The following is a 57,377-nucleotide window of genomic DNA, read 5'->3' as shown; positions in this document are numbered from 1 at the left end:
GCCGCGATCGTCGTTGACGGCGAGATCGCCCTGGTCAACGGTCGCCGGATCACGCCCGCCCCGGTCGAGCCGGAGCCGGGACCGAGGTCGGTCGAGAGTCCCTACCTGGGCATGTGGATCGACGAGACCGGTTTCCTGCACCAGGAACTCACCGCCGACGGTCGGTACGACGAGACGCGGGGCGGACGGCCACACGCGTACCAAGGGGCGTTCTGGATCGACGGCGACCGGATCGTCTACCGCGACGACCTGGGCTTCTGGGCGTACGGCCGGTTCACCGACGGGGTGCTGTACCACGCCGGCTATGTCCTGCGCCGCCGGTGATCACAGACTACGACGGGAGAGCCTGATGATGTTGTTCAGCGGCGGCACGGTCGTCACCATGGACCCGGCGATCGGCGACCTGGAATCCGGTGACGTGCTGGTCCGCGAGGACCGGATCGTCGCGGTCGGTCCGGCGCTGCGGTCACATCCGGAGGCGGCGGGCGCGACCGTGGTCGACACGACCGGCCGGATCGTCAGCCCAGGATTCGTCGACACCCATCGGCATGCCTGGCAGGCGCAGATGCGCCGCAGCATCCCGGACGTGACCGACCTGGGGGCGTACGTGATGTCGACGCTGGCCGGGATCGCGCCCGCCTACACCCCGCACGACATGTACGTCGGCACCCGGCTCGCCGCGCTCACCGCCCTCGACGCCGGCATCACCACGATGCTCGACTTCTCGCACAACTCCCGTACCGCGGCGCACTCGGACGCGGCGATCCAGGCGCTGATCGACACCGGCATCCGGGGCGTACACGCATCGATGGGACCGCACTTCGGTGAGTGGGACCGCCAGTGGCCGGGTGACCTGGTCCGGTTGTGCGGGGCGTACCAGGGGACGAACGGTGGGCTGGTGACCTTGCGCCTGGCGGCGTTGGCCACCGACGAGATCGCCGGGCCGGCCCTGGCCTACGGGCCGGAGCTGGCGGCCGTCGCCCGCGAACTCGACCTCGGTGTCAGCGTGGACGCGGTGTTCGGCGCACCATCGTCGGCGGCGATCCTGCGCTGGGCCGCCGACGGGCTGCTCGGCCCCGACCTGACCCTGATCCACGCCACCGGACTCACCGCGCAGGCGTGGCAGGCGATGGGCGACGCCGGGGTCACCGTGTCGTTGGCACCGACCTCGGAGGCGCAGATCGGCCTGGAGACGGCGGTACCCGCGATCGACGAGGCGCTGGCCGTCGGCATCCGGCCCGGACTCAGCATCGACGTGGAGGTGGCGCTGGCCAGCGACATGTTCACCCAGATGCGTACCCTGCACGCGATCCAGCGAATGCGCGCGGTGAACGCCGCGTACGGCACGGACACCACACCGGACCGAATCACCACCCGCGACGTGCTGGACTTCGCCACGGCGCAGGGCGCCCGGACCAACGGACTCGGTGACGTCACCGGTTCGCTCACCCCCGGCAAGCAGGCGGACCTGCTAGTGGTCGCCGCCGACGACATCAACACGATGCCGCTCAACGACGCGGTCGGCACGCTGGTGCTCGGGGCCGACCCGCGGAACATCGAGACCGTCGTGGTGGCCGGCCAGGTGCGCAAGCGGAACGGGCAGCTCGTCGGCGTGGACATGGACGAACTGCGTCAGCAGGTGACCGCGTCCCGCGACGCGATCCGCAGGGCCGTCGTGCGTCCCACGCGCGCTGACCAGGCACGCGATCAGCGAGTCGGCCGATGAGCGTAGGTCGTGCGGTCGCCGACGGTTTCGGACCACGGGTCACTCTCTGAGGGCGTGGCGGCGTACAGGTTCGACACCGACCGTACGTCCTTGGGCCGGACGCGGCGGGCGGGCGACGTTCGAGGACGGTACAGCCGCAGGGGGTGCGGCCCCGCGATCGATCATGACGACCGACCGATTGACCGGCCGATCCGGCGCAGACCGCGACGCCCGACACTCGTTACGTGAGCCATCCCCGTATGCGCCGCTGACCTGCAGGAAGGCGGCTCCTCCGTCGGTACCGACGGCGAGGTGCGAGGGCCTCACGAGCCGACCCCGCAGGCCGACAGCACGACCGACCGCCCGGAAGGACCCGCATGCCCGCGTCGATGATCGAGAAGCCCGACTTCAGTGGGCTGCGCGCGATGTACATCAACTGCACCCTCAACCGTTCCCCCGGCCGCAGTCACACCCAGGGGGTGATCGACCGGAGTGTGGCGATCATGCAGGCGAACGGGGTCAGCGTGGACCAGATTCGCGCCGTCGACCACCACATCGCCACCGGCGTCCGGCCGGACATGACCGAGCACGGGTGGGACACCGACGAATGGCCCGAGCTGCTGACCCGGGTCCTGGCGGCCGATATCCTGGTCATCGCCGGACCGATCTGGCTCGGCGACAACAGTTCGGTGACCCGCCGGGTGATCGAACGACTCTACGGCTACTCCGGCGTACTCAACGAGCACGGCCAGTACGCCTATTACGGACGTGTCGGTGGTTGCCTGCTCACCGGCAACGAGGACGGCCTCAAGCACTGCGCGATGAGCATCCTCTACAGCCTGCAGCACATCGGGTTCACCGTTCCGCCCCAGGCCGACGCGGGCTGGCTCGGCGCGATCGGCCCCGGCCCCTCCTACCTCGACGAGGGCTCGGGCGGCCCGGACAACGACTTCACCAACCGCAACACCTCGTTCATGACCTACAACCTGCTTCACCTCGCCTCGATGATCCGCGCCTCCGGCGGGTTCCCGGCCTACGGCAACCAGCGCACGGCCTGGGACGCCGGGAGCCGCCCCGACGACGCCAACCCCGAGTACCGCTGATCGGAGAACGCTCACGGGCGGCGGAGCCGCCGCGCTCGCCGGTTGCGGCCGGCGCCGCACCGGACCGCCCAGATGGGAGTACGGATGACAAGCCCGGCAACGACGAGATGGCCGAGCCTACGGGGTCGCGGACTGGACCCCCACCCGCGACACCCTGCACATGTGGACCCAGATCGTGGGCAAGATCCGCATGGCCCACGCTCCGCTGCTCAACCACTGGTGGCAGGTGACCCTGTACGTCAGCCCACGCGGGTTGACGACGTCGGCCATCCCGCACCGCACGGGTGCCTTCGAGATCGAGTTCGACTTCCTCCACCATCAGCTCGATGTACGCAGCAGCAACGGCGGCGCGCGGAGCCTCCCGCTCCGGCCGATGCCGGTCGCCGAGTTCTACGCACGGATCCTGGACATGCTCGGCCAACTCGGGATCGAGGCACCGATCCGGCCGCACCCCAACGAGGTCGACCCGGCGATCCCCTTCGCCGAGGACCACGACCACGCCTCCTACGACGGCGAGGCCGCCGCCCTGTTCTGGCGACAGCTGCTACAGGCGAACCGGGTGATCGGCGAGTTCCGGTCGCACTTCGTGGGCAAGGTCAGTCCGGTGCACTTCTTCTGGGGCGGGATGGATCTCGCCTGCACCCGCTTCTCCGGCCGGTCGGCCCCGCCGCACCCCGGCGGGGTGCCCAACTGCGGGGACTGGGTCATGGTCGAGGGCTACTCCCGAGAGCTCTCTAGCTGCGGGTTCTGGCCCGGCGGCGGAGAGGAAGGCGCCTTCTACTCCTACGCCTACCCCGAACCCGATGGGTTCGCCGAGCAGCAGATCGGCCCCGAAGGCGCGTACTTCAGTACCGAGTTCAAGCAGTTCCTGCTGCCCTACGAGGCCGCCCGCGCCGCACCGGACCCCGACCGCGCGGTCGCCGAGTTCCTCCGTACCACCTACGAGGCCGCCGCAGACCGCGGACACTGGGACCGCTCCGCGCTCGAAGACGACCCGTTCCGATGGCGCCGGGACGACCCTGCTCCGGCGGGAAACATCGGCTCCTGACCGAACCGAATCGGTCGGCCACCCACGGTCGGACCGGTCACCGTCCGTGGGTGGCCGAGCTGAGCCGCAGGTCACCGTCGAAGTCGATCCTGGCCAGCTCGGCCCGGGAGGTGATGCCCAGCTTGGGGTAGACGTTGGCCAGGTGGTGGCCGACCGTGCGAGGGCTGATCAACAGCTGCGCCGCGGTCTCCCGGTTGGTCAGACGGTCTGCGGCCAACTGCGCAACCCGGAGCTCCTGCGCGGTCAGCCCGGCCGCGATCGGGGGACCGATCACGCGGGAGGCGGCCCGCCGGTCGGTCAGGGCCTGCTCGCGCAGCGCCCGCGCCCGCAGTGGCTCCGCGCCCAGACGGTCGAAGACCTCGGCTGCTGCGGCGAGCTGGAACCGGGCGTCGGCCCGTCGGCGCGCCCGCCGCAGCCACTCCCCGTACAGCAGTCGAGTGCGCGCGTACTCGAACGGATGTCCCCCCGCCCCCGTCACGTCCAGGGCGGCTCGGAACGAGTCCTCGGCCGCCGATCCACCCTCAAGGAGGGCCCGGAGACGGTGGCCGGCGGTACGGGCCCAGGTCGCGCCCGTACGCTGCGCCCACTCCTGCACCATCGCGACCTGAACCGCGACGACGTCGCCGCTGCCGACCTGCACCGCCGCTTCGACGGTGTCCACGGCGGCGAGCAACGCGATGGTGCGGTGCGCGGCCTCGTGACCGGGCTCGGAGAGACACAGCAGGTCGCGCAGCGCCTCCTGCGGACGGCCGTCGAACAAGGCTGCCCGTCCACGATGCCAGTACGCCGACGCGCTGAGCGCTCGCACTCCGCGCGGTACCGAGACCTGCAGGATCCGGCTGGCGTGGTCGCCGACGGTACGGTGATCGCCGCGGACGGCAGCCAACGCGCCGAGGGAGCTGCGGTTCTGCGTGGCGAGGTGATCCGCCCCCACCTCCTCGGCCAGCCGCAGGCCCTCGGCCGCCGTGGTCTCGGCGGCACCCCACCGGCCCGCGGCCGTGTCGAGGACCGCGATCTGGCCCAGCACCAGCGCCAGCGCGGTGAGCTCGTGCCGACGCCGCAGCTCTGCGGCCTGCACCCGCAGCACGTCGAGCAGGCCACCGTCGATACCCCAGGCATGGACCAACGGCACGGGCGGAAGTAACTCCCACGCGGCCCTACCGAGCCGGCCGACCGTGTCGCTCGCGAGGTCCGGGCTGGTCGGGGTGACCTCATCGGTCTCGTCGTAGCAGGACCACCAGTTTCGCAGTACGGGCATCAGCCCCGACACGGCGGCGTCACCATCGGTGTCCACCGCCCGCACCCGCTGTAACGCCTCCTGCTGGAGGTCGGACCGACCGGCCGACCACGCGGCACGTACCGCGACCGTTCCCAGCTCCAGCGCGCGGCGGGTCTCGGGCGCCACGGCCATGTCGCATACCAGGTAGCGGTGGGCACGCTCGGGCATGCCGTGGGCGAATTCGAGGATCCCGCGCAGCCCGCCGCTCAGCCGTGCGACGGAAGGCACTCCGCCCAGGCGCTCAGCGTCATCGAGCAACTGCCGCGCCGCCTCGGCGTGGCCGGCGTGCCAGGCCGCCCGGGCGGCGGCGGCCAGCCGGCGCGCGGCGTCCGCCGGTTCCGGCGACAGCTCGGCGGCTCGACGCAGCGTGCGAGCCGCCGTCGGGCCCGCACTACGTCGCAGGCACTGCTCGGCGGCCTGTTCCAGCAGTGTGGCCACGTCCTCGTCCGGCCCGTCGGCAGCTGCCGCCAGGTGCCAGGCCCGCTCCGCGGTGGCGTCCGGCGGCAGGGCCGCGGCCAGCGCCCGGTGTACAGCCTGCCGTTCCGGGAAGGGGGCGCCGTCATAGACGGCTGCCGGGATCAGGGGGTGCCGGAACTCCAGGCGGGCTCCCGTGGCATGGAGCAGACCGGAGCGCAGGGCCTCGTCCCAGGCGGACGTGTCGACGCCCCAGCCAGCCCCGGCACGCTGCACGACGTGCCGGTCGCCCCGGCCCTCGGCCGCGGCCAGCAGCAGTAACGCCCAGGTCGACGGTTTCAGGGCCTCGGCACGCGCGCAGAACGCCCGCCGCAACCGTGGCCCGACCGGCACCGGTTTCCCGGACGGCGGGAGTATCGCCTCGCCGTCGGTCTCGCGATCGAGGGTGGGCAACTCGTGCAGCGCCAACGGGTTGCCCCCCGCCGCCCGCACCGTGCGATCGACCAGCGCCGCGTCGGCCCCCGGCACGACAGCGGCCACGAGCCGGCGTGCATCGTCGTCGGCCAGTCCTGCGACCTCCAGCGACGGTAACCCCTCCCACGGCCCCGAGGCGGGATCCTCGTGTCTGGTCAGCAGCACCGTGACCGGCTCCGTCGTCACTCGCCGCGCGACGAACCCCAGACAGTGCGCGGTCGCCTCGTCGACCCACTGAGCGTCGTCCACCACGACAAGCACCGGTCGCGCCCGAGCAAGACCGGAGACCAGCGACAGCACGGCCGCGCCGATGAGGAAGCGGTTGGCCGGATCCCGGCTGATCCCCAACGCCCCCCGTAACGCCGCGGCCTGCGGGTCCGCGAGCGTCTCCAGCCGATCCAACACCGGCCACAGCAGCTCGTGCAGCGCCGCGAACGCGAGCCCCGCCTCCATCCGAGTGCCCCGACACCGCAGTACCGTCGCGTCGGACGCCGCCCCGACGGCGTACTCGAGCAGGGCGGTCTTGCCGATGCCCGGCTCGCCCCACAGCACGAGCCCGGAACCCGCGCCAGCAGCCGCCCGATCCAGCAGCCGATCCAGCGCCGCAGTCTCGGCGCGCCGCCCGAACAGTTCCATGTCCCTCCCCGGGGTGTCGTGCCTGGCCACGATGGCACGGCCGGCCAAGGCTATCGCGTGGTCCGCCCATCGCCAGGCGACCGATCAACCGGCCGATCCAGGCCGACCTGGCGATGCGGGCCCGGACCGCGGCGGTACCGGTCGGTGCTGATCAGGACGTGTTGGCTGCGGCCTCGGGTGGTGGGTCGGGATCGTGGTCGGAGGGGCGTGGGCCTTCCGGGCCGTTGGGGGAGAAGCGCAGCAGGGTTTCGACGCGGGTGATGCGGAACCGTCGGCCGAGGGCGGTGATCTCGTCGATGCGGTTGCGGTCGAGGTGGTCGGCGGCCTGCTGATAGGCGGCGTTCTGGTCGGGGGTGAGTGGGCGGTGGCGGGGCTCGATGTGGCGGAAGGTGAAGGCGAGTTCGTCGCGTGCCTCTTGTGGAGTGGCGACGGCGTGGCTGATGGGCTGCCATGCCCCGTCGACGTGTTCGGCGGCGGCGTATCGGGCGGGGAGCACTGCGGCGTGGGGGTGGGAGCGCACGGCGGCGACGCTGTCGGCGTACACGTCGGCCGGTACGAGGGCGCGTGGGTAGTGCGCGGTGAGTAGGTCGACTTTCAGCATCGCGGTGCCGACGCCGGTGGCGGCTGCCGGGTCGGCGATGACCTCTTCGTCGCAGAAGCTGTCGTGATCGGTGAAGTCGCGGGGGTCGGGGTCGGTGGGACGCGGCGGTTCGGGTCCGTCGGGGCCAAAGCGGGCGAACGTGTCCGCGCGTATGACGCGGTGGATCTGTCCCGCGACGACGACCTCGTCGATCTTCTCCCGGTCGAGGAGCTGTGCGACGGCGGTGACTTCGGCGGCCAGGGCCGGGTCGGTGGTGTCGAGCAGCCGTTCCCGTAGTCGGTGGGCGAGGGTGTTGCGGGCGTCTTGCGGGGTGTGGTCGAGCAGGGCGTGCACCTGCCACCGTCCGTCGCCGAGGTCGACCGCGTGTCCGAACAGCGGCGCGCCGATCCGGACGACCGGGTACGCGTGCGTGCGGGAGACGGCGTCGTGATCGGTGATCGCACCGACCGGGTCGGTGGGCCGCTCGACGCGTACGACCGCTGGCGACCGGGCGTGCTCTTCGTGACTCATGGACGTGATTGTGTAACGCAGCGGATGGTGCTGTCCTGCCGGCACGCGGCAATAGGTCCACATTGTGGAACGGCAGCTGTCTGTGACCTTCAAGCCATCCGGATCTGGCCGATGTGATTGTGTCTCCGGACGAGGATTTGCATCGCCTGGGCGCTGGCCCAGACGTCCATATTGCGGTTGACGGACGCTCAACAGCGGATCAGTGTCCGAAGCATGGACGCGACGACGCGGGCGAACAGACTACAGCGAGGTTGCGGTCCGCGCGGCGCAGCGACGTGCGAACGAGCTCGGTGTCGCCTGCCGGTACATCGTCGCGGCGCTCCCCGGCGCTCCTCTGGCCGATGCCTGCGCCGACCTCGTCTACACCGGCAAGGGCGCGTTGATCTGGATGCCCGACCTGGCTCGGTGGGCTCAAGACATCGTCCGTCTGCCTGCTCCGCCCGTCGGGACATCTGTTCATCTACGAGGAACACCCTGCGGTGCCATTGTGGACGTGGGACGCAGACGAACCTCGAATCCGACCGGATCGCAGCTACTTCGCCAGGAGTCACATCAATGACACCTTTCCTGCCGGCGGAGCGGTCCAGTGGCAGCGAACTCTCGGCGAAGTCGTGACGACGGTGGCTGCGGCCGGCTTGCACATCCTTCACCTCGGCGAGTATGCCGACCCATTTTGGCGCCAGACAGGAGCAGCCGCATTGATCTGCCGCAGCCCGCGCAAACGAGGGAGCCGGTGGGGAGCAGACTGAGCGGTGTCCTGCTGGTGGTACCAGAGGTATCCGTGCGCGGCGGATCCCAGGGCGGCCCAACTCGTGGGCGGCGTCTACCTGGGGTGTCTCCTATTCGTGGCCATCTCTGTGATGATGTGCGTCGTCTGCGGATGTGCTGTCCTGCTCTTGTCCCCGGCCCTCTAGATGAGGGCGCGGTCGCTGGTGTTCGCGCGGTGGCGGGCCCGCCAGCGGGTGATCGTGCCGGCGGCGCAGGCGAAGCATCCGATTGTCCACAGCCAGCCGACGGTGTAGTCGCCGCTGGCATCGACCAGCATTCCGAACAGCGGTGGGCTGAGGAACAGCCCGGCGAAGAACGAGCCCTGAATTCGTCCCGACGAGCGGGCCACGTCCCGGCCCCGCGCGGCCCGAATCACCACGAACATCGCCACGCTGTTGAACGCCGCCGCGGTCAACCCGATCACGACCGTGCCGGCCCAGAGGGCCATCGGCCCGACCCACGCACCGGCCAGGATCAGCCCGGCGGCCAGCGCGCCGACCAGCGCCATCATCCGTAACGTCCGCAGGCCGGCGCGCTGCGCGTCGACGGTTCGTTCGACGATGAGGGTGACGTTGATCCGGGAGATCACCGCGCAGAGCCCGATCGTCGCCAGCAGTGCGCCGGCCAGCCCGGCACTGAGGCCGATCTGCTCGTGGGCGTAGAGCACGAGATAGGTGTTGATGGTCGCCATCCCGGCACCCATCAGCGCGCTGAACACCGCGAGTCGGCGTAGCGGCGACGCCGCGGCTGGGGGATCGGGTGCTGCGATGGTCACCGGCGTCCGGCGCGGCCGACTCGCCCCGGCGGCCCGGGTCGCCGGCAGCGTGAGCAGGCACGCCCCGGCGGTGGCCAGGACGGCGTAGCGCCAGGTGGTGGCCAGTGCGATGGCGGGCAGACTGATCCCGGTCAGCAGGGCGGCGGCCTGCACCCCGGACTGCTTGACCCCGATCAGGACGGCATGGGGCTGGGGGCGGGCGGCGATGGCCAGGTTGGTGGCCGGATTGGCGACGGCCGCCGCCGCGCCGGCGACGACGACCGCCACCATGACGGCGAGCAACGTGGTCGCGGCGGCGAGCGTGGCCGCGCCGATGGCGGCGAACGCGATCGTCAGCAGCATGGCCCGGCGGGCGCCGAGCGCACCGACCCAGTGGCCCATCACCGGTGACAGCGCCGCCGCGGCCAGATAGTAGGCGCTGGTGACGATGCCGAGCTGGGAGCGGGACAGGTCGAACTCGGCGGTCAGGAACGGGCTCAACGCGCCGATGCCGAACTGCATCAGGCTGGCGACGACCATGATGGTGGCGAACGCGACCGCTGGTCCGACCTGATGCCGGGCCGTCCGCGTCGGCGTCGGACTGGCGGGCACTACGGTCCCAGGTCGTCGGGATCGGTGCGGACCTCGATGAACCGTGGCCCGGCTGCGTCGGCGGCGGTGTCGAGCGCCTTGGCCAGGGCCGGTGCCGAGTCCACGCGCTCTGCCGGCACGCCGTACCCGGCGCTGATCGCGGCGAAGTCCGGTCCGGCGATGTCCTTGCCGGGGTAGGTGCCGGACTCCACCGCACGTCGGCCGTAGCGACGCAGCGCGGCCGCCACGGCCGCGTACGATCCGTTGTTGATCATTAGGTAGGTGACCGGCAGCCGTCGTCGGGCCGCGACCCAGAGCGCGGGGGCGCCGAACTGGAACGAGCCGTCCCCGACCACCGCGACCACCCGATCGTCCGGGCGGGCGATGCTGACCCCGAGCGCGGCGCCCATGCCCCAGCCCAGCGCGCCGGAGGAGGTGGTGATCAGCTGCCCCGGCGTGTCCTGCGGAAGGTGGGCGAAGAACGCGCCGTTGGAGGTGGTGGCGTCGGCCACGATCCGGGTCCGCCGGTCGACGGTGGCAGCCAGCGCGGTCGCCACCTCGGGCACGGAGAGCGGCCCGTCTCGGTCTGGGCCGGTCACGGTGGCCGGTCCGGTCGCCTCGGTGGTATCGGCCGGGGAAGTGGGCCGGGGCTGGTGGTCGGCCGGCAGCGCGGTGAGTAGCTGGTCGAGGATGAGCCGGTGGTCCCCGGTGAGGGTGATGTCGGCGCCGTGCGTCTTGCCGATCTCGGCCGGGTCGGCGTTGCTGTGGATGAGGGTCACCCCGGCGGCGGGCGCGGCGATGCTGCCGGCCTCGAACTCGTGGAAGCAGCGTGCGCCGAGGAAGGCCACCACGTCCGCCTGCCGTACCGCCGGCAGCCGGTCGGCGTAGAAGCCGGCGTAGCACGGGTGGCCGGTGGGGAAGGCGGATCGTTCGAACGACCGCCGGTCCTCGTTGACCACCTGCGCGCCGAGCCGCTCGGCGAGCCTGACCAGCAGATCGACCGCGTCCTCCCGGACGAGGTCGGCACCGGCGACCAGCAGCGGTTTCCGGGCCCCGGCCAGTGCGCTGGCCGCCGCCGCGACCTGGTCGGGGGCGGGGGCTCCGGACGTGACCTGGCGGGATCGGGCGGGTGCTGGTGCGACGGTCGAGGCCGGTGCCGCGACCAGGTCCTCGGGCAGGCCCAGCCAGACCGGGCCGGGTGGTCCGTTGGTGGCGACCTGCAGTGCCCGGGACAGGTCTTCGGCGAGATGCTCGGTGCGCTGCACCTGCCAGCTCCACTTGGCGTTCCCGGCGGCCAGCGCGCCGACGTCCGGCGGCGCGGTGAACCCGCGCCGGGACTGGATCACGCCGGCCTTGAGCCCGTTGAGCACCAGCACCGGCGCCCGGCCGAGCTGCGCGGCGTACATCCCGCCGAGTCCGTTGACCAGTCCGACATTGGTGTGCAGGTAGGCCACGCCCGGCGGGCCACCGGCGAACCGGGCGTAGCCGTCGGCCATGGTGACCGCGGTCAGCTCGTGGGTGGTGAGCCAGACGTCCAGCTCCGGGCGGTCGACGGAGGCGTCCAGGAACGGGGCCTCGGTGCTGCCGGGGCAGGTGAAGACCTGCCGTACGCCCCAGTCGAGCAGGATGTCGATGAGGGTGTGTGCGGCGCTCTGCGGCATGGTTACTGCTCCTTCCGGCCGCTCGGGCTCGGTCTGGTCGGTGGGGCCGCAACGGTCGGGCCGGGCAGGCTGGCCGGGTTGACAACGTGCGCGATGGTCTGCAACTCGCTGCATTCCTCGACGGCCACGAAGCCGTGCCGTCGGCCGAGGCCGCTCTGCTTGGCCCCACCGAACGGCATGGCCAGGTCGGAGGCGCCGAGCCGGTGGGCGTTGACGAAGACCGAGCCGGCCTCGATCCGGCGGGCCACCGTGTCGGCGTGCGACGCGTCGGCGGACCAGACCGACGCGGCGAGGCCGTAGTCGGTGCCGTTGGCGAGGGCGACCGCCTCGTCGTCGGTGTCGAACGGCAGGATCGGCACGGTAGGGCCGAACTGTTCCTCGGTGACCAGGGCGATGTCGTGCGGGGCGTCGGTGACCACCGTGGGCAGGAGGAAGTTGCCGCGTTCCCAGTGCGCGGTGGTGCCACGCCGGCCGACCGTGCGGACCCGGGCTCCGTGTCGCCGCGCCTCGGCGACAAGGGCACGTACCCGGTCGTACTGGGAGCGGGTGGTGAGCGGACCGATGGTGGTCTCGGGGTCGCGGCCGTCGCCCACCACCAGCGCGTCGGCGGCCTCGGTGTATGCCGTGACCAGTTCCGCGTAGCGGCTGCGGTGTACGTAGATCCGCTTGACGCTGTAGCAGACCTGGCCGGACGAGGTGAACGTGCCACGGACCAGCTCGTCGATGAGCCGGTCGTCGATCATCGCCGACTCCAGCACCAGCGCGGGATCGTTGCCGCCGAGTTCGAGGCCGAGCCGCTTCAGCGTGGGTGCCGCGGCCGCCATGATGGTCCGCCCGGTGGCGGTGCTGCCGGTGAAGAGCACGGCCCGTACCCGGCGGTCGGTGGTCAGCGCGGTCCCGGCCACCGACCCGGTGCCGGGCACCACGGTGACGACGCCCGGTGGCAGCGCGGCGGCAAGGATCCGCAGCGTCTCGGTGAGCGCGAGCGGGGTGACCTCGGAGGGCTTGACCACCACCGGATTGCCGGCCAGCAGCGCCGGTACCAGCATCAGTGAGGCGAGGTAGACGGGGTAGTTCCACGGCACGATCACGGCGGTGACGCCGAGGGGACGGCGACGGAAGCGGGCGGTGCCGGCGGCGTTGCGGTGGTCGACCTCGGCGTCGAACTCGGCCGCCAGACCGGCGTAGTAGCGCAGGATCGCCGCGGCGCCGCCGACGTCGAGCGTGGACTCCCACCGCACCTTGCCGTGCTCGCGGGTGAGCAGCACGGCGCGGGCCGCCGGGTCGTGGCGGTCGAGCGCGTCGGCGGCACTGCGGAGCAGGTCGGCGCGGGCGGTCGCGGTCAGCGCGGCCCAGCCGGGCGCCGCCGCCACGGCCAGGTCCAGGGCCCGGTCGACGTGGTCGGCCGAGCCGAGGGCCACGGTGCCGACCACCTCATCGCGGTTGGCCGGGTTGCGAACCGGCAGCAGGTCGGCGCTGGGGATCGTCCCCAGGGGCACGTCCCCGTCGAGGTAGGGCAGCGCGGTCGGTGCGGTGGCGGAGGTGGATGTCTGCGTCAACGGCGGATCTCCTCCGTTGAGAGGAACGGATGTTCCGCCCAACCTTGCGGACGTCATCTCGCCTGTCAAGAGCCGAAGGTGATCGCATTGAACCGTGCTCACCTGCCGATATGTCCCAATCGGAAACGCCGACGAGATGGCCCGGAAACACCTCTTGACAGCGCCGACCCTGATGGCGGAGGGTTTGCGGAACGTTTGAACCGCTGAACGGAACAGCCCGGAACCGGAAACTCGATCCCGAACAGGAGTCGATGGTGTCTCGCCCCTCCGAGGGAGCCCGTGAGCCGATCACCAAGGCGATCGACCTCATCACGGCAGTGATCAGCCACGGCGGCAAGCCAGTGGGCGTGCGCGAACTGGCCACCCAGACCGACATGGCCCCCAGCACCGTCCACCGGTTGCTCGCCGTACTGGAACGACGTTGCCTGGTCGAGCGGGACGACACCGGCCGGTACGCCATCGGGCTGGAGCTGTTCCGCTGGGGCTCCCGGCTGGCTGGCCTGTTCAACCTTCGGGAGACCGCGCTGCCCCGGGTCCGCGACCTGGCGCACGAGACCAACGAGACCGCCCTGCTCGGCGTCTACAACGCCACCACCCAGCTGATGATGTACACGGCCAGCGTCGAGTCGTCACACCCACTGCGCTATGTCCTGGAGTTGGAGAAGTGGCGCCCGATCTATGCCGGCGCGAGCGGCCTGGCCATCATGGCCTTTCTCCCGGCCGACGAGCAGCAGGCGATCGTGGACCGGTCCGGGCTCGCCCCGGTCACCGAGCGGACCATCACCGACCCCGAGACGCTGCACCGCGAACTGGCGAAGATCCGTCGTCGCGGCTACGCGCTGACCAGCGGGCAGAACATCCCCGGCGCGGTCGGCCTGGCGGCGCCGATCTTCGACGGACAAGGCGCGGTCGTCGGCGACGTCTGCCTCACCATCCCCGAGCAGCGGTACGACGCCACCGCCCACGAAGACCTGACCAACCACCTCATCGACTGCGTCCGCGACATCTCCATCTCGCTCGGCGCCCAGGTGCAGACCGGGGTCTGGCCACCGTCCCCCGCGCCCGCCGCCGACGCCCCCGCATAAGGAGCACACCCATGGACATCCCCCTGTCCCGGTCCACCCCACGGTCCAGAACCCTCCGCCTCGCCCTGGCCGCCGTCCTCGTCGCGACCACCGTCACCGCCTGCGGCGGCAGGGGTTCCGGCGCCGACGGCGATGTGCAGACCATCCGCTTCGGCTCGGTCGGCGGCCTCACCGACGCCGGTCTCTACCTCGCCGAGGCGCGGGGGTACTTCGCCGACGCCGGCCTGCGGGTCGAACGGCAGCGGATGGGTGGCGGATCGGAGATCACCACCGCCGTCGCCACCGGCAATCTCGACGTCGCCGGGTTCGCCGTCACCGCCGGACTGTTCAACGCCGCGGCACAGGGGCTGGACGCCAAGGTGGTGGGGGACAAGCAGAGCGTCAGCACCGCCGCCTCGGCCACCCGACTGGTGGCACAGAAGCCCCTGGTCGGCGGCGACGTCGCCGCCAGCCTCAACAACCTGCGCGGCAAGCGGATCGCCGTGTCCGATCCCCGGTCGGCGACCATCGTGTTGCTCGACGGGCTGCTGAAGAAGTACGGCATGACCCGCGATGACGTGCGAGTCGAGACGCTGGCCTACCCGGAGATGACCGCCGCACTGATCAACGGCTCGCTCGACGCGGCGATCGAACTCGAACCGTTCCTCACCACGGCGCTCAACTCCGGCCGTGTCGCGGAGGTCTCCGATCTGTCCGAGGTGGTGCCGGCCGACGGCGCCACCCTGGTGCCGCTGGTCTACAGCCAGCGCTTCATCGACGAGCAGCCCGAGGCCGCCCAGGGCTTCATGACCGCGTACCTGCGCGGCGTACGCGACTACAACGACGCCTTCCTCAAGGACCAGAGCAAGCAGGAGGTGGCCGAGATCATCGCCGAGGCGGCCCAACAGCCGCTGGAGGTGGTGCTCGCCGCGCACGTCGCCGGGCTCGATCCCGACCAGGTGGTCAGCCGGCAGTTCCTCGAAGACACCCAGCAATGGTTCGTCGAGAGCGGCCTGGTCAACGAGCCGGTCGACATCTCCACACTGCTCGACGACCGGTTCGCGAAAGAGGCGGTGAACGAACTTGGCAGCTACTGACACGGCGACCGGCACGACCGGAACCTCCGGCACCGGCCCGACCGGCGGCGTCGGCGACCGGACGGTCTGCGAGCTGGACGACCTCAGCCGGGTCTACTTCGGCAAGTCCGGTCAACCGGTCGTCGCCATCGGCGGGATGTCCTTCCGGATCCGGGAGGGCGAGGTGCTGTCGGTGATCGGCCCGAGCGGCTGCGGCAAGAGCAGCCTGCTGCGGATCCTCGCCGGCCTCGACCGCGACTACGAGGGCACGCTGCGCTGGCGACGCCAGGTCAACGATTCCGGCCGGCACCGGCTGGCCAGCGCCACCGTCTTCCAGTCGGACAGCCTCTTTCCCTGGCTCACCGTGCGCCGCAACGTGGAGCTGCCGCTCAAGCCGCTTGGTTGCGGGGCCGCCGAGCGTCGCGAGCGCTCCCGGCGCTACCTCGAACTGACCGGGCTGCGGGACTTCGCCGACGCGTACCCGCACGAACTTTCCGGTGGGATGCGCCAGCGCGCCGCGCTGGCCCGGGCGCTGGCCGCCGAGCCGCTGCTGCTCCTGCTCGACGAGCCGTTCGCGGCCCTGGATGCGCAGACCCGACTGATCATGCAGCAGGAACTGCTGAACGTCTTCGCGAAGAGTCCGACCACGGTTCTCTACGTCACCCACGACATCGAGGAGGCGGTCACCCTCGGTGACCGGGTGATGGTGATGACCGCCCGTCCCGGCCGGATCCGTCACCTGCGCGAGATCGACGTGCCCCGCCACGACGAGGTCATGTCGACCCGCAGCACGGAGGAGTTCCGCACCACCACCGAACAGCTCTGGACGATCCTCGCCGAAGAGGTCGGCGACACCCTCACCACGCAGAGGAGGTAGCGCGATGGCCGAGACCGCCACCGTCGGCGCGTACGCCGCGCTCAACGCCCGCGCCGCCCGCAGCTACCAACGGCGACGCCGGCGCAACCGGCTGATGCAGATCGGCCTCGGTGCCGGGGTGCCGCTCGCCCTGCTGCTGCTCTGGCAGGCCGGTTCCATGTTCGGTCTCATCGACGAACGGTTCTTCCCGGCGCCCTCGACCATCGTGGAACGGGCCGGCACCGACATCACTGAACGCAACCTCCTCGGTGATCTGGGCGTCCAGTTGCAGGCCAGCCTGATCCGGATCGTGGTGGGGATCGTGCTCGGGGTCAGCACCGGCATCCTCGTCGGCACCCTGATGGGCAGCGTCACCGCCGTCCGGCACGCCCTGTCGCCGTTGGTCTACGCGCTCTATCCGATGCCGAAGCTGGCGATCCTGCCGCTGCTGCTGATCATCTTCGGGATCGGCGACACCAGTAAGATCATGTTGGTCACTCTCGGTGTCTTCTTCGTCGTCTGTCTCTCGGCATTCAGTGGCACCCTCTACACCAGCCAGGTCTACGCCGACGTGGCCAAGGCGTTCGCCTTCCCCCGGATGATGCGCTATTGGCGGGTGGTGCTGCCGGCCGCACTGCCGTCCATCATGAACGGCGTCAAGCTCGGCATCGGGCAGGCGCTCATCCTGGTCGTCTCGGTGGAGTTCGTCAGCTCCAACGACGGCATCGGATACTTCATCTGGCAGTCCTGGCAGACCCTGGACATCCCGAGGATGTTCATCGGCCTGATCTGCGTGGCCCTCGGGGGTGCCGGCGCGGTGCTCCTCGGCGACCTGTGCGAACGGATGCTCGTGCCATGGGCCAAGCGTTGACCGACCCCGCCGCCGCTGCCGCTGCCGATCCCGGCCTCGTGCACGAGGGCGCGGGCCGACCGGTCCCGATCCACGGCGTGGGCGGACCGGTTCCGACCGTCGTGCTGCTGCACGCCGCCGGCCTGGACCATCGGATGTGGCGGCCGGTGCACACGCGACTGACCGGGCTCGGATACCGGGTCGTCGTACCAGACCTGGCCGGCCACGGTGGGCGGCCGGCACCGCCGCCCGCGTTCACCCTCGGTGACCTCGCCGAGGACGTGGCCGGTCAGCTCGCCGAGCTGACCGGGCCGCTGGTGCTGGCCGGCGTCTCGCTCGGCGGGATGCTCGCGCAGCTCTGCGCGCTCCGTCCGGAACTGCCGGTGGCCGGTCTGGTGCTGGCCAACACGATGTCCGAGACCCCGGCGCCGCTCCGGGCGGCGCTGGCACGGCGGGCCGACCGCACCGCCCAGGCCGGGATGGCCGGCATGGTGGCCGAGACCATCGACCGCTGGTTCACCGAACACACCCGGCAGACCGAGCCGGCGCTGATCAACCGGGTCCGGGACTGGCTGCTGGCGGCCGACCCGGCCGTCAACGCGCAGACCTGGCGGGCGATCGCCGAGCTGTCGCTGCTCGGCCGGCTGGCCGCGGTCAACGTGCCGGCCCTGGTCATCTCCGGCTCGGCCGACCGGGCCGCCCCCGAGGAACTGGCGGCCGCGACCGCCGCCGCCCTGCCCCGGGCGCGCCGGGTGAGGTTCGCCGGCGTGGGGCACCTCGCCCCGCTGGAACAGCCGGACCGGTTCGCCGACGAGTTGCACCGGTTCATCGCCGACGACGTTGTCCACCGACAGGAAGGCGACCGAGCATGAACACCCCCACTTCGCCGGTGCCAACCGGCGCGACCGTCGCCGGCGCGACCGACCGGCCCCGCGTCGCCGTGGTCGGCGCCGGAATGGGTGGCCTCACCCTGGCCATCCTCCTCGCCCGGCTGCCCTGCATCGTGGACGTCTACGAGCAGGCGCCGGCGTTCGCCCGAGTCGGCGCCGGCATCAACGTCAGCCCGAACGCCACCCGCGCGCTCGACGGTGCCGGCGTGCTCACCGAGATGCGTCGCACCGCCTGCCGCCCGGCGGGTTGGACCAGCCGTAGCTGGGACACCGGCGATGTCCTCGCCTACCTGCCGCTCGGAGACGAGGCGGAGAAGCGCTACCACGGGCCGTTCCTACAGATGCACCGCGGCGACTTCCACCAGGCCCTGGTCGAGGCCGCAGCGGCGACCGGAGGCGTCAACCTGCACCACGGCCACCGGCTCGTCGGGCTCGACCAGTCCGCCGGCGACGCGGTCCGACTGACCTTCGCCGACGGGCGTACGGCCGAGGCCGACCTGGTGATCGGCGCGGACGGCATCCACTCCCAGGTACGCCGGACGGTCATGGGCGAGTCCGAACTGCACTTCACCGGCCGCGTCGCCTACCGGGGCGTGGTCGAGATGGATCGCGGCCAACGGGACGTCGATGACGACTTCGTCAAGTGGTGGGGGCCGGACCGGCACATCGTCGCCTACTACATCGGCGCCGGCCGGGAGGTCTACTACGTCACCAGCATCCCGGAGACCTCCTGGCGGGAGGAGTCCTGGTCCACCCGGGGCAGCCTCGATGACCTGCGGGAGGCGATGGACGGCTTCCACTCCGACGTACACAAGGTGATCAACATGCCTCATGCCACCTACAAGTGGGCGCTCTACGACCGGCAGCCGCTGGCCACCTGGCACGACGGAGCAGTCACGCTGCTCGGCGACGCCTGCCATCCGATGGTGCCCTACATGGCCCAGGGCGCGGCGATGGCAGTGGAGGACGCGGTCGTGTTGTACCGGAGCCTGACCCGGCACGGCTTCGGCGACCTGCCCCGGGCCCTCGACGCGTACGAGGGAACCAGGCTGGCCCGGACCGCCCAGGTGCAGACCGAATCCGCCCAGAACACGTTCATGCGCTCCGGCGGCTCGCCGCAGTGGCTCTACGGCTACGACGCCTGGAGCGTGCCGTTGACCCCAGCCGACAGCGAGGTATCCCGATGAGTGAGCCACGGCCGCTGGCCGACCTGAACCCACCCGACGTGGTCGCACCCGCCGCCGACGGCCAGCCGGCCCGGCTCATCGGCGGGGAGTGCCGCGACTGCGGCGCCCGGACCTTTCCCACCCGGGTGTCCTGCCCCCGGTGCCTCGGCGGCAACGTCGTACCGCTGCCGCTCGGGAGGCGCGGCACCCTGTACGCGTACACCACCGTGCACGTGTCGGCCACCCGCCCGGTGCCGTACACGATCGGCTACGTCGATCTGCCGGAAGGCCCCCGGGTGCTCGCCGGCCTTCCCGGCGACCCCGCCCGGTACCACCTCGACCAGCAGGTGTCGCTGGTGGTCGAGACCGACGGAGACCGGCCAGCGTGGGCGTTCGTCCCCGCCGAGCCCGCCCGACCGGAGGGAGACCGTTCATGACCCGCCAGGTACACGTGATCAGCGCGGCGATGATCCCCATGGGGCGACACCGTGAGTCGTCGTACGTCGGGCTGGCGGCTCCGGCCGTGATCACCGCGCTGCGCGACAGTGGGCTGACCACCGATCGGATCGGCGCGGTCTACTGCGGGCACGCGTTCGGGGGGATGCTCACCGGGCAGCGGATCGTGAAGGAGACGGGGCTCGCCGGCATCCCGGTGGTCAACGTGGACAATGCCTGCTCCGGCGGTGCCAGCGCGGTGCACCTGGCCGCCGAGGCGGTCGCCCGGGGAGCCCAGGAGACCGCCCTGGTGATCGGCGTGGACAAGCTCACCCAGTTCGGTGGCGGCACGCTGCCGCTGGTCGCCGAGGACTGGGAGGTGCAGCAGGGCATGGTGATGCCGGCCCTCTACGCCATGCGGGCGCGCCGCTACCTGCACGATCGGGACGGCACCGTGGCCGACCTCGCCCGGCTGAGTGTCAAGAACCGCCGGCACGGCAGCAAGAACCCCTACGCGCAGTACCAGAAGGAGGTCACGGTGGAGGAGGTGCTGGCATCCCGGCCGATCGCCGAACCGTTGACCCTGTTGCAGTGCTGCCCGACCGGTGACGGGGCAGCCGCGCTGGTCGTGGTCGCCGACGAGGTGTGGCGCGGGCTCGGCCAGCCGCCGTCGATGCGGATCGCCGCGTCGGTGCTGCACTCCGGGGGCTTCGAGCCCGGGTTCCGCGACATGACCCGCCCTGAGATCAGCTATGACTCGGCCCGGGAGGCGTACGAACAGGCGTCGATCGACCCGAGCGACATCGACGTGGTCGAACTGCACGACGCCTTCACCGTCGCCGAGTTGGTCTACTACGAGGCGCTCGGCCTCTGCCCGCAGGGCGAGGCGATCGGGCTGCTCCGTTCCGGTGGCACGACGTACGGCGGCCAGGTGGTGGTCAACCCGAGCGGCGGGCTGCTGGCCAAGGGCCACCCGGTCGGGGCAAGTGGTGTGGCGCAGGTGGTGGAGGCGTTCTGGCAGCTCACCGGTCGGGCCGGTGCCCGGCAGGTGCCGGGCGCCCGGACCGCGCTGACGCACGTGACGGGTGGCGGCATCGCCGGGCTCGACCACGGCGCCTGCGCGGTGCACATCTTCGAGGCGGCGCAGTGACCTCCGCCCGGTCCGGTCCGTCGACTCCGACGGTGCCGGGCGGCCCACTGTCCGGGGTGCGGGTGCTGGATCTGACCACCTTCCTGTCCGGTCCGTTCGCCACCCAGATCCTGTCCGACCTCGGCGCCGAGGTGATCAAGGTCGAGTCTCTCGGTGGCGACCTGAGCCGGTCCATCCCGCCGCACTTCGTCGGCGACGACAGCGTCTACTTTCTCGCGAACAACCGGGGCAAGCGCAGCATCGCCGTCGACCTCAAGACCGATGACGGCCGCCAGGTGGTGCTCGACCTGATCGCCCGCAGCGATGTGGTGATCGAGAACTTCCGTCCCGGGGTCTGCCGCCGGCTCGGCCTCGACCCGGACCGGATCCGGGCAGATCAGCCCGATCTGGTCTGGGCGTCGATCAGCGGGTTCGGCCAGGTCGGTCCGCTGCGTGACCAGCCCGCGTACGACATGGTGGTGCAGGCGATGTCCGGGGTGATGAGCCTGACCGGCGAGCCGGGTGGTCCGGCGGTCCGGCTCGGTATCCCGGCCGGTGACCTGATCGCCGGCATGTACGCCACGATCGCCGTGATGGCCGCGCTGCTGGACCGGCCGCGCAGTGGCGGACGGACCGCGGATGTGTCCATGCTGGACGGCCAGCTCGCGATGCTGTCGTATCAGGGGGCGTACTCGCTGGTCGCCGGGGTGACGCCCGGACCGCAGGGCCGGGGGCACGACTCCATCCCGACCTACCGGTCGTTCGCCGGGCGGGACGGGCGGGAGTTCGTGGTGACGGCGAACACCGAGCGGATGTGGCAGGGGCTGTGCGACGCCCTCGGCCGGCCCGATCTGATCGCCGACGAGCGATTCGTCGACGGACGGGCACGGCTGACCCACCGAGACCAGCTCTGGCCCATCCTGGAGAAGGAGTTCGCCCGGCGCACTGCCCGGGAATGGGTCCGCGAACTCGCCACGCGGGCCGTTCCGGTCTCGCTCATCAAGACGGTGCCCGAGGCGCTGCGGGACGCCGACGAGGCGGGCCGGGACATGATCGTCGACCTCGCCCACCCGGACGGCCGGCAAGCGCGGGTGCTCGGAAACCCGGTGCGGTATGTCGGCGAGTCGGCCCGTCCGGCGACGTACCCGCCCGGGCTGGGGGAGCACACCGTGGCGATCCTGCGGGACATCCTCGGCCGGCCGCCGGAGGAGGTCGACCGTCTGCTGTCGAACCGAGCGGTGGCGACGGACCCGCGCCCACCCGGCACCACCCCGGCCGTCGCCTGAAGTCGGATCCGCGCCGCCCGGAGCCTCTGGAAACAGCCGGGCGAGCACCAAGGCCGAGCAGGAAGATCATCAAGGGCTCCTGCGCCAGGTCTCGGTCAGGGTGCGCAGGGTGAACCCGAACCTGTCCGCGGTCTCTCGCGGATCGTTGACGGGGAGGCAGTCGCGCAGCAGGACGTCGATGAGAGGCTTGGGGATTCCTGGTACGAGCCGGCTGGCGAGGCGTGCGGCCCAGCCGGGCAGGTGCCGAACGCGGACCGGGCCGGGATTGATGTGGCCGACGAACTCGTCCACGGTGTATGCCTGCGGTCCGGCCAGGTCGAACGTTCCGGTCGGCGTGCTCGGGTCGAGCGCCGCGTGGACCAGCGCCTCCACCACGTCGTCCCGCGCGATCCAGGCGTAGCGTTGGCTTCCCGGTCCGGGCACGACCACCCGTCCGTGCCGGCCGAGCAACGCCGAGGCAGTCGGGCCGGGCTGGTCGGGCGGCCCGTAGATGTGGGCGCATCGGAAGATCACCGCTGGCGTGTCACAGTCCTGCAGGAGTTGCTCGGCCTCGGCCTTGAAGCGCAGGTACGGGTTGGCCGATGCGGCGGAGACGTTCAGGTAGGACAGAAAGACCACCCGCCGCACGGCGCAGTCCTGCAACGCCGCGCAGGTCGCCGCGACAGTGTCGCGGTTGGCGGCCCGATAGCTGTTTCCCCGCCCGGGTGCCAACGCCCCGGCCAGATGCACCACCACGTCGGCGCCGCGGAACGCGGCCCGCAGGTCGTCACCGCGGCGCAGCGGACGCACCTCGGTGGGCAGTTCGGCCAACCGGTCCCGTAGCGCGGAACCGACCTGGCCGTCCGCGCCCACGACCGCCACCGGACCGGTCGACCAACCATCGGTCGTCACGGCACCCACCTTTCCTCCCTACCAGCGTGCGTTCCCGCGGCCCGGGATGGACAGGGCCGAACGGCCTGCCGGATCACTGTGCCTGGTCCGGTGGAGCGCCGCAGTCGCGGCCGAAGCGGCGGCGGTACTCGGTCGGGGTGAGGCCGGTCTCGCGGCGCAGGAGGGTGCGCAGGTTCGTCGCCGTGCCGAGGCCACTGCGGCGGGCGACCACGTCCAGCCGGGACTCGCCGCGTTCGAGCAGGCGGCAGGCGAGGGTGACCCGCTCCCCGGTCAGCCAGGCCAGCGGCGTCGTGCCCAACTCGGCCCGGAACCGCCGATGCAGCGTCGCCGGGCTCACCGCCGCATGACCGGCCAGGTCCGCGACCGTCAGCGGGCGGTCGAGGTGCTCCTGGGCCCAGGCCAGCAGCGGGGCCAGCGAGTCGTCCGGGATGTCCGGGATCGGGCGCTCGACGAACTGCCGCTGACCGCCGTCACGGTGGGCGAAGACGAGCCGGCGGCTGACCGCGTTGGCGATCTCCGCGCCGTGGTCGCGCCGCACCACGTGCAGGCCCAGATCGAGGGCCGCGGCACTGCCGGCCGCGGTGAGGATGTCACCGTCGTCGACGAAGAGAACGTCGGTCTCCAGGTGTACGCGAGGGAAGCGCGACCGGAACTGAGCCGCCCACTGCCAGTGGGCGGTGGCCCGTCTCCCGTCGAGCACTCCCGCCTCGGCCAGCGTGAACGCCCCGCTGCAGAAGCCGATCAGCCGGGCGCCGCGGGCGTGGGCGCGGCGGATCGCGTCCAGGACGGCCGGGCGCCGTGGGACCTCGACGTCGGGGCGGTTCGGAACGATCACCGTGTCCGCCTCGTCGACCGCGTCGAGCGGGGCGATCCCGGTCAGATCGAAGAAGCCGTCGCGCATCCGGGTGGTGCGGGTGGCCGAGCAGAGCCGGAAGGCGTACAGGTCGCGGCCGAGTTCGGGCCGGTGCAGTCCGAACACCTCGGTGGCGCAGCCGAGTTCGAAGGGGTTCGAGCCGGCGTCGACCAGGGCCACGACACGGTGCGAGGATTCTTGCGTCATCTGCTATTCCTAGCACTCACGCCGTACCCGGGAAGGGCCCCACGATGGGGGCGTGACCGAACCGATCTCCCTGACTGCGGCCCTGGCGTCCTTCGCGGAGCTGTGGAGCCCGCGCATCGTGACCCGGGTCAACGACCACGACATTCGCGTCGCCAAGGTGCGCGGCGAGCACGTCTGGCACACCCATGACCACACCGACGAGTTCTTCCTGGTGCTCGACGGAGAGTTGACGATCTCCCTGCGCGACCGCACGGTGGTGCTGCGGCGAGGAGACGTCTTCACGGTGCCGCGCGGGACCGAGCACAAACCGTCGTCACCGGGCGGCGCGTCGATCCTCATGGTGGAGCCGGCGGGGACAATGACCGTGGGCGACCGGCACGAGGACGTGCCCGATCACGTCGACGCGACCACCGGGCACGCCCTGTAGCTTCGGTGCGGCCCGAGGCGACCGACAGCAAGGTGCTCAGGCGCGCGGTCGGACCAGGCCGTTGTCGTACGCGAAGATGACCGCGTGGATCCGGTCCCGCGCTCCGATCTTGGCTAGGACGCGTCCGACATGCTTCTTCACGGTGGACTCGGTGAGGGTGAAGCGTTCGGCGATCTCGGCGTTGGTGGCGCCCTGGCCGATCGCTTCGAGGACCTCCCGCTCCCGCTCGCTCAGGGTGCTCAGGCGGGGGTCTGCCTGAGTGGTCGGCGCCGGATGCTCAAGGTAGGCGTTCATCAGCTTGCGGGTCAGGCTGGGAGCCACCACCGAGTCTCCGCTCGCCACGGCGCGGATGCCGGCGACCAGCTCCTCGGGACGGGCGTCTTTGAGTAGGAAGCCGCTCGCTCCGGCTCGCAGTCCGGCGTAGACGTATTCGTCCAGGTCGAAGGTGGTCAGCATCAGTACGTGAGTGCGCGAGCCAGCCGCGGTGATCCGGCGGGTGGCCTCTATGCCGTCCATGCCGGGCATGCGCACGTCCATCAACACCACGTCCGGGCGGGTCTGTTCCACCATCCGCACGGCCTCGGCGCCGCCCGAAGCCTCGCCGACCACGGTCATCCCGGGGGTGCCGTCGAGCAGCATCCTGAAACCCATGCGTTGCAGCTGCTGGTCGTCGGCGATCAGCACGGTGGTCATGAGGGCTCCTTGAGGACGACGTCGACGAGCCAGCCCTGCTCGGTCGGGCCGGCGGTCACTACCCCGCCGTACATGGCGGCGCGTTCCCGCATGCCGAGCAGGCCGTGGCTCGGGGCGGCGGGTTTGCCACGGCCGTCGTCGCGTACCTGTACCCGTACCTCTCCGTCGCAGGCAGCTAGGGTGACGTCCGCGGTCGCCCCGCGTCCCGCGTGTTTGAGGGTGTTGGTGAGCGCTTCCTGAACGATGCGGTAGACCGCGAGTTGCACGCCCCGCCCGAGGGTGTGCAACTCGCCCGAGGTGGAGTAGGTGACGGGCAGCCCGGCCGCCCGCACGCTCGGCAGCAGCCGGTCGAGATCGTCGATGCCGGGCTGCGGGCTCAGCTGCGGATCGGCGTCTCCCTCGCGTAGCACGCCCAGCACCCGGCGCAGCTCGGACAGCGCCTGCCGGCCGGTGTCCCCGATCAACCCGAGCGGTTCGGCGGCCCGCTCCCCCCGTGAGGTGGCAAGCGCGGCGCCGCCGTCGGCCAGGCCCACGATCACCGAAACGTGATGGCCGACGATGTCGTGCATCTCGCGGGCCACCCGGGCTCGCTCCTCGGCAACGGCGAGGCGGGCCCGCTGATCCCGCTCGACTTCGAGACGGGCGGCGCGGTCCTCAAGGGCGATGAGGTACGCCCGGCGGGTGCGCACCGCGACGCCGGACGCGACCGCGGCCCCCGACGTGCCGATCACCAGGAACAGCGTGATGGTGCGGTTCTCCGTCACCGGGGTGAGCACGTAGATCTGGGCGACCAGCAGTGCGATGGTGATCCCGGAGGCCCAGGCCAGTGCCCGCCACGAACCGCGGGAGGCCACCCCGAACAGCATCACGAGCAGGATCACCCCGGCGCCGACGCCGACGTCCAGCAATCCCTCGATCAACTCGATGGTCGCGGTGACCAGGAACGCCGGGAACGGGTACCGCCGCCGCCAGTACAGCGGTGGTAGCAGAACCAGGGTGGCGATCGCCGCCGACAGGGGATTCTCGATGAGGTTAGGGATGCTGAAGAGCACGATCGGAACGGCCACCAGGGTGTCCATGACCCACGGGCGGCGCCGATCGACGGCCCGCAACCGCGACTGCCGGTCCACCAGCCATCCCTGCGTGCTCATCAGGTGGTACGCCCCTTACGCATCGGTCTTCTTGAGCCGGTATGCCGCCGCGGCGAGCGTCACGACCGCATACCCGGCGAAGACCGCAAGGCCCGCCCAGGGCGCCAGCGTGCCGTCCGCCTGGGTCAGCGCCATCACGGCGCTGCCGGCGTTGCTGGGCAGGTACGGGGTGATGGCCTCGGAGATCGAGCCCGGCAGCAACGCGGCCAGACCGGGCACGATCAGCAGCAGGGCGGCCAGGACCGCGATGGCGCCGGCGCTGGAGCGGACGAGCATGCCGAGCGCGACGCCGAGCACCGCGACCAGGCCGAGATAGAGGCCGGCGCCGAGCAGGGCCCGCAGCACGCCGTCGTCGCCGAGGCCCAGGCCGCCGATCTTGTCGTTGAGCACGGCCGACCCGGCCGCGAAAGCAGCGAAAGCGCCGGCGGTCATCGCGACGAAGGCGGCCGACCCCGCCACGAGGCTCTTCGACCACAGCACCGGCAACCGGCGCGGCACCGCGGCGAGGGTCGCCCGGATCATGCCGGTGGTGTACTCGCCGGCGCCCAGCAGCGCACCGAGCACGCCGACGGACAGGGCGGCCAGGATGCTGCCGGACAGAGCCAGGTCGACCGAGGTCAGGCCGTCGCCCGAGAAGGAAGCCGAGGCGATCATGCCGAAGGCGATCAGGAGAAAGACGGAGATGCCGGTCGTAATCCAGGTGGAGCGCAGGGAGGAGAACTTGGTCCATTCGGCGGCGACGACGCCACCAGCGGTGATCTTCATCGGGAGGCCTCGTATTCGACAGCGTCGCGGGTCAGGTCCATGAACGCCGCTTCGAGCGAGGCGTTCTGCGGGGTGAGCTCGAACAGCGGGATGCCGCGGGCAGCCGCGGCCAGCCCGATCGCGCGGGCGGAGACGCCGGCGACGAGCAGCTCCTCGGCACCGGCCGACGTGACCGTGATGCCCGGGCCGGCGATCAGGGCGCGCAGCGCGTCGGGGGCGGAGGTGACGACCCGGACGCCCTCGGCGGCCACGAGGTCGGCCACGGTGGTGTCGGCCAGCAGTCTGCCCCGGCCGACGATGACCAGGTGGTCTGCGATCAGCGAGACCTCGCTCATCAGATGCGATGACAGCATCACGGTGCGGCCTTCGGCGGCCAGGCCGGTGAGCAGGTTGCGCACCCAGAGGACTCCCTCGGGGTCGAGTCCGTTGACCGGCTCGTCGAGCATCACCACGGCCGGGTCGCCGAGCAGCGAGGCGGCGATGCCGAGCCGCTGACCCATGCCGAGGGAGAAGGCCCCGACCCGCTTGTGGGCGACGGCCGAGAGACCGGCCAGGTCGAGCACCTCGTCGACGCGGGAGCGCGGGATGCCGTTCGTGCGGGCCATGGCGAGAAGGTGGCTGGCCGCCGTACGGCCGGGGTGCACGGCCTTGGCCTCGAGCAGAACGCCGATCTCGCGCAGTGGTGCCTTCGACGATGCGTATGGCTTGCCGTTGACCAGCACGTCGCCCGAGTTCGGCGCGTCGAGGCCGACGATCATCCGCATGGTGGTCGACTTGCCGGCGCCGTTGGGGCCGAGGAAGCCGGTGACCTGTCCGGGTTTCGCGGTGAACGACAGGCGGTCGACGACCGTCTTCGCACCGTACCGTTTGGTAACTTCGCGTACCTGAATCATGCTCACCACGCTAGTTTCGGGCAGCGCGGGGATCGTGGTACCGCAGTCGACACTTCCCGGCCGCCGGTGGTACCCAGGTACTACTGGCGCCTCAGCTGGCCGACGACGGATTGACTTGTCGCAAGTCTTGACGCACCATGCTGATACAAGCTTTGCGACATGGGAGGCGTCATGCCGAGTGGAACGTTGCCGAATGTCGACCCGCCGGTGCGTCCGGCGGACCTCGACCTGGCCGGTGCGTGGTTGGCCGGGCACGGCCTGGCCGACGTGCGGCCGACACCCCTGCTGGCGACGCGTCTGGCGGCCCGGCGACGTGCCCGGTTGGCCGCTTCTGTCCTGCTGGCCGCGTTCATCATGGCGGTTGCCCTCACCTACGTCGGCGGCATGGTCGACGGGTCCGGGTACCGGCGCTGGTTGCTGCTGGTGTTGACGGCGCTGGTGGTCGGGTTGGTGCTGGCCCAAGCGCTGCTGGACTGGTGGGTACGGCGGGTCGACCGGCGTGCCGGTGCGACGTTGCCGCGACGGGCGGCCTACCCGGTCCGGCTCGGCTGGCGTACCGTGCTCGGCTGGCCGCGTGCCGTGTTCGCGGCCGTCACGTTCGCGGGCGCGACGGTGCTGGCGATCGGCACCCTGACCCGGCCGGATTCCAGCGCGAGGTACGCGGCGGTCATTCTGCTCATCGGGCTGTGCGGGCTCGCGGTCGGCATGGTCGTCCAGCTACGCCATGTCTTGACGCACCCGGTCGTGGCCGACGACGAGGTCTCGCTGACCGCCGACGTCATCATGCGGGTCGAGGACGCCCGAGACGTCGCCGTGCCAACCGTGGTGTGGTCGCTGCCGGTCGTGTCGGTGTTCAGTACCGCGCTTGGTTGGTGGAACGCCGCCTGGCTCGCCTTCATCGTCCTGAGCGTCATCGCGCTCGCCCTGATCAATGCGCGGACCGCGCGGAGCGGCGTGGTGGCGCGGCACGCCACGAACACCCGGTGAACCGAATGATCGTCATCGACGCGGCCTCGCCCGTCCCGCCGTTCGAGCAGCTCCGTGCTCAGCTCGCCCGGCAGATCCAGGACCACACGCTGGCCGTGGGCACCCGGCTGCCGACCATTCGTCGTCTGGCCGCAGACCTTGGCCTGGCCGTCAACACGGTCGGCCGGGCCTACCGGGAGTTGGAGGAGGCAGGGTTGATCGAGACCCGCGGATCAGCCGGCTCGTTCGTGTCCGCGGCCGGCGAGAAGGGACGCGAACGGGCGAGTCGGGCCGCCGCCGAATACGCCGCCGTCATCACCAGCCTCGGCATCGACGCCAACGAGGCCATCCGCATCGTCCAAGCGGCGCTGACCAGGGGAATCGCAGCATCCCCCGCCACACGCGACCCGAAAGAAGCATGACATGGCCGTACCCGCGATTCCGGGACCGCCTTGTCGACGAGCGGGAGGATTGAATACGCCGGGCTGGGTGAGGTCCGGAATGTAGACCCCGAGGCCTTCGGGCTCACGGTAGTCCAGTGTGTAGGCGGTCAGCGTGTGGAGGGGATTGACGCCGTCGGTGAAGGGAGCCGGCGGAGCGGGGGGTCCAGGGCGCCGGTGCCGAGGTTGGCAGAGGTGTGGAACGTGTTTCCGATGTTGGGCTTGGAAATCACCACGTTCTGCCCGTTGATGGTCTCGGTCTTACCGTATGGGTCGCCGTGCAGCAGGTAGAGGTATCGGCCGACGACGGCGTAGCCCTGGAGGGCAGGGTGGCCGTACGTGGTGAGGGGCCATCCGGGGACCGCAGTGATGTCCGGCTCGCTGATGCTCGCGAGCGGCTTCTCCCAGATGTCGAGGCGCGCCAGGTCAAGGTCGTGCACCTGGTATTTGGTGACGCCGTCCGTGTCGCGGTAGCGGACGACGAGTCGACCGTAGACCGGGTCGATGCTGGCAGTGTTGATCGTGGAGCCTGGCACGGGAGTGTACTTGGCGAGAGTGGACGAGGTGGAGTCGAGGAGCTGGCCGTTGACGAAGGGAAAGCGGGCCAGGCGAGTGCCGCGGCTGGTGCCGTCAGATTCTTCACGCGACTCTTTGCGTAATTTCACGGTTCTGCGGCCGCCTACCTCCCGCCTAGCATCCATGTCGCTGATCGTCACACGGCGATCGCACGATGTGAGGAGGTGGCGGTGGCATCACGTAGAGTCGTGTCACCAGGACGGCGTATGCGGTTACTCGCCGCAGTCGCGATCATCGGCGGGCTACTCGTCAGCGCACAACCCGCGCTGGCCGGGACGCCGGCCGCCAGCGACGGCGCTGCGGCCCAACCGGCCGCGCGGGACGAGGGCTGGCAGCCCGATATCCAGACGCCCGACCCGGTGACCCTTCCCGGCACCACCAAAAAGATCACGCCGTTCGCGACACCGCTGAGCCCGCATCAACCCGAGGCGCTGCCGGGTGCCACGAAGGGGCCCGGCGCCACGCTCAAGGCGGACGGCGCGGCCCGCGCGGCGATCCGCGAGGCCGACATGCCAACCTTCCGTGGGGCATCGCCGCAGGCCGGGCCCGACGACCCGCCAACCGGGCTGTACTGCACCGAGGCGATCTCACGGAACGGCTCCGTCAGCGGCGCCCCCAATCAGACCAACTACGCGGCGAACATCTCCTACCTGGCGGAGTTCGGCTGCAACTTCTGGCTCGACGCGGCCTACATCGCCACCGGCGTGATCGACCGCGGCCGCTTCGACGGCCAGTTCCTCTACACCACGGCGCCCCTCTCGTACGGGCAGACCTACTACGGCGCGACCTCGGGCGGCGTGAGCACCCCCGGGGAGCTCTTCGACGGCGGCCGCAACGTGGAGATCGCCTTCGAGCTTTACCTGTTGGCTCCGATCGGGGTCTACTGGGGCGGCTGCTTCCCCATACCGGGGCTGCGCTACCTGCTGTGCGAGGGTCTCGGCACCGGCCTGCTGCACATCGTGCTGGGCACCGGGCCGTTCGGGACCGGGCTGCAGCCCCCGGTGATCCGACATGTCGCACTGGGTGACTCCTACTCCTCGGGCACCGGCGCGCCACCGTACTCCGACGCGTTGTGCCGGCAGTCGCCCGCGACCTACTCCAACACCATCACGGGAACACTCCTGTCAGGACTGTCGGTGGACCGACCGACCCTGGCGGCGTGCCATGGCGCGAGGATCCCCGACCTGTACGCGAGTCAGCACCCCGGCGTGCCACCCCAACTGGACGCGATACAGCCACACACCCGGCTCGTCACGCTGACCATCGGCGGCAACGACCTCGACTTCACGGCCAAGCTCACCGGCTGCTACCTGGGCGCCGACTGCTCCACAGCGGGACCGTTGGTCACCCCGCAGGAGCTTTACCAGGTACAGGTCCAGCTCACGGCCCTGTACCGGCAGATCAGAGCGGAGATGCACCCCAGCGGGAAACTCATGGTGCTGAGCTACCCGGCCGTCGTGCCCAACCCGGACGACTCCGCCGACCCGCCGCCGGCCCAGGACCGTTGCCCGGACCTGGCCAGCAACCTCATCGAGAGCGAACGGAGAGCGATCTACGACGCGACCGCCCAGACCGACAGGATGATCCGGGACGCCGCGTTGGCCACGGGCGACTCCCGTGTCATCTACGTCAACGGGCTGGACCTGTTCCGCGGCCACCGGCTCTGCAGCGCCAACGGCGTATGGGCCAACGGGCTCACCTCGCCGCTGAGCGACTCGTTCCACCCCAACGCCTCGGGGTACCAGGCGATGGCGACCCGGGTAGCCCAGGCCCTCCCCCCACTCTGACGGCCTCGGGCTCGCCGTCGGGCGCCCTGGTCCGCCACGGGCGCCCGACACCGGCATCGGTTCGCCGCCCCGAAGTGCTCAGCATTCCCCTGGTCCTCCCCGAACGGAGGGATCATGTATTCGCTTGAGGAACGTGCCCGGAGTCATTCCGTCATCATCAGGCGGGCGAGCTCGACCCGAGAGCGCACGCCGAGCTTGACGAACGCGTGCCGCAGGTGCGAGCTGACGGTGTGTGGCGACAGGAACAGCTCCTCGGCGATCTGGCGGTTGGTCCATCCCTGGACGACCATCCGGGCCACCCTCGTCTCCGACTCGGTGAGCCCGGCCCACCCCGCCTGGGGCCGGTTGGGAGCGCGTCGGCGTACGCCCTGCCGGCGGAGTAGTCCTCTGACGCGGGCCGCGTCGCGGTCGGCACCGACCGCTTCCCACTGGTCGAGGGCTGAGGTCAGCAGGGACAGCCCGCCAGGGCGATCGCTGTGGACCACCACAGTGCCTGCGTCCTCGATCACCCGGGCCCGCAGCAGAAGCCGCTCGTCTGCGGTGTAGAGGTCGACGGCCTCCAGCAGCAGCTCCGGGTCCGCGTTCAGCAGGCCGCGTGCGTGGCACAGTGCGGCGGCGACGACGGGCTCACCTGCGTGCCGGTGTACTTCGTCCTCAAGACGGGCCACCGCCGCCTCCGCCCGGTCGCGCCGGTCGCTTCGCAGCAGCAGACGGACCAGGGTGGCGACCTCGGCATGCTCCGTCAGGGTCACGATGCGGACGCAACCGCCGAACAGCGCGTCCATCTCCTCTTCGTCGGCCCGGTCGTCGGCCGGCGCACCTCGGGCCTCGGCCAGCAGTGCCCACAGCCAGCGCCCCGGCCGCGCCAGACGGGTCCGTTGTACCTGGCCATCTCCGTTGCCGTCGCCTCGGCGGCCGTCATCGCAGCCTGGTCCCCACGGTGGACCGCCACCGTGCCGAGAACGAGGGCGGCGATGTAGAGATAGCTGTGGTTGCCAAGCTCGTACGACATGGCCTGGATCGCCTCGGCCTCCGCCTGTGCCTCGTCCAGACGGCCGGCGCGGAGGTGGATTCGAGCTCGGATCATCGACCACACCCGCGCGTTGGCGACCTGGCCGTCCGCCTGCGCGAGCCGGGCGCCTTCATCGGCCAGTCGCCACGCCTCGGTCATCCGGCCCATCGCGTCGAGCATCATTGCCTTCCAGGCGTCAGGCAGTGACAACGAGCGAGCGCTGGGCACCTCGTTACGGAGCCCGATCGCGTCGTCGGCCGCGCGTAGACCGCTCGCCCAGTCACACAGGTGGAAGTCGGCGACGGCCTTCGCGACCAGCACGGCTGAGCGCGAGTGGGGAGCCATGCCGTCGTCGGCCAGGTCCATCGCGGCGTCAGCGGCACGGCGGGCCCCGTCGGGTTGGCCGACGATGCCCAGGGCGCCGGCCAGGACCGCATGCAACCGGGCGCGGAGTTCGGCAGGCAGGCCCGCGTCCTTGAGGGCTTCGCGACAGAGTTCCGCCGCGCGCCCGGCGTCGGACGGCAGGATGGCCTCGGCGATCAGACGCCGGACCTGGGCCATCGATATCCGGTCGAGCACCAGCTCGTGGCTCTGCGTGAAAAGCTCGAAGGCCTTCGGAGCCTGGTCGGCGAGGACGAGGTGGGTGATGGTCTCGGTGAGCAGCACTCCCCGATCCGGGTCGTCGCGACGCGCGAGCTCGAAGGCCCGGGTGGTGAGCTGAGCGGATACCGAGGGGGAGCGGAAGCCGATCTCGGCCGCAGCCCGGCGGAGCAGTGCGATCCCTCCTTGATCGCCGTACGTGGCGGTCTCCATCACGAGCGCGGCCACCTGGTTCGCGGGCGCCCCTGCGGCCAGGCTGGCGTCGATGGCCTGTTGGCGCAGGGCGCGGCGCAGAGGTGCGGGCAGGCTGCTGTCGATGGCTTCGCGGACCAGATCGTGCCGGAACGCGAAGGTGTCACCGTTCTCGATGATCAGCTCCGCGTCCAGGGCCTCCCGTAGCGGGGCGAGTAGGGTGGAGGCGCGGCGGTCGAGCATCCGGGCGAGTTGCTCCACGGTGAAGGTTCGGCCGAGGACCGAGGCCAGTTCGACGGCCAGGCGGGCGTCGTCGGACAGCAGCCGTACCTGTTCGCGGATCGAGTCGGAGAAGCGCAGGGGCAGACGAGGCGCACACAGCACCGCCACGCCCTCGCGGACCTCCACGGCCCGCTCGTCACGCAGCCCGTGCAGGAACTCGAGTAGCAGTAGCGGCCGGCCGCGTGCACCAGCCAGCATCTCACCAAGCCGCTCGTCCGGCATGCCGCCGAGGACGTCGTACGCGACCTGCGCGACGGCCTGCGTGTCGAGGGCGTCGAGCCTGACGACGCAGTCGGTCTGACCGCTGATCTGGTCGATGACGGCGCGGACCGGTGCTGGCGGATCGGGCCGTAGGGCGATCGCCCAGAGAACGGGATCGGAGGACAGCCGCCGGGTCAACGTCCGCACCGCGTTGACGGTGGCCAGATCGGCCCAGTGGAAGTCGTCTATGACGATCATGAAGGGAGACTGCAGGGCTGCCTTCTCCAGGCCCTCGTGCAGTTCCTGGATGAGCCAGAAGCTGCCCTCGGTCCGCTCGGCCACCTGCCGGAGAGCGTCCAGGTCGACCGGGGGGTCGTCGTTGTCGGTCAGCGTGTCCAGCAGCAGCAGTGACGGCACGCCGAGCGATGCGGCCTGACCCGACCCGGTGAATACGCGCAAGCCATGCTCACGGACGCCGGCGGCTGCCTCGGCCAGCAGGCTGGTCTTGCCGCTGCCTGGTGCACCCTCGACGATGACGACACCACCTGTCCCCGCGGCCAGCTGGCGGATGCGATGGTGGATGGCGCTGCGTTCGGCATCCCGGCCGCGCAGCGGTTGCGAACCCGACCGTGCGCCAGCACGGGCAATCATTGTTTCTCCCCGCCGCTGGATCGGAGCCCCTCAAGACAACGGTGGACCCTCTTTGCCCAGCGATGAGGATTTCACTCTGGGCCCGGTCCGTGCAACGTGAGGTGGCGATGGTCGGCCGGCCCACGTCGTATGCGGCACAGGTGGAACGACCTCCTCGAATTCGTAGCGCATCAGACGCGTACGGGTGCTCCGCCGGCCCCCGCACCGGAAGTTGACCTCTGCGACCCCCAACGGAAACCTGAGTGCGGTCGGTGCACCTCGAGCTCGCACGTCCGGGTGATTCGAGAGCACCCCGCCCGCACATCCGTGCGATAGCAGCCGTCTGCGGCAGCCCGGCCGGCCGAGGTGGCTCGCGTGGCGAGCGTCAGGACGTGTGATGTTCCGGCCCAGTGGGCTCTGGTCAGATTAGCGCTGCCGATGATCCACACGGTGTGGAATCTGATGGGCATGAGATGCGAGCCGCCAGCATGTACTCGAAAAGACATCAGCCTGTAAGCGGTGAGGTCAAGCAGGGCCGGGTGCGCGTCCCCGCAATCCACCAACTGAACGAGGAAAGAGGGGGGTCTCTCACTCGAATCCAGCGTGGCCCCCAGACCGGGAACTGAGTCGTGTCACTTTTTCTGGAGTTCCTGAAGAATCCCATGACGGTCGGCGCGATCGCGCCGAGTGGCCCGGCGCTGGCACGGGTGGCCACCGCGGTGGTACCCCGCACGGGTTCCCCGGTCGTCGTCGAACTCGGCCCGGGCACCGGTGCCTTCACCGACGCTGTCCAGCAGCGTCTTGCGGGACGCGGCCAGCACATAGCCCTGGAGATCAACCCACGGTTCGCCGAGCAACTGGCTGCCCGTCATCCGGCGGTCGACGTCGTGAACGCCGACGCCGCCACCCTCGAGACCGTGCTGGCGCAGCGTGGGCTCAGGCGGGCCGATGCCGTGGTCAGCGGCCTTCCCTGGGCGGCGTATGCCGAAGACCAGCAGCGCAGCGTGCTGTCCGGGGTTGTCGCGGCCCTGCCGCCAGGCGGCGTGTTCACCACTTTCGCGTACGTCCATGCCCGGTGGGCGCCGCCGGCCCGGCGCCTGCTGCACTCGCTGCAGGCGCGGTTCGACGAGGTGGTGATCAGTCGCACGGTATGGGCGAACCTCCCACCTGCCCTCGTCTATTACTGCCGGCGCCCGCGGACCTGGTTCTCCGCCGACGTCGATCCGACCAGCCATGCCCTCACCAAAATGCGAGTTCAGTGATAGTTCAGTGCCGTCAACCAATTTCTGGCTTTCGTATGTGGATTGTCTTCGGGGGTACGGTTCGTGACGTCGCGACTGCGCCTGCAGGTCATGGGTCCGCTGCGGGTGTGGCGGGGCGACATCGAGCTGGACTCGGGGCCTCGGCAGCAGCGGTGTCTCCTCGCGCTGCTGCTGGTCCGCGTTGGTCGTCCGGTCAGCATGAGCGATCTGATCACTCTGATCTGGGGGACCGACCCGCCGGCCAGCGCGGCTAACGTCATCCACAAGTACGTCGGCGCGCTGCGCCGGCTGCTCGAACCCGATCTGCCGCCGCGGTCCTCCGGGAGCTATCTCACGCGCCACAGCAACGGATATCGCTTCACCGCCGGTCCCGAGACGCTCGATCTGGTGACGTTTCGCCAACTCGTCTCCGCGGCGAGAGTGAACACCACCGAGGGACGGCCGGCCGAGGCGCTCGACCGCTACATCGACGCGCTGCGCCTCTGCCACGGGTCGGCCGGTGACGCCTTGGCGGACTGCACGTCGGCCACTGCCACCGTCGCGAGCGTCGACGGTGAGTTCTTCGCTGGTGCTGTCGCCGCGGCGGGTGTCGCCGCCCAACTGCGTCGCCCGGCCGAGGTCCTCGCTGCGCTACGACTGGCAGCGGAGATGGATCGGCTCAACGAGCCGGTGCACGCGAGCCTGGTGACGACGCTCGCCGCTGCCGGATACCAGGCCGAGGCGCTGATGGCGTACTGGGCAATCCGTGACCGGCTCTCCGAGGAACTTGGCATCGACCCGGGGCGTGAGCTGCGGGAGGCCCAGCAGCGAGTGCTGACCCAGGCGGTGACACCATCCGACGCCGAACGTGACCAGGTGGGAACCGCGCTGCGGGCGGGCCCGTCCCGACTGGTCCCGATGGTGCGCCCGGCGCAGTTGCCACCGGACCAGCCGCTGTTCGTCGGGCGAAAGGCCGAACTGGACATCCTCGGCGATCTGGTCGTCGAGATGCGCTCCGGCGGACGCACCAGTCCGATGGTGGTCGCGATGGACGGCATGGGCGGCGTCGGCAAGTCGACGATCATCATGCACTTCGCGCACATGGTTGCCGATGAGTTCACCGACGGCCAACTCTATCTGGATCTCCAGGGCCACGAGGGCGAGGAGGGGAGCGTCCTTGCCGGCGAAGCCCTGCGTTCCCTGTTGTACGCATTGGGTGTCCGCGCGGCGGACATCCCGGACACGTTCGACGCGTTGGCCGGCACGTATCGCAGCCTGACAGCCGGAATGCGGATTCTCGTCGTGCTGGACAATGTGCGGGACTCGTCGCAGGTGCGCCCCCTGCTGCCGAACTCAGCCGACAGCCTCGTGCTGATCACCAGTCGACGCCCGCTGGTCGGCCTGGCCGCGTCGGACAGCGCACGCCTGTTTCGCGCAAACCTCCCTGATCTGCCGGAGGCCCGGGAGCTACTGCGGACCCGACTCGCCGAGATGTACAGCCGGATCTTTCCCGCGGGGGAGGATGTGGAGACTCTCGACGAGATCATCGAACTGTGTGGCCGGCTGCCGCTGGCGCTCCTGGCTGCCCGACTGAGCGCACGTCCACAGCTGTCGCTGGGCTCCGTCGCAGTCGAGCTGCGGGACGGTGTCCGACGGCTGGAAGCGTTCCAAGGTGGCCGCGGGGTGAGCGATCCGCGGACCGCGTTCTCGTGGTCGTACCGGCAGCTGACTCCCGGAGCGGCCCGGCTGTTCCGGTTGTTGTCGGTTGCGTTCGCTGCGGGGATCACGGTCGAGGCGTGCGTCAGCATGTCCGGTCTGGATCTCCAGCAAACTCGCGCGCTGCTCGAGGAACTGGCCGAGGCGGCGCTGGTAACCGAGGACGACAACGGCTACTTCACGTCGCACGTGCTGGTCAAGGCGTACGCGGAGGAGTTGTTCCTGGCTACCGAGTCGCCGGCCGAACGGCGGGCGGCGGCCAGCCGCCTGCTGCAGCATTACCTGCACAGCAGCTCCAACGCCGAGCTCATGCTCGAACCGCCCCGAACTCCGATCGTGCCGGCGCCACCCCTGCCTGGCGTTGTTCCCGAGCGGCCGGCCTCGTACGAGGAAGCTCTCGGCTGGTTGGCCCGCCACCGCGAGGTGCTCAAGGAGGCCGTCAAGGTCGCCGCCGAGGTCGGCCACGGCATCGTTCCGTGGCACCTCGCCATGACGACGCAGCAGTACCTGGAGTGGTACGGGTTCTTCCGAGACTGGGAGGACATCATGCGGTACGCCCTGCGAGCAGCGCGCGAGCGGGGCGACGTGATCGGCGAGGCGCACATGCTGCGTTGTCTGGCCGGCGCTCGGTGATTCTCCGGCGCGAATGAGGAGGCCCTGGATCTGCTCCGGGCCGCCCTCGACATTTTCGCCGTGCATGACATGCTGCCGGAGCAGGCGATGACGTACGTCGATCTTCATGCGGTGCATACCGTGCTCGGCCGGCACGACTTGGCCCTCGATGACAGTGAGAAGGCCGTGGCGCTCAACTGCACCGCGGGCAACAAGCGGGCGAAGATCCGCAGCCTTGGCTGCAACGGTCAGTCGCTCGCGCGTCTCGGGCAGCACGAGAAGGCGGCTCAGGTGCTGCAACGGGCACTCGATCTCAACGCCCAGATCGAGTACCGGCACGAGGACGCCTCGATACGGGTCGCCATCGCGCAGAACCTCACGACCATGGGACGGCTCGACGACGCCGTGGAACAGCTCAAACTGGCGGCCAAGACCGCGGGTGAGATGAGCCAGGGACCGAACCGGTTCGAAGCGTTCCGCGGCCTGTCTGAACTGCTGCTCTCCGTCGGCGACGCGAGCGGCGCGCGGGAGGCGTACGGGCGGGCTCATGAGGTGCTGGGGTCTTTCCAGGACGGGGGGCCCGACCACATGCGGGCCGGCCTTCGGCACCTGGCCCAGAGGCTGGCGCGGTTCGGTCCCGCCCCGCATTGACGTGACGTCACACCTGAGCGGTACGGACAGGGCCGGAGATGCGTCGGGCCGCGGCCGCGGCCGTGGCAGATCAGCGGCATCCCGTCCCCCGCACCTCGTGAGTCATCTCCGGACGCGCCACGGCGAACCCCCTCGATACCCGTACCGGTGGCTTTGTCGAGTTCGATAGTGCCCGTGGCCAGTTTATTTCCACTTACTTCTCTGTCGGTGTCGTCCTGCCCGATCGCCGGAAGTGCCCGAGCATCGAGGGCCTAGATCCCGATGAATGTCCAGGAACCGTAGATGAGGGGAATGCCCGGAGACCGAACTTCTACTGAACCGCAATGGGCGCGTGAGGGCGTTGAGTGTTGATGTAGGTCAGTCTCTGTCCACCCCCGGCACCTAGCGTCGAAGTCGACAAGAACGTAAGGACCGAGAAGAGGAACATCATGGTGGGTGGAGAAAGCAAGCCGACAATCGTTCTCGTGCATGGTGCGTTCGCCGACAGCAGTGGCTTTGACGCGGTCATCCGACGGCTGCTGGCCGACGGGTACCCGGTGGTCGCCGCGTCGAATGCGCTGCGCGGCGTCGCCTCTGATGCGGCCGCGGTCAAGGCCCTGCTCGGCAGCGTCGAGGGGCCGATCGTGCTGGTCGGCCACTCCTACGGCGGCGCCATCATCTCCACGGCCGCGGCCGGCAGCGAGCAGGTGCAGGCGCTGGTCTACCTGGCGGCGTTCATCCCGGACACCGGCGAGGCGGTCGGGGAACTGGTCGCCAAGTTCCCCGGCAGCACGGTCAACGAGTCCCTGAAGGCGGTGCCGCTGACGGATGGGCAGGTCGACCTGTACATCGACCCGGCGGTATACCATTCCCGGTTCGCGGCCGACGTGCCCACCGAGGACGCGGCGGTGTACGCGATCGCGCAGCGCCCGGCCGCCGCGGCGGCGTTTGGCGAGCCCGCAACCGGCCCGCAGGCGTGGAACACGATTCCGGCCTTCACCCTGATCAGCGGCGCTGATTTGATCATCCCGCCGGAGACGCAGGAGTTCATGGCCAAGCGGGCCGGCGCCACCGTGCAGGTGGTCGAAGGCGCCTCGCATCTGGTGTTCGTCTCGCACCCGGACACCACGGTGGCCTTCATCCAGCAGGCGGCCCACGAGACCGCTCGCTGACCGTAGCCAATCCGCCGGTGGGCCGGCCTGGGACAGTCTCTCGGCGAGCTGTTCCAAGCCGGCCCGCATGCGGTCGTTCCGCCGTCCTGGCCCCACGTATGCATGCTGATGCACTGTTTCGTCCCTCTGCGGGAGATCAGCCGAGCTGCGTATGGGCTGGCGCGGCCGGCGGGTCGTCGCCTTCACGGAGGCCGTATCGCGCGTAGAAGCGCCGCAGTGGCGCTGGCGCCCACCAGTTCGTGTTTCCGAGCAGGCGCATCGTGGCGGGGATCAGCAGCGCCCGGACGATCGTCGCGTCCACCAGGACGGCGATGAGCAGCGCCACTCCGATCAGCTTGATGAACGTGATTCCGGAGATGGAGAACAGTCCGATCACGACGAGGATGAGCAGCGCAGCGCTGGTGATGATGCGACCGCTGCGTTGCAGCCCGACCGCGACCGCCGCTGCGTTGTCGCCGGTCCGGTCGTACTCCTCACGGATCCGGGACAGCAGGAAGACCTCGTAGTCCATCGACAACCCGAAGACGATCGCGAGTACGAGGATCGGCTGGGTCGCCTCCAGCGTCCCGGTGGACGTGAAGTTCAGCAGGCCGGACAGATGGCCGTCCTGGAAGATCAGAACCAGTGCGCCGAACGAGGCGCCGAGCGACAGGATGTTCATCACGATCGCCTTGATCGGCAGCACGAGCGAGCCGAAGGCGAGGAACAGCAGGACGAACGACGCGCCGACGATGATCAGCGCCATCCAGGGCAGCAGGTCGCCCACCGCGTCGAGTTGGTCGGCCAGTCGCGCGGTCAAGCCGCCCACCAGCACTTGGCCGCCGGGTGGTGCGGGCACGGCCCGGATCCGGCTCACAAGTTCCCGCGCCTGCTCCGATATCGGATCGTCCTGGTAGGTGATCGCGACCCGGGCGACCTCGTCGGCCAGACCCGTGACCTCGGCTCCGGTCACACCGTCGACGCTTCGGACGGCGGCGATGTACCCCTCCAGACCGACCCGGTCGGGCGAGGTCACGATCGCCTCGATCGGCAGTTGGCTGTTCTGGACGAAGTCGCGGTCCACGGTCTCGGAGACGACTCTGCTCTCGGTGCCCGCCGGGAGCACCCTGGGGTCGATGCCGCCGAACTCGACGCGCAGGAACGGGGCGGCGGCCAGCAGCAGTACCGCGAGCACCCCGACCGCATAGAAGACCGGGCGGCGCATGATGCTGTGCGCGAGGCGGTACCAGAACCCGTGCGCGGCAGTGGCCCCCGCCGCAACCGGAGGCGGACGGCGGAGCAGTCGCCGCACCGAGAGTGCCTCCACCTGGGGGCCGAGGATGCTGAGCAGGGCGGGCAGCACGGTCAGCGCCGCCACCATCGCCACCAGGACCGCGGACAGACCGCCGAAGCCCATGGAGCGCAGGAAGGTCATAGGAAAGATCAGCAGACCGGCCAACGAGACCGCGACGGTGATGCCGGAGACCGCGACGGTACGACCGGCGGTGGCCATCGTGCGGGCGATCGCGTCCTCGACGCCGAGCCCGTGGGCGATCTCCTCCCGGAAGCGCCCGACCATGAACAGGCCGTAGTCGATCGCCAGGCCCAGCCCGAGGATCGTCACCACGTTGATCGAGAAGACCGAGACGTCGGTCAGGTAGCTCATCGCGCGTAACGCGGTGAACGCTCCGACGATGGCCAGACCGCCGATCGCGAGCGGCAGGCTCGCAGCGGCCATGCTGCCGAAGACGACCACCAGGAGCAACAGCAGCACCGGTATGGAGATCGTCTCAGCGAGGGCGATGTCCGCGGCGACCCGCTCGCGGATGTCACGGCTGACCGTCGTGATCCCGCCGACCTGGGTCTGTACGACGGGCGGCGCGACGAGTTGGTCCTCGATCTCCTTGAGTCCTTCGCCGCGCTGCGTCTCGTCGTCGCCGGCCAGGGTCAGCACCGCGTAGGTGGCGTGCCGGTCGTGACTGACCAGGGCCGGGCTATTGGTGCTCCAATAGGTGACGGCCCTGGTCACCGCGTCGTCGGGGAGCGCGTCGACCGTCTCGGTCACGGCCCGCTGGAATGCCGGGTCGTCAACCGTCATGTCGGGGCTGGTGTAGAGCACCACCACGTCGTTGCCGGTCCGGCCCAGTGACGCGTCGGCGCGCTCGACCGCCCGGGAGCTCTCGCTTGCCGGGTCGTCGAACCCTTCGGTGGTCAACGCGCCGAAGACCTGCGTACCCCAGATGCCGCCGAACACCACGAAGGCCGTGGCCAGGCCGACCACCCACCACCGTCGGCGAAACATTGTCCGCCCCAACCGCTCGAACATCGCTACCCCTCTACGGCTTTGTCAGCGCGCGGCGCGCTTGATGAGGTCGGCCGTCACGGCGGGCTGCGAGATCATCGCGACGTGCGACGCGCCGACCTCCCGAACGTGCGCACCGGCACGCTGCGCCATGAACCGCTGTGCCGCGGCGGGCAGCACCTGGTCGTTGCGGGCAACGAGATACCAGGACGGAATGGTCTTCCACGCAGGGGCGCCGGACGGCTCCCCGAGGGTGCGCGCGTCGGCCGGCCGCTGCCCGGCCCACAACAGCTCGGCGGTCGCCTTCGGCACGTCGCCCGCGAACACTTCCCGGAAGAACTGCCGCTTGATGTAGCCGTCGACGAGGCCCTCACCGTACGGCCGGAAGTCCAGCGCTGCCTCGTTGAGCTTGCTTCCCGGGAACTTCGTCTGCAGGCCCAGCAGCGTCTCGCCCTGATCGGGTGCGAACGCGGCCACGTAGACCAGCGCCTTCACGTTCGGGTTGCCGGTCGCGGCGTTCGTGGTAACGATCCCGCCGTAGGAGTGTGCGGCGAGGATGATCGGGCCGCTCAGCGTGGCGAGGATGCTGGCCAGGTAGCCGGAGTCGGCGGCAACGCTGCGCAGCGGGTTCGCCGGAGCGATGACCGGGTAGCCGTCGCGGATGAGTCGGGTGGCGACGTCGTTCCAACCGGAGGCGTCGGCGAACGCGCCGTGCACGAGGACCACGGTGGGCTTTGGCTTGCTGCCGTGCCGGGGGTGTGCCTGCGCGGCGGGCGCACCGAGCACAGCGCCGGCTGCGGCCACGACGGAACCGGTCAGCAACGTTCGGCGAGTCGTTGTCACGGGTAGACCTTTCGATAATCGTTCTCGGTCCTAATCGCGGATCAGCGTAGATCCGGCTACTTGACGAGGACTGAACGAAGCGGCCGGCTAGCCGCCGACGTATTCCGTCTGCGTCAAGTCCGTCGGCCTAGCCTGCGATCATGACAAGGACGAAGAGCGAAACCGCCATCAAGTGGCGCCTGCGGGTCCACCTTCTCTCCTACGTAATCGCCAACCTCGCCCAGGTCGTGGTGTGGTGGCTCGTCACCCCGGACCATTTCTTCTGGCCCCTGTGGTCGATCCTCGTCTGGGGCGTCGGGCTGGCATTCCACATCCGCGCGGCGGCGAAGTCCCCATCCAAAACGCACCGATACGGGCATCCTCACCCGCGGCACCCTCATTCGGAGCACTGAACCGTGTCGTTTTTCCTGGAGTTCGTCCGCGATCCCCTGACGGTCGGCGCGATCGCGCCGAGTAGTCCGGCGCTGGCCCGGGTGGCGACGGCGGCGGTGCCCCGAACCGGTTCCCCGATCGTCGTGGAGGTCGGACCCGGCACCGGCGCCTTCACCGCGGCTATCCAGATGCGCCTCGCGGGACGGGGCCGTCACATCGCGGTCGAGGTCAATCCACGGTTCGCACAGCGACTGGCCGTGCTCCATCCGGCGGTCGACGTGGTCAACGCGGACGCGAGCGACCTCGTCACGGTGCTCGCGCAGCGCGGGCTCAGCCAGGTCGATGTCGTGGTCAGCGGCCTTCCGTGGGCGGCGTTCGCCGAGAACCGTCAGCGCGACGTGCTGTCCTCGGTGGTCGCCACGCTGCCGCCGCACGGCGTGTTCACCACGTTCGCGTACGTGCATACCCGGTGGGCCAGACCCGCGCGGCGCCTGCTCCGATCCGTGCGGTCGCTGTTCGACGAGGTCATCATCAGCCGGACGGAGTGGGCCAACCTCCCGCCCGCCCTGGTGTACTACTGTCGCCGTCCCTGGGCGAACCCATCGTCCGAAGTCGAAATGGCCGATGCGGTGACGTCACGCCTCAGCCGGCCAGGCCAGCAGTTCCTCGGGACGGCGGCGAACAGGTAGGCCCCGCGCTCGATGGACAATGCGCCCGGCGGCTCGGTCGAGGTAAGCGTCCAGCGCAAGATCGGCCGAGTGGTACTGACCGTGGCCGACACCGGGGAGGTCATCCCGTCTGACCAGGTCGACCGCTTGTTCGAGCCGTTCCAACGGCTGCACCGCACGGCCGACGACGGGCACCACGGCCTCGGACTGTCGATCGTGCGCGCGATCGCCCGCGCCCACGGCGCGGCGCTCGCCGCCCGCCCACGTCCTCACGGGGGCCTCGTCATCGAAGTGGCGTTCCCCGTGATCAGCGCGGACCTGACGGACACCTGAGAGCGGCCAACGCATCCTGGCAGCAAGCCCGCCGATGTTCAGCCGGGTGACGCGGTGAGTTCCTCGGATCGGTCGAAGGCCGGTGTCGGGACCGGCAGCCCGAACCGCTCCAGCGCGGCGGAGAAGCCTTCCCAGCGGCGGCCTGCGGCTCGTGGCGGACGGCTTCGCCGAGATCCGCGGTGAGCTGAGCTAGGACCCGCCCGCGCCGTCGGTCGGGATCCAGCCGCGCCGGATCGCCTCCATCCCGGCCTGGAACCGGGTCTGCGTGCCGAGCAGGTCCAGCAGCCGGCGTACCCGGCGCCGCATGGTGCGGACCGAGAGGCCGAGCTGCCGGCCGATCGTCTCGTCCTTCACGCCGGCCGCGAGCAGCGCGAGCAGTTGCCGGTCCTCGGCCGAGAGTTCGTCGGCCGAGGCACCGGCCTCCAGCGGCACCGCCCGGTCCCAGCTCACGTCGAAGACGAAGGTCAGCGCGTCGAGCAGGACCGAGGCGTACACCAGCATGCTGCGGGTGGTGCCGTTGGGGCTCGGCTCCAGCGGCACCAGCGCCACCCGCTCGTCGACCAGGTGCATCTTGAACGGCACGTCCACCGAGACCCGGGCCTGCTCACCGAGGGCGGCGAGACTCCGGACCTCGGCGAGCGCGCCGGGCTGCTCCAGGGCGTCCGGATGGTAGATCGCCCGCCAGCGTACGCCCCGGGCCAGCACGGCCGGTTCGACCGGATTGCCGGCGGCGTGCACGTACGGCGGGCGGTCGAAGGCGCGTACCTCGCGTACTGCGCTCTGCTGCAGGCGGAGGAACGTGCGACCGATCTCCTCACCGGTGACCACCTCGACCGGCCCGGTCACCGCCTCACCGGTCCGGACGGTCTCGTAGATCGCGGCGAGTTCGGCGGCGGCGTCCCGTGCCCGGCGCAGCGACCGCTCCGCCGGGTGGAGCAGGGCGTCCAGCGCGACCCGGGGGTCGGCCGCCGCGTACCGTTCCGGCTCGGCGGCGAACCGTGCGACGAGCCCCTGCCGGCGGAGTTGGTCGAGAGCGTCGGCGACTCGTTGGGGGCTCAGGCCGGTTGCCGCCGCGACCTCCACCGCGTTCGCCTGCCCGCGACCGAGCAGTGCCCGCAGCACCACCTCGTCGGCGGCGGAGATCCCGGCTCCGGCCAGGGCGTTGCGTTCTGAGGGCACGGCCGATTGTGGCCGGCAGGTGCCATCGGCACCAATATGACGTTGCCAACCATTGCCGGCCCAGCCTCGCTCGGGCTCCCCTATCAACCATGATCAGTACATCGATGCGACGCGGCGTGGCGGCGACGACCGTCGTCCTGCTTGCCGCCGGATTGCTCCCACCCGGGCCCGCGGCGGCCGTGCCGGCCGCCGGAGTGGACCGGACCGTGATAGTCGAGTTCGACGTGGCGCCGACGATCGCGGTGGCACCCGCGCCGGGCACCGTCGACGCCCAGGCCGCCGACCGGCTGCGCCGGGCGCGGGCGACGGTGGCCGCCGCTGAGCAGGAGGTGACCGACGCCGCCCGGCGGGCCCGGATCCAGGTCGAGCGGCGCCGCTCCTTCGAGGTCCTGCTGCCCGGCATGACCGTCCGGGTACCGGCCGGACAGGTCGACACGCTGCGCCGGCTGCCCGGGGTGAAGGCGGTGCACGAGGTGACCCGGTTCCAGATCCGGGAAGCCGTTGCCGGCCCCGGGAGCACCGGAGGCGCCGGTCCGGGCCGCCCGGCCGGCCCGGTCGTCGAGGAGAACCTGGCGCTGATCGGCGCACCGCAGGCCTGGCGCCGGACGGACGGCGCCGGCCGGCCGCTTCGCGGCGGTGGGGTGACGGTCGCGGTCATCGACACCGGGGTGGACTACACCCACCCGAGCCTGGGCGGCGGATTCGGCCCGGGACGCAAGGTCGTCGGCGGGTACGACTTCGTCAACGACGACGCCGACCCGATGGACGACCACAGCCACGGCACGCACGTGGCCGGCATCATCGCCGGGACCGGAGCGAGTGGTGTCACCGGGGTGGCTCCGGATGCCACGCTGACCGCGTACAAGGTGCTCGACGCGGACGGGTGGGGTGAGAGCGACGGTATCGTGGCCGCCCTGGAGGCCGCCGTCGACCCGGCCAACCCGCACCGCGCCGACCTGATCAACATGAGTCTCGGCGGCACCGGCGACGGCACCGACCCGGTCGGCCGGGCGGCGAGCGCCGCCGTCGCGGCCGGCGTGACGGTGGTCGCCGCCGCCGGCAACTCCGGCCCGGGCGAGCGGACCGTCGGCAGCCCGGCCCTCGCCGACGGGGTTCTCGCGGTGGGCGCCTCCACCAGCGGGGTACGGGTGCCGGTCGCCGAGCTGACCAGCCCGCGCAAGGGCCCGATCGTGGCCTACCGGTCCGCCGTCTCGGCGAACCCGCCCGTTAGGACGAGCACCGGCGACCTGGTCGACGTCGGTGAGGGCACGCCCGCCGAGTGGGCCGCCGCCGGTGACGTACGGGGCAAGGTGGTGCTGATCAGTGGCGCACCGTACGCCGGAGCCAGCCCCGACGACGTCGACCGGTTCACCGAGGCCGAGCGGCGTGGTGCGTTGGCCGCGGTCGGCTACACCCGCTCCCTGGTGGGCGACGAGACCGGCGCCGACGGGCCGGCGGGCGGCTTCGCCGCGACCGTCACCAAGAGCCCCGATCCGCGCGACGAACTGCGCTTCAACCGGCTCGTGGTGCTCGGCATCGACGACCCCGGCCAGTACGCCGAACTCCGGCAGCTGCTCGACGCCGGCCGGGTCCGGGTCGCCATCAGCGGCCAGGACGCCACCGACCAGATCGCCCGCTTCTCCTCCCGGGGGCCGGACCTACGGTGGGGCCTGAAGCCCCAGCTCGTCGCCCCCGGTGTGGAGATCCGCTCGGCGGTGCCGACGGCACTCTGGGCACCCGGCGTGCAGCGCTACAGCGGCACCAGCATGGCCGCCCCGCACGTCGCCGGGGCCGGGGCGCTGCTGCGCCAGCTCCGTCCGGAGGTGTCGCCGGCCGGGATGACGGGCGCACTGGTCGGCTCGGCCACGAAGGTCGATGCTGGTCCGGCCTCGGCCGGAGCGGGCCGGCTGGATCTGCCGGCGGCGCTGGACGCCGAGGTGACCGCCGATCCGCCGGCCCTCTCGCTCGGCCTCGCCGACCTCACCGGAGACCGGGTCCGGACCACCGGCACGGTGACCCTGCGCAACGACGGACGCACGTCCACGACGGTACGGCTGCGCGTCACTCCGGCGGCGGGCAGCCCGGGCGTCGTCCGGGTCACCCCGGAGCGGGTGACCGTGCCGGCCGGCCGGTCCGCCGCCGTCACCGTCCGGATCGAGGCGCCGGCGCCGGACCAGGGTCACCCGGACGTCTCCGGTTGGCTGACCGCCGCCGGCGGAAAGGGCACCGACCTGCGGGTGCCGTACCTGCTGGCGGTGCGGACGCCATGGGTGTACGCCACCCCCGACCCGAGCGACGGTCGCAGCGCCGTCTACGTGGACACATTGGACCCGGTCGAGACCGCACCGGCCATCGTGGTCACCGGGCCGGACGGCCGGCGGACCGAGGTGACGCCGATCGCCGACGGCGGGGTGTGGTGGCACGCCCCCGTCACCGGCGACCGGCCCGGGACGTACGCCGTCACGGCCAGCGTCCGTACCGGCAGCGGCGCGACCATCGTCGGGAGAACCCACTTCGAGGTGGCCGAGGACGCGGCGGCGAGGCCGTGGCAGTTGGTCGGGCCGTACGGGTCGGGCGGGCAGCTGGCAACCACGCCGGCTGACCCGAACCGGCTCGTGGTGACCTCGCCCGGCGTCGCCGGTCTGTGGATCTCCACCGATCGCGCCCGCACCTGGCGGTACGAGCGGCTTGCCGCAGTGTCGAGCGGCCGGACCACGGTCCAGCTCGACCCGAGACGGGCGGACCGGATCTGGGTCGCGGTCACCTCCCGCGACGACCCGACGTACCAGGGCCGGATGCTGCGCTCCGACGACGCCGGCCGCACCTGGCGAAGCCTGCCGTTCCCGGACGCCCAGGTCGCCGGGTTCGTCGTCTCGCCCGACGGCGGCGTGCTGGTGGCGGCGACCGAGTCGACGGTCGAGGTCAGCCGCGACGGCGGTGACACCTGGACGTCGACCCCGGCGTTCTGGTCCGGCCTGCTGACCGGGATCGCCTTCGCCGGTGACGACCTCTTCCTGACCTCCGACGACGGGGTCTGGCGGTGGTCGGTGGCGACCGGGGCACCCGCCCTCGTCCGCCCGGCCGCCGACTTCTTCGCCACGCCCAGGACCGTGGTGGTCGCCGGGGAGACGGTGGCGGTCGCGCAATGGGATGGCAGCGTCTGGGGTTCGACCGACCGGGGCGGCACGTGGCGGCACCTGCTCGACGTCGAACACCTGCTCAGCCTCACCGCCACCGGCCGGACCCTGCTGGTGGACACCAACCAGGAGAACCGGATCAGCACCGACGCGGGCCGTACCTGGCGGCCGGCGGCGAAGGCGGGCAGGGCGATCGTGAACAGCCTCGCCCAGTGGCCGGACGACGACCGGACACTGCTGGTCGGGATGGAGACCGTGGGCGTTTTCAGCACGACGGACGCCCGGCGGTACACCCGGATCGGCACCCCGGGGGTGCCCGCCGACGAGCTGCTGGTGGCCGGCGGCAAGCTGCTGGTCGGTACGCCCTCGGACGTGTACCGCGCGCCGCTGCCGGTCGACCCCGGCCGCCTGGACTGGGGTCCGACCCAGGGCGAGGGGATGATCGGGTTCGGGGTTCGCGGGCTCGTCACGGATCCGCGCGACCCGAGGACGGTGTGGAAGCTCCTCCAGACCGGCTTCTTCAGCATCCGCCTGCAGCGGAGCCTGGACGGCGGATCGAGCTACTCCGACGTCTTCACCGACTACGCCTCTCCGCTGGCGCTGCTGGTGCACCCGGCCGATCCGCGCCGGCTCTACCTCGCGTACAAGGACCTGACCGGGGCCGGACTGCTGACCAGCCGGGACGGCGGGGCCACCTGGCGGCGGATCAACCACCTCACCGAGTACGCCGCGCTGGCCGGCGACCCGCGTGACCCGGATCGGGTCTGGCTGGGCGGGGAGGGCGGTCTCTGGCGGTCCGACGACGGCGGGGTGAACCGGGTGAAGGTGCTGGACGGCCCGGTCTCCGCGCTCTCCGTCGACAGCCGGCGGATCATCGTCGGCGGCGCCACCATCCGGGTCAGCACCGACGGCGGGCGCACCTTCACCGAGGCGCGCAGCGCCGGCGGCCGGTTCACGTTGCCGATGCGGGTCAGCGAGCTCGTCGAGTCCCGTGGGGTGTGGTATGCCGGATCGGCGGACTTCGCCGAGGCCGGGCTGCGCTTCGGTGGCCGTGGCGTGCTGCGCAGCACCGACGGTGGCCGCACCTGGAGCAACATCGGTGCCGGGCTGCCGGACAGCTCGGTGCGCTCGCTGGCGGTCAGCCCGGACGGCACGTGGCTGTACGCCGGCACCGCTGCCGGCGGGGTCTACCGGTTGGCGCTGCGCCGCTGAACCGACAGGCCGGCCCCGGCCGGGTCACCCTCGCGGGTGGCCCGGCCGGTCAGGCCGAAGACCCGGGGAGGCGAAACCGTGCCGGCGGTGCCGTAGCCGCCCGATCCGTGGCAGTGCAAGCATTCAGGGAGACGCAGGGCGATGCCGGAGAGGATCGGACATGGATCGGGTGAGCGGTTCCTGGCTCTACCGGGTGAAGCAGTGGATGTATCGGGGCGGTAGACCCAACTGGCTGGCTCGGGCGATGAACCGGGTCTCGGCCTGGCAGTTCTCGACCGGTTTTCTCGCCCCCGGCAACTGGGTGACGTTGGAGGTCGTGGGTCGGCGCAGTGGCCGTACCGTGTCGTTCCCGCTGGTCGCTGTCGATCACGACGGTGGGCGCTACCTGGTGTCGATGCTGGGCGAGCAGGCGAACTGGGTGCGTAACGTGCGAGCCGCTGGAGGGCGGGCGGTGCTGCGGCGCGACCACCGCCAATCCGTGCTGCTGGCGGAGGTGCCCGTCGCGCAGCGGGCGCCGATCCTGCGCCACTACCTGGACAAGGCACCGGGAGCGCGGCCGCACGTGCCGGTCCGGCGGGGGGCGCCGATGGCGCAGTTCGCCCAGATCGCCGCCGACTATCCGGTGTTCCAGGTGCTGCCCGCGCCCGGTCACGCCGCACGGTCGGGCGGTAGGGGCTGAATCGGGGCGACCATGGGGACGAAGACGACGACGTCGAAGCTGGATCGCAGCGAGGGCAGCTCGTAGTAGTGCTCGGCGTCATCTCCGGGGTCGTACACCCCGGAGATCAGTCTCGTCCGCCAAGGCGCGTCGAGTCGCGCGGCGACGTCGACCGGAACGTCGGCGGCCAAGTTCACCGTCCGTTCGCCGCCGGCGCAGAGCAAGAGATCCTCGAGCGAACCGGAGGCGGGCAATGGGATCTTGCTGTTGCGGACAAGACCGTGGCCGAATGTGACGTGACCGGCGAAGTATCGGTCGCCGAGGGCTTCCCGTAGATGGGAGCCGAGCATGACGCCGCCGTGCGCCGCGACGTGAGCGCTGCCCTCCCAGAGGACGATCCGATCGCCGGTACGCCGGTGCCACTCCAGGATCCGTTCGGCGGCTGCCCGCTCCTCACGTTCCGCGTCGTATCCCACCCCGATCGCGTTCGCGTGGTGCTCGACGATCATGTCGAGTAGCCGCACGGCCTCGTCTTGCCCGGCACCTTCGAGCCGCCCGGCGATCGCACGCGCCTTGCGCGCGAGTTTCACGAACGGCGTGCCTGGGTGGGTGCCCTGGGCCCGCTGCACATGCTCGCCATTGTCGTGAGCAGTGCGGATGACGGCGAGCAGTTCACGGACCTGTGGCACCTCGGCTGGGGAGATGGCCGCGATCAAGTCCACGACACGGTCGTAGTCAGCGGGCAGCACCCGCGAGCCACCCACTCCGATCACCCGCACCGGGTCGTCGGGCCGGGTCGCGTTGCGGCGCCGGAGCCGCGTGAGGGCGTCCCGCATCTCGCTCGTCTGCCAGGGCCCCCAGCCCTGCCGCAGCGAGGAATCGATGTTGACGTCCGCACCGCGCACGTAGCGGTCGTAAAGCGCACCCACGCGCTGGTTGTCGAGTATGGCGAGGACCCGGAAACCGCGATCGATCAGCGCATGGGTGGCGTGCTCCACGATCTGGAAGGGCTCGTGTGCTTCGCGTGTGCTGCCGCCGAGCCCGACGACGAAGGCATCCGAAGCCAGGTCGGCGATCGCCGTCGGGTCAACGGTCTCGGGCTGTGCCGCCAGCCAGGAAACCACGGCCTCGCTCGCGGCGTTGCCGGTGTCGTCGACGCCGCCGAACGGGCGTCGACGCCGTGCTTCCCGCAGAGCGCCGGCCCACCAGGAGAGCTCGCGGACGGCGTCCCGGACCGCGCCGTCCTCCCCGTCAGGAGCGACATAGCGGCCCTCGGTGAGGTGTACCCATGGCGCGCGGAGCGCGACCATGCGACGAGTGGTGACCACGGAGAGCTCGGCGAAGACCGGGCGAAGGTACTCACCGGCGAGCAGCCCACCCTGTACGCCATACGGCACGACCATGGCGGCCTTGAACTGCCACTCGCCGTAGTGCCAGTCCACGAAACGCTTCAGACACGCCGGGTAGGAGTGGTTGTACTCGGGGGTGACGATCACGAAGCCGTCTGCGGCGGCCATCAGATCGGATGCCGGCGTCGGCTGCCCACCGCCGGGCTGCAGATCCGAGTCAGGTGGCAAGTGGAGATCGGTGAGATCCACCATGTGGGTCCGGACATCCCCAGGGATTTGTGCCATCACCCAGTCGCCCAGGATGCGGCCGATCCTGTCATCGCGGACGCTGGCCACTACGACAACGAGGTTGAGAGGTGGCTCGTCAGCCCTGTTCCCGTGCTCGTTCAATGCGGTTGTCTGATCGCTCATACGAGCCACGCTGCCGGTTGAACATATGTTGAAGTCAAGCCCGCTCGTGTGGCAGCCTTCTGGCGTGAGCCACGCCATCATCGCCCCGCCCGAAGCTGTTTTCACCGTCGGTGACGTTGCCCGCGATGCCGACGTCGCGCCGTCGGCAGTCCGGTTCTACGAAAAAACCAGTGTTATCACGGCCCGGCGCAACAGCGGCAACCAGCGTCGTTTCGACGCGAGCGCAGCATGCCGGATCAAGGTCGCGAAGCTGGCCCAACGAGTCGGCCTCACCGTCCGCGAAATCGCCGACCTCTTCGCCGACCTGCCGCCCAACCCCGGACCGCAGGAGTGGGGCCGCATAGCCACCGAACTGATCGCCGAGTCCGAACGGCGAACGGCCGAACTGCGCACCTGCCTGACCGAGCTGCAATCCGGCGGCAAACTCTGCGAATCCATCGACCGAATCCCCTGACTCCAACAGGGCGCGTCCGACCGACACCACCGGCTCGTCTACGAGCGGGCCGGCGACGAGCGCTTGCTCGTCATCGAGCGGGGCGATGCGCCGCGCTGGGATGCGATTTACGTGCTCGAATCTCCACCGAGTCCGGCCTCGATGAGGGCACGCGTCGAAATGCGGGTCGCGACCGCGTCAGGATCCCGGACGTACCTGGTCGCCTCGGCTGCTGGAACGACCTTGCGGTGGGCGACCTCAAACTGCGGCTCCCAGGAACCGATCGCGACATTCGCCAGCCAGTAGGAACGAACGAGCACCAGGCCCCGTTCGTGTCCCTCGACGCACTCACTACGCGCGAAGCCCAACAGCCGAGCATCGAGGACCTCGACGCATGCCTCCTCACGCATCTCCCGTGCCAGCGTTTCACCCAGAGTCTCAGAACCCTCCGGCCGGCCTGCCGGAAAACCCCAATGCACCTGATCAGGGCTGATGAGGACGAGATCGCGGCCGTCGTTGCCGACACAGACTCCCGCGGCTCCGTGGTTCCGGCCCTCGGGCGCGGCATCGACCGGGTGCCAGGACGTCAGCCAGCGCTGGCCTCCCGACACCGTCGGCATCGACTCGTGGTCGCGGGCTGCTGTCGGCACGGACACTCGTCTCACCAGATCACCCGTAACGTTGCCCGGACACTGCGAAGGCTCGGACGGACCTGACACAGGCAGACGTTTACCTGTCAACCTCTCTAGCAGTCAAGGAGCGCGACCCTGCCGGTGCTTCCGTCCACCTCGACCGGCGCGCCGTCGGGCAGGGCCGTTGTCGCGTCCGGGATCGCCAGGACGGCCGGGAGGCCCAGCTCGCGGGCCACGATCGCGGCGTGCGAGAGCAGGCCGCCGGTCTCGGTGACGACCGCGGCGACGACGCCGAACAGCGGTGTCCACGCCGGATCCGTGGTACGGCACACGAGCACGTCGCCGGGCCGGACGCGGGCGAAGTCGGCGGGGCCGCGCACCACGCGCACCGGTCCGGTGGCGGAGCCCGGACTCGCGGGCGTACCTGCGCGGGCCGTGCCGTCCCCGGCGGCGGCCGCCGGTGCGGCGGGGAGGGAGCTGGTCACCGGGCGTGCCTGGAGGATCCAGACCCGGGAGTCGGCGATCGCCCACTCGATGTCCTGCGGGCCGCCCAGCAGATCGGCTATCTGCCGACCGAGCCGGGCGAGACGGGTGACCTCGTCGTCGGTGAGGCAGAAGCGATCCCGGTCGGCCGGTTCCACCTCGCGGGCGACGGTGCGGTCGATCCGGGTCGTCTTCGTGCCGAGCGTACGGCGGGTGACGGCGTCGCCGGAAACCACCCAGGAGTCCGGTGTCACGTGGCCGCTGACGACGCTCTCGCCCAACCCCCAGGACGCCTCCAGCCGGACGTCGTCGCCGGTGAACATCACCCCGGCGACGTCGGCGTCCACCAGGCGCTGCACCAGCACGGCGATCGTCGGTGACCCCGGGTCGCCCTGCCGGCGCCAGTATGCCACGGCGCGCTCGGAGCGCAGCGACGCCCAGCATCTGCGTACGGCGTCGGCCACCTGATCGGGGCCGCGTACGCCGAGGAAGGTGTCGTGCTGGCCCGCGGCGGTGGCGTGGGCGGTGTCCTCGCTGGTCGCCGACGAGCGTACGGCGACGTAGCCGCCGCCGATCCGCGGCAGCGCCTGGGCGATCTCGTTGACCAGCTCGGCGGAGGGGCCGTCGACCGCCTGCTCGTACGCGGCGATCGGCACCACGAAGCCGGGTGGGATCGGCAACCCCGCCCCGAGGAGTCGGGCGAGCACGGCGGCCTTGCCTCCCGACATGGCGGGCTCGGCGTCGGCCAGGTCGATCAGCACCAGGCTCTCCCTTCGGTAGGTGTCGCGTTGACGCATCGTGCCCGAGTCTGGATGCTCACTGCCATGACCGACGCCTCATCACCGGAGCTGTCCGTCCTGCACGCCGTGCGGGTGGCCGGGATGGCCAGCGACGCGGCCGTCTCCCGGCGTACCGGCATCGACCAGGACACCGTCTCCGAGCTTCTGCAGGACTTCGAGGCGTACGGGTGGGTGACACACGTCGAGTTCGGGCGCGCCAGCGGGTGGACGCTCACCGAGCGCGGCCGCGACGAGGACACCCGGAAACTGGGCGAGGAACTCGATCGGGCCGGCGCCCGGACCGCCGTCGAGCAGGCACACAAGGAGTTCGAGGCCCTCAACGGACGGCTGGTTCGCGCCTGCACCGACTGGCAGTTGCGGCCCACCGAGGGCGACCGGTTGGCGTCCAACGACCACAGCGACCCGCGCTGGGACGCCCGGGTGCTGGACGAACTGACGATGATCGGCGGCGAGTTGACCCCGCTGATCGGCGGACTCGCCGGCGTGCTGGTCCGGTTCGGCGGCTACGACGAGCGGTTCGACGCCGCGCTGACCCGGGCCCGGGCCGGGGAGGGGCAGTGGGTGGCGGGGATCGACGTCCCGTCGTGCCACGCCGTGTGGATGGAACTGCACGAGGATCTGCTGTCGACGCTCGGGATCCCCCGTGGCGCCGAGCCGGGAACCCGGTAGGTCGCCCGGTGGCTACCCGATACCTCTACCTGGCGCGGCACGGCGCGGCGGACGCGTTCGGCGAACTCACCGACGCGGGATACCGACAGGCCGACCTCCTCGGCCGGCGCCTCGCCGGGTTGCCGATCGACGCGGTGTGGCATTCGATGCTGCCGCGCGCCGCCGCGAGTGCGCACGAGATCGCCAAACACCTGCCGGACGTGCGGGTGGCCGAGGCCGCCGAACTCGTCGACCACGTGCCATATGTGCCGAACGCGGACGAGATGCCCCGGGCGTGGGCCGGCTTCTTCGACGGCTTCGACGATGCCGAGGCCGCAGCGGGCCGGCGGACGGCGGAGGCCCTGGTGGCGCGGTTCACCAGGGCACCCGAGCGCACCGAGCCCGACGCGCACGAGGTGCTCGTCACCCACGCGTACCCGATCGCGTGGCTGGTGCGGGACGCGCTGGCGGCCCCGCCCACCCGGTGGCTCGGCCTGGACAGCGCGAACACGGGGCTCACCGTGATCGAGTATCGCGCGGGCCTGTCGCCCACCCTGGTGATGTTCAACGACCAAGGCCACCTGACCGGTGACCTGCGCTGGACGGGATTCCGGGCGCCCGCGCGACCGTGAGCGGTGGTGACGTGGCCCGTCCCACCGTCTCGCTGTCAGTCGCTGAACTCGGCGCGATCCACGGCGAAGAGCGTGCCGTCACCGCCGGTGAACACCAGGTAGAGGTCGTGGAAGCCGTTCGCGGCACCCGGGCTGGTGTCGATCCAGGTCGTCGCCGTCACCCACTCGGTGCCGGAGCCGGGCGGCACGGTCATCGAGCCGACGAGCGGCCCGTCCGGGCTGCCGATCCGCGCCTCGATGACGCCGCCGCCCTTCGCGGCGACGGTGGCGTGCAGGCGCAGTTCGCCCTTCTGGTCGGCGAAGCCCGCGGCCGACCCGTCCGCGAAGTTGACATCCGCCCAGCGCAGGTAGCTGCCGTCGCGTACCCCGGCGACGATCTTGCCGTGCTCGGGCGTCGTGACGACCCTCAGGCCCGCCGACTGACCGTCGTTCTCCTCGGCGAGATAGGTGGAGAAGACGTCCTTGCGGTCGGGCAGCTCGGGCAGCTCGGACCACTTCGGCACGAACGTCGTGACGCTCTGGCCCCGCAGGGTCGTGCTGAAGGATCGGCCGCGCGTGCCGATGTCGGCCAGCTTCCTCATGTTCTCGTTCGCCGACGTGCGGTACGGCACCACCGAGGAGGTCGGTCCCTTGCCGGCGGCGACGTAGGAGACGCATGCGCCCTGGTTACGGAACGTCGGGTTGACGAAGGCGGCCCAGCCGCCGCTCTTGCAGTCCTGCTTGGTCTCCGGTGGCAGCGGGAAGCCACCCGCGAGATCGACGGCGAGCGGGACGTCGTGCGGGTTGTTGTTGACCACGACGATGGTGAAGTCGTGCGTCGCCTCGTCCTTGTAGGCCGTGACGGAGACCCCGGGTGCCGGCGTCCTGGTGGCGCCGATCATCACGTCGCCGGGGTCGAGGAAGCGGCTGTACTGGCCGAACGTGTAGTACCGCTTGAAGATGCGGTACTGGCCGTTCTCGGTCGGGTTGCCGCTCTGCGGGGTGCCGGTGTTGACCAGCCGGATCAGGTCCGAGCCGTCCGCGCCGTTGTTCGCCACCGGCCACCACCAGAAGTAGGCGTTCAGCCGGGTCTCGTCGAACAGGTTCCCGATGAGCGTCGCGTAGCGCAGGCCATCGCTGATCGTGTTGTTGACGAAGAGCCGATCCCGCGGCGATCCCTGGTTCATGTACTCGGTCTGCCAGATGGTCTTGCCGAGCGCGTGCGACGTGGTGAACGCCGTGGGCGCGGCCCGCGTCGCCTCGTCGATCAGCCCGGAGTATCCGTGCGCCGCGACGACGTCGACGTACTGGTTCGCCACCGGGTCGCTGATCGCCGGCAGCGCGAAGCCCTCGTCGAAGCCGACGCCCTCGCCGAGCACGATCTTCGCCTCCACGCCGCGACGCTCGAACGTCGGGCCCAGGTGGTCGCGCACCAGGAACCGCAGTTCCTCGGCGGTCCACTGGCTGCTCGAGTATCCCGTGCTGACGTCGGGCTCGTTGGTCGGCGAGATGTGCGTGATCGTGATGCCGAACTC

At 70.8% G+C, this 57,377-nt stretch carries 50 protein-coding genes (2 of these 50 only partly in view); 29 read left to right on the top strand and 21 right to left on the bottom strand.

From position 1 onward, the window contains the following. From O7615_RS31275 to O7615_RS31260, 4 genes are all read left to right on the top strand, one after another. On the top strand, positions 1–324 hold the end of the coding sequence (locus tag O7615_RS31275; RefSeq protein ID WP_278181395.1) for an Atu4866 domain-containing protein. 405 nt of this gene lie to the left of the window's left edge; only the last 324 of its 729 coding nucleotides appear in the window; the start codon falls outside the window, past its left edge; it ends in the stop codon at positions 322–324. A 25-nt stretch (positions 325–349) separates the two neighbouring features. Further along, a complete protein-coding gene (locus O7615_RS31270; protein WP_278181394.1) occupies positions 350–1,726 on the top strand; it encodes an amidohydrolase family protein in 1,377 nt (458 codons plus the stop codon). 356 nt (positions 1,727–2,082) lie between these two features. Next, positions 2,083–2,808 carry a flavodoxin family protein gene (locus O7615_RS31265; protein WP_278181393.1) on the top strand — a complete coding sequence of 242 codons (726 nt, stop codon included), beginning with the start codon at positions 2,083–2,085 and terminating at the stop codon, positions 2,806–2,808. Positions 2,809–2,968: 160 nt separating this feature from the next. Beyond that, entirely contained in the window at positions 2,969–3,856 is an 888-nt protein-coding gene (locus O7615_RS31260; RefSeq protein WP_278181392.1) for a DUF5996 family protein, read from the top strand. A 37-nt stretch (positions 3,857–3,893) separates the two neighbouring features. On the opposite strand, the gene O7615_RS31255 is transcribed toward O7615_RS31260, so the two are convergent. The 5 genes from O7615_RS31255 to O7615_RS31235 all read right to left on the bottom strand — a co-directional run bounded on the left by O7615_RS31255 (position 3,894) and on the right by O7615_RS31235 (position 13,103). Next, positions 3,894–6,659, bottom strand: coding sequence for a LuxR family transcriptional regulator (locus O7615_RS31255; protein ID WP_278181391.1), 2,766 nt, complete (start codon positions 6,657–6,659; stop codon positions 3,894–3,896). Positions 6,660–6,810: 151 nt separating this feature from the next. After that, complete coding sequence (locus tag O7615_RS31250; protein WP_278181390.1) at positions 6,811–7,770, bottom strand: DUF5954 family protein; 960 nt, start codon at positions 7,768–7,770, stop codon at positions 6,811–6,813. A 910-nt stretch (positions 7,771–8,680) separates the two neighbouring features. Next, positions 8,681–9,904 (bottom strand): MFS transporter, encoded by a 1,224-nt coding sequence (locus O7615_RS31245; protein WP_278181389.1) that lies wholly within the window; start codon positions 9,902–9,904, stop codon positions 8,681–8,683. Then, on the bottom strand, positions 9,904–11,544 hold the full coding sequence (locus O7615_RS31240; RefSeq protein ID WP_278181388.1) for a thiamine pyrophosphate-binding protein: 1,641 nt from the start codon (positions 11,542–11,544) through the stop codon (positions 9,904–9,906). The genes O7615_RS31245 and O7615_RS31240 overlap by 1 nt, the downstream gene beginning before the upstream one ends. Before the next feature lie 2 nt (positions 11,545–11,546). After that, positions 11,547–13,103: an aldehyde dehydrogenase family protein gene (locus tag O7615_RS31235; RefSeq protein WP_278181387.1), complete on the bottom strand. Its 1,557-nt coding sequence runs from the start codon at positions 13,101–13,103 to the stop codon at positions 11,547–11,549. A 254-nt stretch (positions 13,104–13,357) separates the two neighbouring features. On the opposite strand from O7615_RS31235, the gene O7615_RS31230 reads away from it, so the two are divergent. The 9 genes from O7615_RS31230 to O7615_RS31190 are packed head-to-tail and all read left to right on the top strand — an operon-like array spanning position 13,358 to position 21,855. Beyond that, entirely contained in the window at positions 13,358–14,188 is an 831-nt protein-coding gene (locus O7615_RS31230) for an IclR family transcriptional regulator (protein ID WP_278181386.1), read from the top strand. 11 nt (positions 14,189–14,199) lie between these two features. After that, positions 14,200–15,264: an ABC transporter substrate-binding protein gene (locus O7615_RS31225; protein ID WP_278181385.1), complete on the top strand. Its 1,065-nt coding sequence runs from the start codon at positions 14,200–14,202 to the stop codon at positions 15,262–15,264. Continuing rightward, positions 15,251–16,120 carry an ABC transporter ATP-binding protein gene (locus O7615_RS31220; RefSeq protein ID WP_278181384.1) on the top strand — a complete coding sequence of 290 codons (870 nt, stop codon included), beginning with the start codon at positions 15,251–15,253 and terminating at the stop codon, positions 16,118–16,120. The genes O7615_RS31225 and O7615_RS31220 overlap by 14 nt, the downstream gene beginning before the upstream one ends. A gap of 4 nt (positions 16,121–16,124) precedes the next feature. Next, positions 16,125–16,970 (top strand): ABC transporter permease, encoded by an 846-nt coding sequence (locus tag O7615_RS31215; RefSeq protein ID WP_278181383.1) that lies wholly within the window; start codon positions 16,125–16,127, stop codon positions 16,968–16,970. After that, on the top strand, positions 16,955–17,821 hold the full coding sequence (locus tag O7615_RS31210; protein ID WP_278181382.1) for an alpha/beta hydrolase: 867 nt from the start codon (positions 16,955–16,957) through the stop codon (positions 17,819–17,821). The genes O7615_RS31215 and O7615_RS31210 overlap by 16 nt, the downstream gene beginning before the upstream one ends. Then, the gene (locus O7615_RS31205; protein ID WP_278181381.1) at positions 17,818–19,026 is read left to right on the top strand and encodes an FAD-dependent monooxygenase; all 1,209 of its coding nucleotides are present in this window, start codon (positions 17,818–17,820) and stop codon (positions 19,024–19,026) included. Before O7615_RS31210 ends, O7615_RS31205 begins: the two co-directional genes overlap by 4 nt. Continuing rightward, positions 19,023–19,442: an OB-fold domain-containing protein gene (locus O7615_RS31200; RefSeq protein ID WP_278181380.1), complete on the top strand. Its 420-nt coding sequence runs from the start codon at positions 19,023–19,025 to the stop codon at positions 19,440–19,442. Before O7615_RS31205 ends, O7615_RS31200 begins: the two co-directional genes overlap by 4 nt. Further along, positions 19,439–20,590 (top strand): thiolase family protein, encoded by a 1,152-nt coding sequence (locus O7615_RS31195; protein ID WP_278181379.1) that lies wholly within the window; start codon positions 19,439–19,441, stop codon positions 20,588–20,590. Before O7615_RS31200 ends, O7615_RS31195 begins: the two co-directional genes overlap by 4 nt. After that, on the top strand, positions 20,587–21,855 hold the full coding sequence (locus tag O7615_RS31190) for a CoA transferase (RefSeq protein ID WP_278181378.1): 1,269 nt from the start codon (positions 20,587–20,589) through the stop codon (positions 21,853–21,855). Before O7615_RS31195 ends, O7615_RS31190 begins: the two co-directional genes overlap by 4 nt. A 69-nt stretch (positions 21,856–21,924) precedes the next feature. On the opposite strand, the gene O7615_RS31185 is transcribed toward O7615_RS31190, so the two are convergent. Further along, entirely contained in the window at positions 21,925–22,746 is an 822-nt protein-coding gene (locus tag O7615_RS31185; protein WP_278181377.1) for an NAD-dependent epimerase/dehydratase family protein, read from the bottom strand. 73 nt (positions 22,747–22,819) lie between these two features. After that, positions 22,820–23,806: a helix-turn-helix domain-containing protein gene (locus O7615_RS31180; protein ID WP_278181376.1), complete on the bottom strand. Its 987-nt coding sequence runs from the start codon at positions 23,804–23,806 to the stop codon at positions 22,820–22,822. Positions 23,807–23,858: 52 nt separating this feature from the next. Between O7615_RS31180 and O7615_RS31175 the strand changes: the two genes are divergently transcribed. After that, positions 23,859–24,233: a cupin domain-containing protein gene (locus O7615_RS31175; protein WP_278181375.1), complete on the top strand. Its 375-nt coding sequence runs from the start codon at positions 23,859–23,861 to the stop codon at positions 24,231–24,233. A gap of 36 nt (positions 24,234–24,269) precedes the next feature. Here O7615_RS31175 and O7615_RS31170 read toward each other — a convergent pair whose 3' ends face one another. The 4 genes from O7615_RS31170 to O7615_RS31155 are packed head-to-tail and all read right to left on the bottom strand — an operon-like array spanning position 24,270 to position 27,735. After that, the gene (locus O7615_RS31170) at positions 24,270–24,926 is read right to left on the bottom strand and encodes a response regulator transcription factor (protein WP_278181374.1); all 657 of its coding nucleotides are present in this window, start codon (positions 24,924–24,926) and stop codon (positions 24,270–24,272) included. Continuing rightward, positions 24,923–26,077: a sensor histidine kinase gene (locus O7615_RS31165; RefSeq protein WP_278181373.1), complete on the bottom strand. Its 1,155-nt coding sequence runs from the start codon at positions 26,075–26,077 to the stop codon at positions 24,923–24,925. The genes O7615_RS31170 and O7615_RS31165 overlap by 4 nt, the downstream gene beginning before the upstream one ends. 15 nt (positions 26,078–26,092) lie before the next feature. Beyond that, a complete protein-coding gene (locus tag O7615_RS31160) occupies positions 26,093–26,842 on the bottom strand; it encodes an ABC transporter permease (protein ID WP_278181372.1) in 750 nt (249 codons plus the stop codon). Next, a complete protein-coding gene (locus O7615_RS31155; RefSeq protein ID WP_278182296.1) occupies positions 26,839–27,735 on the bottom strand; it encodes an ABC transporter ATP-binding protein in 897 nt (298 codons plus the stop codon). Before O7615_RS31155 ends, O7615_RS31160 begins: the two co-directional genes overlap by 4 nt. Positions 27,736–27,906: 171 nt before the next feature. On the opposite strand from O7615_RS31155, the gene O7615_RS31150 reads away from it, so the two are divergent. Then, the gene (locus O7615_RS31150; RefSeq protein WP_278181371.1) at positions 27,907–28,722 is read left to right on the top strand and encodes a hypothetical protein; all 816 of its coding nucleotides are present in this window, start codon (positions 27,907–27,909) and stop codon (positions 28,720–28,722) included. Positions 28,723–28,727: 5 nt separating this feature from the next. Then, a complete protein-coding gene (locus O7615_RS31145) occupies positions 28,728–29,123 on the top strand; it encodes a GntR family transcriptional regulator (protein WP_278182295.1) in 396 nt (131 codons plus the stop codon). Positions 29,124–29,251: 128 nt separating this feature from the next. On the opposite strand, the gene O7615_RS31140 is transcribed toward O7615_RS31145, so the two are convergent. Continuing rightward, the gene (locus O7615_RS31140; RefSeq protein WP_278181370.1) at positions 29,252–29,857 is read right to left on the bottom strand and encodes a hypothetical protein; all 606 of its coding nucleotides are present in this window, start codon (positions 29,855–29,857) and stop codon (positions 29,252–29,254) included. Positions 29,858–29,923: 66 nt separating this feature from the next. Here O7615_RS31140 and O7615_RS31135 point away from each other — a divergent pair, with 66 nt between their 5' ends. Next, positions 29,924–31,504: a GDSL-type esterase/lipase family protein gene (locus tag O7615_RS31135; RefSeq protein WP_278181369.1), complete on the top strand. Its 1,581-nt coding sequence runs from the start codon at positions 29,924–29,926 to the stop codon at positions 31,502–31,504. 143 nt (positions 31,505–31,647) lie between these two features. Here the strand turns inward: O7615_RS31135 and O7615_RS31130 are convergent, their stop codons facing one another. Continuing rightward, the gene (locus O7615_RS31130; protein WP_278181368.1) at positions 31,648–32,289 is read right to left on the bottom strand and encodes a helix-turn-helix transcriptional regulator; all 642 of its coding nucleotides are present in this window, start codon (positions 32,287–32,289) and stop codon (positions 31,648–31,650) included. Continuing rightward, positions 32,253–34,442, bottom strand: a complete 2,190-nt coding sequence (locus O7615_RS31125) for an ATP-binding protein (RefSeq protein WP_278181367.1) — start codon at positions 34,440–34,442, stop codon at positions 32,253–32,255. The genes O7615_RS31130 and O7615_RS31125 overlap by 37 nt, the downstream gene beginning before the upstream one ends. A gap of 608 nt (positions 34,443–35,050) precedes the next feature. Between O7615_RS31125 and O7615_RS31120 the strand changes: the two genes are divergently transcribed. The 4 genes from O7615_RS31120 to O7615_RS31105 all read left to right on the top strand — a co-directional run bounded on the left by O7615_RS31120 (position 35,051) and on the right by O7615_RS31105 (position 39,792). Continuing rightward, the gene (locus tag O7615_RS31120) at positions 35,051–35,683 is read left to right on the top strand and encodes a methyltransferase domain-containing protein (protein ID WP_278181366.1); all 633 of its coding nucleotides are present in this window, start codon (positions 35,051–35,053) and stop codon (positions 35,681–35,683) included. A 63-nt stretch (positions 35,684–35,746) separates the two neighbouring features. Further along, positions 35,747–38,011 (top strand): AfsR/SARP family transcriptional regulator, encoded by a 2,265-nt coding sequence (locus tag O7615_RS31115; RefSeq protein ID WP_278181365.1) that lies wholly within the window; start codon positions 35,747–35,749, stop codon positions 38,009–38,011. A gap of 69 nt (positions 38,012–38,080) precedes the next feature. After that, entirely contained in the window at positions 38,081–38,641 is a 561-nt protein-coding gene (locus tag O7615_RS31110; protein ID WP_347405135.1) for a tetratricopeptide repeat protein, read from the top strand. 428 nt (positions 38,642–39,069) lie between these two features. Next, a complete protein-coding gene (locus tag O7615_RS31105) occupies positions 39,070–39,792 on the top strand; it encodes an alpha/beta hydrolase (RefSeq protein ID WP_278181363.1) in 723 nt (240 codons plus the stop codon). 136 nt (positions 39,793–39,928) lie between these two features. On the opposite strand, the gene O7615_RS31100 is transcribed toward O7615_RS31105, so the two are convergent. Together O7615_RS31100 and O7615_RS31095 are read right to left on the bottom strand one after the other, a co-directional pair. Further along, positions 39,929–42,097 (bottom strand): MMPL family transporter, encoded by a 2,169-nt coding sequence (locus O7615_RS31100; RefSeq protein ID WP_278181362.1) that lies wholly within the window; start codon positions 42,095–42,097, stop codon positions 39,929–39,931. 21 nt (positions 42,098–42,118) lie between these two features. Continuing rightward, a complete protein-coding gene (locus O7615_RS31095) occupies positions 42,119–42,916 on the bottom strand; it encodes an alpha/beta hydrolase (protein WP_278181361.1) in 798 nt (265 codons plus the stop codon). 140 nt (positions 42,917–43,056) lie between these two features. Between O7615_RS31095 and O7615_RS31090 the strand changes: the two genes are divergently transcribed. Genes O7615_RS31090 through O7615_RS31080 form a run of 3 tightly spaced genes read left to right on the top strand, consistent with a single transcriptional unit; the run spans position 43,057 to position 44,289 of the window. After that, a complete protein-coding gene (locus tag O7615_RS31090; RefSeq protein WP_278181360.1) occupies positions 43,057–43,308 on the top strand; it encodes a 2TM domain-containing protein in 252 nt (83 codons plus the stop codon). A 3-nt stretch (positions 43,309–43,311) separates the two neighbouring features. After that, entirely contained in the window at positions 43,312–43,977 is a 666-nt protein-coding gene (locus tag O7615_RS31085; protein WP_278181359.1) for an SAM-dependent methyltransferase, read from the top strand. A gap of 12 nt (positions 43,978–43,989) precedes the next feature. Then, entirely contained in the window at positions 43,990–44,289 is a 300-nt protein-coding gene (locus O7615_RS31080) for an ATP-binding protein (RefSeq protein WP_278181358.1), read from the top strand. Between the two features lie 189 nt (positions 44,290–44,478). On the opposite strand, the gene O7615_RS31075 is transcribed toward O7615_RS31080, so the two are convergent. Then, positions 44,479–45,468 carry a helix-turn-helix domain-containing protein gene (locus O7615_RS31075; RefSeq protein ID WP_278181357.1) on the bottom strand — a complete coding sequence of 330 codons (990 nt, stop codon included), beginning with the start codon at positions 45,466–45,468 and terminating at the stop codon, positions 44,479–44,481. Positions 45,469–45,557: 89 nt separating this feature from the next. Between O7615_RS31075 and O7615_RS31070 the strand changes: the two genes are divergently transcribed. Together O7615_RS31070 and O7615_RS31065 are read left to right on the top strand one after the other, a co-directional pair. Continuing rightward, positions 45,558–49,817, top strand: a complete 4,260-nt coding sequence (locus O7615_RS31070; protein ID WP_278181356.1) for a S8 family serine peptidase — start codon at positions 45,558–45,560, stop codon at positions 49,815–49,817. Positions 49,818–49,977: 160 nt separating this feature from the next. After that, positions 49,978–50,496 carry a nitroreductase family deazaflavin-dependent oxidoreductase gene (locus O7615_RS31065; RefSeq protein ID WP_278181355.1) on the top strand — a complete coding sequence of 173 codons (519 nt, stop codon included), beginning with the start codon at positions 49,978–49,980 and terminating at the stop codon, positions 50,494–50,496. Here the strand turns inward: O7615_RS31065 and O7615_RS31060 are convergent. Next, positions 50,466–52,235, bottom strand: a complete 1,770-nt coding sequence (locus O7615_RS31060; protein WP_278182294.1) for an erythromycin esterase family protein — start codon at positions 52,233–52,235, stop codon at positions 50,466–50,468. The two genes, O7615_RS31065 and O7615_RS31060, sit on opposite strands and share 31 nt — an antisense overlap. A 64-nt stretch (positions 52,236–52,299) precedes the next feature. On the opposite strand from O7615_RS31060, the gene O7615_RS31055 reads away from it, so the two are divergent. Beyond that, positions 52,300–52,689, top strand: a complete 390-nt coding sequence (locus O7615_RS31055) for a MerR family transcriptional regulator (protein WP_278181354.1) — start codon at positions 52,300–52,302, stop codon at positions 52,687–52,689. Between the two features lie 107 nt (positions 52,690–52,796). Here the strand turns inward: O7615_RS31055 and O7615_RS31050 are convergent, their stop codons facing one another. Continuing rightward, positions 52,797–53,318 (bottom strand): NUDIX hydrolase, encoded by a 522-nt coding sequence (locus O7615_RS31050; RefSeq protein ID WP_278181353.1) that lies wholly within the window; start codon positions 53,316–53,318, stop codon positions 52,797–52,799. A 95-nt stretch (positions 53,319–53,413) separates the two neighbouring features. Further along, positions 53,414–54,580: a PEP/pyruvate-binding domain-containing protein gene (locus O7615_RS31045; RefSeq protein WP_278181352.1), complete on the bottom strand. Its 1,167-nt coding sequence runs from the start codon at positions 54,578–54,580 to the stop codon at positions 53,414–53,416. A gap of 27 nt (positions 54,581–54,607) precedes the next feature. Between O7615_RS31045 and O7615_RS31040 the strand changes: the two genes are divergently transcribed. Next, complete coding sequence (locus tag O7615_RS31040) at positions 54,608–55,252, top strand: helix-turn-helix domain-containing protein (protein ID WP_278181351.1); 645 nt, start codon at positions 54,608–54,610, stop codon at positions 55,250–55,252. Positions 55,253–55,260: 8 nt separating this feature from the next. After that, a complete protein-coding gene (locus O7615_RS31035) occupies positions 55,261–55,863 on the top strand; it encodes a histidine phosphatase family protein (RefSeq protein WP_278181350.1) in 603 nt (200 codons plus the stop codon). A gap of 35 nt (positions 55,864–55,898) precedes the next feature. On the opposite strand, the gene O7615_RS31030 is transcribed toward O7615_RS31035, so the two are convergent. After that, a protein-coding gene (locus tag O7615_RS31030; protein ID WP_278181349.1) for a glycoside hydrolase crosses the window boundary here: on the bottom strand, positions 55,899–57,377 show its 3' portion. It continues 621 nt past the right edge of the window; only the last 1,479 of its 2,100 coding nucleotides appear in the window; its start codon lies off the right edge, out of view; the stop codon is at positions 55,899–55,901.

Source organism: Micromonospora sp. WMMD1082 (genome assembly GCF_029626175.1).
Classification (GTDB): domain Bacteria; phylum Actinomycetota; class Actinomycetes; order Mycobacteriales; family Micromonosporaceae; genus Micromonospora.
The sequence above is the reverse complement of the archived record's forward strand: the minus strand, read 5'-3'. Positions and strand labels throughout refer to the sequence as shown.

Excerpts from the sequence above, each read along its gene's own strand:
- O7615_RS31135 (WP_278181369.1), top strand. The coding sequence starts at position 29,924 with ATGCGGTTACTCGCCGCAGTCGCGATCATCGGCGGGCTACTCGTCAGC.
- O7615_RS31255 (WP_278181391.1), bottom strand. The coding sequence starts at position 6,659 with ATGGAACTGTTCGGGCGGCGCGCCGAGACTGCGGCGCTGGATCGGCTG.
- O7615_RS31040 (WP_278181351.1), top strand. The coding sequence starts at position 54,608 with ATGACCGACGCCTCATCACCGGAGCTGTCCGTCCTGCACGCCGTGCGG.
- O7615_RS31070 (WP_278181356.1), top strand. The coding sequence starts at position 45,558 with ATGATCAGTACATCGATGCGACGCGGCGTGGCGGCGACGACCGTCGTC.
- O7615_RS31125 (WP_278181367.1), bottom strand. The coding sequence starts at position 34,442 with ATGATTGCCCGTGCTGGCGCACGGTCGGGTTCGCAACCGCTGCGCGGC.
- O7615_RS31160 (WP_278181372.1), bottom strand. The coding sequence starts at position 26,842 with ATGAAGATCACCGCTGGTGGCGTCGTCGCCGCCGAATGGACCAAGTTC.
- O7615_RS31060 (WP_278182294.1), bottom strand. The coding sequence starts at position 52,235 with ATGAGCGATCAGACAACCGCATTGAACGAGCACGGGAACAGGGCTGAC.
- O7615_RS31210 (WP_278181382.1), top strand. The coding sequence starts at position 16,955 with ATGGGCCAAGCGTTGACCGACCCCGCCGCCGCTGCCGCTGCCGATCCC.
- O7615_RS31100 (WP_278181362.1), bottom strand. The coding sequence starts at position 42,097 with ATGTTCGAGCGGTTGGGGCGGACAATGTTTCGCCGACGGTGGTGGGTG.
- O7615_RS31195 (WP_278181379.1), top strand. The coding sequence starts at position 19,439 with ATGACCCGCCAGGTACACGTGATCAGCGCGGCGATGATCCCCATGGGG.
- O7615_RS31215 (WP_278181383.1), top strand. The coding sequence starts at position 16,125 with ATGGCCGAGACCGCCACCGTCGGCGCGTACGCCGCGCTCAACGCCCGC.
- O7615_RS31225 (WP_278181385.1), top strand. The coding sequence starts at position 14,200 with ATGGACATCCCCCTGTCCCGGTCCACCCCACGGTCCAGAACCCTCCGC.
- O7615_RS31260 (WP_278181392.1), top strand. The coding sequence starts at position 2,969 with ATGTGGACCCAGATCGTGGGCAAGATCCGCATGGCCCACGCTCCGCTG.
- O7615_RS31240 (WP_278181388.1), bottom strand. The coding sequence starts at position 11,544 with ATGCCGCAGAGCGCCGCACACACCCTCATCGACATCCTGCTCGACTGG.
- O7615_RS31130 (WP_278181368.1), bottom strand. The coding sequence starts at position 32,289 with ATGGACGCGCTGTTCGGCGGTTGCGTCCGCATCGTGACCCTGACGGAG.
- O7615_RS31045 (WP_278181352.1), bottom strand. The coding sequence starts at position 54,580 with ATGCGTCAACGCGACACCTACCGAAGGGAGAGCCTGGTGCTGATCGAC.
- O7615_RS31170 (WP_278181374.1), bottom strand. The coding sequence starts at position 24,926 with ATGACCACCGTGCTGATCGCCGACGACCAGCAGCTGCAACGCATGGGT.
- O7615_RS31090 (WP_278181360.1), top strand. The coding sequence starts at position 43,057 with ATGACAAGGACGAAGAGCGAAACCGCCATCAAGTGGCGCCTGCGGGTC.
- O7615_RS31145 (WP_278182295.1), top strand. The coding sequence starts at position 28,728 with ATGATCGTCATCGACGCGGCCTCGCCCGTCCCGCCGTTCGAGCAGCTC.
- O7615_RS31080 (WP_278181358.1), top strand. The coding sequence starts at position 43,990 with ATGGACAATGCGCCCGGCGGCTCGGTCGAGGTAAGCGTCCAGCGCAAG.
- O7615_RS31180 (WP_278181376.1), bottom strand. The coding sequence starts at position 23,806 with ATGACGCAAGAATCCTCGCACCGTGTCGTGGCCCTGGTCGACGCCGGC.
- O7615_RS31110 (WP_347405135.1), top strand. The coding sequence starts at position 38,081 with ATGCTGCCGGAGCAGGCGATGACGTACGTCGATCTTCATGCGGTGCAT.
- O7615_RS31105 (WP_278181363.1), top strand. The coding sequence starts at position 39,070 with ATGGTGGGTGGAGAAAGCAAGCCGACAATCGTTCTCGTGCATGGTGCG.
- O7615_RS31265 (WP_278181393.1), top strand. The coding sequence starts at position 2,083 with ATGCCCGCGTCGATGATCGAGAAGCCCGACTTCAGTGGGCTGCGCGCG.
- O7615_RS31065 (WP_278181355.1), top strand. The coding sequence starts at position 49,978 with ATGGATCGGGTGAGCGGTTCCTGGCTCTACCGGGTGAAGCAGTGGATG.
- O7615_RS31155 (WP_278182296.1), bottom strand. The coding sequence starts at position 27,735 with ATGATTCAGGTACGCGAAGTTACCAAACGGTACGGTGCGAAGACGGTC.
- O7615_RS31150 (WP_278181371.1), top strand. The coding sequence starts at position 27,907 with ATGCCGAGTGGAACGTTGCCGAATGTCGACCCGCCGGTGCGTCCGGCG.
- O7615_RS31270 (WP_278181394.1), top strand. The coding sequence starts at position 350 with ATGATGTTGTTCAGCGGCGGCACGGTCGTCACCATGGACCCGGCGATC.
- O7615_RS31200 (WP_278181380.1), top strand. The coding sequence starts at position 19,023 with ATGAGTGAGCCACGGCCGCTGGCCGACCTGAACCCACCCGACGTGGTC.
- O7615_RS31205 (WP_278181381.1), top strand. The coding sequence starts at position 17,818 with ATGAACACCCCCACTTCGCCGGTGCCAACCGGCGCGACCGTCGCCGGC.
- O7615_RS31250 (WP_278181390.1), bottom strand. The coding sequence starts at position 7,770 with ATGAGTCACGAAGAGCACGCCCGGTCGCCAGCGGTCGTACGCGTCGAG.
- O7615_RS31165 (WP_278181373.1), bottom strand. The coding sequence starts at position 26,077 with ATGAGCACGCAGGGATGGCTGGTGGACCGGCAGTCGCGGTTGCGGGCC.